Source organism: Mesorhizobium carmichaelinearum (assembly GCF_900199455.1).
In the GTDB taxonomy this organism is placed as follows: domain Bacteria; phylum Pseudomonadota; class Alphaproteobacteria; order Rhizobiales; family Rhizobiaceae; genus Mesorhizobium; species Mesorhizobium carmichaelinearum.
The window spans coordinates 1-40,907 of sequence record NZ_FZQR01000038.1 but is presented as its reverse complement, the minus strand read 5'-3'; the positions used below and the strand labels follow the sequence as shown (position 1 = coordinate 40,907).

Annotated in this window: 29 protein-coding genes and 9 pseudogenes; 24 read left to right on the top strand and 14 right to left on the bottom strand. The window is 60.3% G+C overall.

Translation table 11 applies throughout. The features are described from left to right. Positions 1-118: 118 nt before the first annotated feature. Positions 119-259 (top strand): annotated as a pseudogene (locus CKW40_RS44955) (IS630 family transposase); the annotation flags it as partial. 14 nt (positions 260-273) lie between these two features. On the opposite strand, the gene CKW40_RS37540 reads toward CKW40_RS44955, so the two are convergent. From CKW40_RS37540 to CKW40_RS37515, 6 genes are all read right to left on the bottom strand, one after another. Continuing rightward, positions 274-1,776, bottom strand: a complete 1,503-nt coding sequence (locus CKW40_RS37540; RefSeq protein WP_095204710.1) for an NAD-dependent succinate-semialdehyde dehydrogenase — start codon at positions 1,774-1,776, stop codon at positions 274-276. Between the two features lie 316 nt (positions 1,777-2,092). Then, positions 2,093-3,820, bottom strand: coding sequence for an acetolactate synthase catalytic subunit (locus tag CKW40_RS37535; RefSeq protein WP_095204708.1), 1,728 nt, complete (start codon positions 3,818-3,820; stop codon positions 2,093-2,095). After that, on the bottom strand, positions 3,820-5,190 hold the full coding sequence (locus tag CKW40_RS37530; RefSeq protein ID WP_244571453.1) for an aspartate aminotransferase family protein: 1,371 nt from the start codon (positions 5,188-5,190) through the stop codon (positions 3,820-3,822). The genes CKW40_RS37535 and CKW40_RS37530 overlap by 1 nt, the downstream gene beginning before the upstream one ends. 72 nt (positions 5,191-5,262) lie before the next feature. Then, positions 5,263-6,630, bottom strand: a complete 1,368-nt coding sequence (locus CKW40_RS37525) for an aspartate aminotransferase family protein (protein WP_244571452.1) — start codon at positions 6,628-6,630, stop codon at positions 5,263-5,265. A gap of 185 nt (positions 6,631-6,815) precedes the next feature. Beyond that, the gene (locus CKW40_RS37520) at positions 6,816-8,567 is read right to left on the bottom strand and encodes a hydantoinase B/oxoprolinase family protein (protein WP_244571451.1); all 1,752 of its coding nucleotides are present in this window, start codon (positions 8,565-8,567) and stop codon (positions 6,816-6,818) included. A 5-nt stretch (positions 8,568-8,572) separates the two neighbouring features. Continuing rightward, positions 8,573-10,636 (bottom strand): hydantoinase/oxoprolinase family protein, encoded by a 2,064-nt coding sequence (locus CKW40_RS37515; RefSeq protein ID WP_244571454.1) that lies wholly within the window; start codon positions 10,634-10,636, stop codon positions 8,573-8,575. Between the two features lie 447 nt (positions 10,637-11,083). On the opposite strand from CKW40_RS37515, the gene CKW40_RS37510 reads away from it, so the two are divergent. After that, a complete protein-coding gene (locus tag CKW40_RS37510) occupies positions 11,084-11,977 on the top strand; it encodes a MurR/RpiR family transcriptional regulator (protein ID WP_179298254.1) in 894 nt (297 codons plus the stop codon). A gap of 233 nt (positions 11,978-12,210) precedes the next feature. Here the strand turns inward: CKW40_RS37510 and CKW40_RS37505 are convergent. Continuing rightward, positions 12,211-12,926 (bottom strand): annotated as a pseudogene (locus CKW40_RS37505) (IS6 family transposase). A gap of 115 nt (positions 12,927-13,041) precedes the next feature. Between CKW40_RS37505 and CKW40_RS37500 the strand changes: the two are divergent. From CKW40_RS37500 to CKW40_RS37480, 5 genes and pseudogenes are all read left to right on the top strand, one after another. Next, positions 13,042-13,518 (top strand): MerR family transcriptional regulator, encoded by a 477-nt coding sequence (locus tag CKW40_RS37500; protein ID WP_095204702.1) that lies wholly within the window; start codon positions 13,042-13,044, stop codon positions 13,516-13,518. Further along, the gene (locus CKW40_RS37495) at positions 13,515-16,001 is read left to right on the top strand and encodes a DNA methyltransferase (protein WP_095204701.1); all 2,487 of its coding nucleotides are present in this window, start codon (positions 13,515-13,517) and stop codon (positions 15,999-16,001) included. Before CKW40_RS37500 ends, CKW40_RS37495 begins: the two co-directional genes overlap by 4 nt. Positions 16,002-16,004: 3 nt before the next feature. Continuing rightward, the gene (locus CKW40_RS37490) at positions 16,005-16,517 is read left to right on the top strand and encodes a type II toxin-antitoxin system VapC family toxin (protein ID WP_095204700.1); all 513 of its coding nucleotides are present in this window, start codon (positions 16,005-16,007) and stop codon (positions 16,515-16,517) included. 265 nt (positions 16,518-16,782) lie between these two features. After that, positions 16,783-16,968, top strand: a complete 186-nt coding sequence (locus CKW40_RS37485; RefSeq protein WP_095204699.1) for a hypothetical protein — start codon at positions 16,783-16,785, stop codon at positions 16,966-16,968. Between the two features lie 243 nt (positions 16,969-17,211). Then, positions 17,212-17,852, top strand: a pseudogene (locus CKW40_RS37480) (ArdC family protein); the annotation flags it as partial. Between the two features lie 70 nt (positions 17,853-17,922). Here the strand turns inward: CKW40_RS37480 and CKW40_RS37475 are convergent. From CKW40_RS37475 to CKW40_RS37465, 3 genes are read right to left on the bottom strand one after another with little or no spacing between them, the layout of a single operon-like run. Then, positions 17,923-18,915 carry a tyrosine-type recombinase/integrase gene (locus CKW40_RS37475; protein WP_095204698.1) on the bottom strand — a complete coding sequence of 331 codons (993 nt, stop codon included), beginning with the start codon at positions 18,913-18,915 and terminating at the stop codon, positions 17,923-17,925. Then, positions 18,912-19,856: a tyrosine-type recombinase/integrase gene (locus CKW40_RS37470; RefSeq protein ID WP_095204697.1), complete on the bottom strand. Its 945-nt coding sequence runs from the start codon at positions 19,854-19,856 to the stop codon at positions 18,912-18,914. The genes CKW40_RS37475 and CKW40_RS37470 overlap by 4 nt, the downstream gene beginning before the upstream one ends. Then, the gene (locus CKW40_RS37465) at positions 19,853-21,055 is read right to left on the bottom strand and encodes a site-specific integrase (protein ID WP_143748454.1); all 1,203 of its coding nucleotides are present in this window, start codon (positions 21,053-21,055) and stop codon (positions 19,853-19,855) included. Before CKW40_RS37465 ends, CKW40_RS37470 begins: the two co-directional genes overlap by 4 nt. A gap of 373 nt (positions 21,056-21,428) precedes the next feature. On the opposite strand from CKW40_RS37465, the gene CKW40_RS37460 reads away from it, so the two are divergent. From CKW40_RS37460 to CKW40_RS37435, 7 genes and pseudogenes are all read left to right on the top strand, one after another. Beyond that, positions 21,429-21,734, top strand: coding sequence for a hypothetical protein (locus CKW40_RS37460; protein ID WP_095204696.1), 306 nt, complete (start codon positions 21,429-21,431; stop codon positions 21,732-21,734). A 914-nt stretch (positions 21,735-22,648) separates the two neighbouring features. Beyond that, positions 22,649-22,774 (top strand): annotated as a pseudogene (locus CKW40_RS46095) (hypothetical protein); the annotation flags it as partial. 129 nt (positions 22,775-22,903) lie between these two features. Continuing rightward, positions 22,904-23,851, top strand: a complete 948-nt coding sequence (locus CKW40_RS37455; RefSeq protein ID WP_439331033.1) for a tyrosine-type recombinase/integrase — start codon at positions 22,904-22,906, stop codon at positions 23,849-23,851. Continuing rightward, on the top strand, positions 23,848-25,635 hold the full coding sequence (locus CKW40_RS37450) for a hypothetical protein (protein ID WP_095204695.1): 1,788 nt from the start codon (positions 23,848-23,850) through the stop codon (positions 25,633-25,635). The genes CKW40_RS37455 and CKW40_RS37450 overlap by 4 nt, the downstream gene beginning before the upstream one ends. Beyond that, positions 25,632-27,803: an integrase gene (locus tag CKW40_RS37445; protein ID WP_095204694.1), complete on the top strand. Its 2,172-nt coding sequence runs from the start codon at positions 25,632-25,634 to the stop codon at positions 27,801-27,803. The genes CKW40_RS37450 and CKW40_RS37445 overlap by 4 nt, the downstream gene beginning before the upstream one ends. Positions 27,804-28,123: 320 nt before the next feature. Next, entirely contained in the window at positions 28,124-29,026 is a 903-nt protein-coding gene (locus CKW40_RS37440; RefSeq protein ID WP_095204693.1) for an ArdC family protein, read from the top strand. 56 nt (positions 29,027-29,082) lie between these two features. Beyond that, positions 29,083-29,298: pseudogene (locus tag CKW40_RS37435) on the top strand (zincin-like metallopeptidase domain-containing protein); the annotation flags it as partial. 4 nt (positions 29,299-29,302) lie between these two features. Here the strand turns inward: CKW40_RS37435 and CKW40_RS37430 are convergent. Beyond that, on the bottom strand, positions 29,303-29,617 hold the full coding sequence (locus tag CKW40_RS37430; protein WP_143748453.1) for a hypothetical protein: 315 nt from the start codon (positions 29,615-29,617) through the stop codon (positions 29,303-29,305). Between the two features lie 336 nt (positions 29,618-29,953). On the opposite strand from CKW40_RS37430, the gene CKW40_RS37425 reads away from it, so the two are divergent. After that, entirely contained in the window at positions 29,954-30,262 is a 309-nt protein-coding gene (locus tag CKW40_RS37425) for a type II toxin-antitoxin system RelB/DinJ family antitoxin (RefSeq protein WP_095204709.1), read from the top strand. Beyond that, positions 30,259-30,543: pseudogene (locus CKW40_RS37420) on the top strand (type II toxin-antitoxin system RelE/ParE family toxin); the annotation flags it as partial. The gene CKW40_RS37425 and the pseudogene CKW40_RS37420, both read left to right, overlap by 4 nt. Positions 30,544-31,424: 881 nt before the next feature. Here CKW40_RS37420 and CKW40_RS37415 read toward each other — a convergent pair. Together CKW40_RS37415 and CKW40_RS37410 are read right to left on the bottom strand one after the other, a co-directional pair. Further along, complete coding sequence (locus CKW40_RS37415) at positions 31,425-32,129, bottom strand: DsbA family protein (protein ID WP_095204690.1); 705 nt, start codon at positions 32,127-32,129, stop codon at positions 31,425-31,427. Between the two features lie 413 nt (positions 32,130-32,542). Continuing rightward, positions 32,543-32,800, bottom strand: a complete 258-nt coding sequence (locus CKW40_RS37410) for a hypothetical protein (protein ID WP_143748452.1) — start codon at positions 32,798-32,800, stop codon at positions 32,543-32,545. A 619-nt stretch (positions 32,801-33,419) separates the two neighbouring features. Here CKW40_RS37410 and CKW40_RS37405 point away from each other — a divergent pair. From CKW40_RS37405 to CKW40_RS37380, 6 genes and pseudogenes are all read left to right on the top strand, one after another. After that, a pseudogene (locus CKW40_RS37405) lies at positions 33,420-33,782 on the top strand (TlpA disulfide reductase family protein); the annotation flags it as partial. A 188-nt stretch (positions 33,783-33,970) separates the two neighbouring features. Continuing rightward, positions 33,971-35,146 carry a TerD family protein gene (locus tag CKW40_RS37400; RefSeq protein WP_095204688.1) on the top strand — a complete coding sequence of 392 codons (1,176 nt, stop codon included), beginning with the start codon at positions 33,971-33,973 and terminating at the stop codon, positions 35,144-35,146. A gap of 42 nt (positions 35,147-35,188) precedes the next feature. Then, on the top strand, positions 35,189-35,641 hold the full coding sequence (locus tag CKW40_RS37395) for a tellurite resistance TerB family protein (RefSeq protein WP_095204687.1): 453 nt from the start codon (positions 35,189-35,191) through the stop codon (positions 35,639-35,641). 37 nt (positions 35,642-35,678) lie between these two features. Beyond that, complete coding sequence (locus CKW40_RS37390) at positions 35,679-36,257, top strand: TerD family protein (protein ID WP_095204686.1); 579 nt, start codon at positions 35,679-35,681, stop codon at positions 36,255-36,257. A 95-nt stretch (positions 36,258-36,352) separates the two neighbouring features. Then, positions 36,353-36,931: a TerD family protein gene (locus tag CKW40_RS37385; RefSeq protein WP_095204685.1), complete on the top strand. Its 579-nt coding sequence runs from the start codon at positions 36,353-36,355 to the stop codon at positions 36,929-36,931. Positions 36,932-36,981: 50 nt separating this feature from the next. Then, positions 36,982-38,109 (top strand): DUF475 domain-containing protein, encoded by a 1,128-nt coding sequence (locus CKW40_RS37380; protein WP_095204684.1) that lies wholly within the window; start codon positions 36,982-36,984, stop codon positions 38,107-38,109. 183 nt (positions 38,110-38,292) lie between these two features. On the opposite strand, the pseudogene CKW40_RS37375 reads toward CKW40_RS37380, so the two are convergent. Continuing rightward, positions 38,293-38,679: pseudogene (locus CKW40_RS37375) on the bottom strand (IS66 family transposase); the annotation flags it as partial. Between the two features lie 25 nt (positions 38,680-38,704). On the opposite strand from CKW40_RS37375, the pseudogene CKW40_RS37370 reads away from it, so the two are divergent. Next, positions 38,705-39,521 (top strand): annotated as a pseudogene (locus CKW40_RS37370) (IS6 family transposase). Further along, entirely contained in the window at positions 39,518-40,663 is a 1,146-nt protein-coding gene (gene ltrA, locus CKW40_RS37365; RefSeq protein WP_244571449.1) for a group II intron reverse transcriptase/maturase, read from the top strand. Before CKW40_RS37370 ends, ltrA begins: the two are co-directional and overlap by 4 nt. Positions 40,664-40,907: the final 244 nt, after the last annotated feature.

The window sequence follows — 40,907 nt, the reverse complement described above, 5'->3', positions numbered from 1 at the left end:
CCGCCGACGTTCGGGGCCTGTGAGCAACGTGATCTGACCCATCAACTGCTCCTAAGTGCGCTCATAAGAGCACGCTTAAGACCACTCGTTCATCACCCGAACAAGGCGCGACACGCCGGATGGATACTCAAAACTCAAGCTCCGCCAAAGCCGAAGGACCATCAAGGCTCTTTGGGACGCGGTCGGCGCCGTCATCGAACAGTTCAACCCGGCCGAATGCGAAGACTACGACAAGGCCGCAGGGTATGACCCGGATTAAACTGGAGAGGTGTTCTAGATGCCGGCAATGAGCATGAACTTTAGCTCCGTGTACTCTTCGATGCCGTGGCGGGATCCTTCGCGACCAATGCCAGACTGCTTGATGCCTCCAAAAGGCGCGAGCTCGGTCGAGAGACGCCCACTGTTGATTGCGACCATTCCGTACTCAAGTGCCTCGGCGACGCGCCAGATGCGGCCGATATCTCGCGAATAGAAATAGGCGGCGAGGCCGAATTCGGTGTCGTTCGCCATGGCGATCACGTCCTCGTCGCCGCTGAATCGGAACAATGGTGCAAGCGGCCCGAACGTCTCTTCTCGGGCGACTTTCATCGACTGGGTGACGTTGGAAAGCACAGTGGGCTTGTAGAAGGTACCGCCCAATTCGTGCCGCGTACCTCCTATGACAATGCGCGCTCCCTTCGCGACTGCATCGGCAACATGGTCCTCCACTTTCGAAACGGCAGCTTCGCTTATCAGTGGTCCCTGGGCTATACCATCCGCCAAGCCATCGCCGACTCTGAGCAATGCCACTTCGGTCGCAAGCTTTTTGGTGAACGCATCGTATATGGCATCCTGGACATAGATTCGGTTTGCGCAAACACAGGTCTGGCCCATATTGCGAAATTTGGACGCAATCGCCCCGGCGACGGCCGCGTCGAGATCGGCGTCATCGAAGACGATGAAGGGAGCGTTGCCTCCGAGCTCCAGTGCGAGCTTCTTCACTGTTGACGCGCATTGCGCCATCAAGAGCTTCCCCACTTTCGTGGACCCAGTGAAGCTGAGCACGCGGACGTCCGGACTGTCGCAAAGTGCCTTGCCTATCGCAAAAGCGTCCCCCGTGACGATATTGAGCACGCCGGCGGGCAACCCCGCCCGCTGACCCAACGCTCCGAGGGCGAGTGCCGTAAGCGGCGTTTCCGGTGCAGGTTTGACTATGGCAGTGCACCCAGCCGCAAGGGCTGGGCCAACTTTGCGGGTTATCATCGCCGCGGGAAAATTCCAGGGCGTGATCGCTGCAACAACGCCCGCTGGCTGACGGATTACCACCATGCGGCCGTCCTTGGTGTGGCTTGGAATGACCTCGCCGTAGATCCGCTTTGCTTCTTCGGCGTAGAACTCCAAAAAGGATGCCGCGTAAATGATCTCGCCCTTGGCTTCAGATAATGGCTTGCCTTGTTCACTCGTCAGTATCCGAGCCAACTCGTCGGCATTTTCGAGCACAAGATCATGCCATCGTCGAAGAACGGTCGATCGTTCCTTGGCGAGGAGCCCAGCCCAAGCCGGAAAGGCGCGCTTGGCTGCGGCAATGCCCTTTGCAGTTTCTGCCCCGCCGAAGTTGGGAACCTTCGCAATTTCTTCGTTGGTGGAGGGATTGAGCACCGGCAATTCAGGCTCTCCCACCCAGTCGCCGTCCAAGAGGCATTGCGCCGGCCAGCGCTGTCGCGTCTCGCGCCTCTTGGGTGTGTTAGCGCGGTCAGCGATTTCGCCAGCGCGGTTCGCCAATTCAATGTCAGGCATAGTCATGTGATTCCAACCTAGGGCGGGGTGGGGTGATGGTGACTGGTGCTCATGCGGGATCGAACTGCCCCCCGCACACTTCGATGATCGCTCCGAACCCTCATAAAGAAGTCACGAACGGACGCGTGTTTCTAGGGTCGGCGGGGAAGACTAACAGACCGCGCCGGGCGGTGTTCCCTTGCGAACTGCGTGCCAGCGGCTCGCGTTAAGCTCGCGTCTGGCGCCCCAACGGTGACGTGCAGTTGGCGAACGCAGGCCAAACCGATTCCCCACTATCCTTCCTGAGACAGCAGCAAGATTCTTGAAGGCGCCGCTGTCATACCAGCTCCGATAGTTCAAGGGTCCGGGGGCCAAGGGTGCCAGTGAACAGCGAGATTGGCGGGTGTGCATCAGGATCGCTGATGACTTCGATGAGTACTGGCACCTTTGAGTACAGAGCCCGGTCGAGGGAGAGCCCAATGTCGCCCGGATTTTTGACTGTAACCGCTTCACAGCCGCAGGCCTTGGCGAGAGCAGCATGGTCGACAGGAGCGAAGTGACAGGCTGTCGTATAGCCGCCGAATTTAACGGTCTCGGCATCTTTTTGGTAGCCGAGCACGCCATTATTGAGGACGATGATCGTGAGGTTGATATCTGATCGCACGAGCGTTTCAAGTTCCGCCCAGCTGTGGGCGAACCCACCATCGCCGACGAGTACGACAACAGGGCTGTCGGGCCTCGCAAGCTTGGCGCCCATTCCGAGCGGCAAGCCCCATCCCAAACCTGCCAAGCCGCGCGGAGTGATGAACCTCTGGCCCGGGCGAAGTGCGCGGAGCTGGCCGACGATCCACATTGAAGAATAACTGGCGTCGGCCACGACGATTGTTTCCGGCGTCATACGCGATTGCAGTTCGCGCATGATGCGTTCCGGCCTCAACGGCGTCTGGTTGCTTCCGCTGAAGATGCTGCGATCCTGCTCGAATTGTTCCCAGGCTTCGGCGATGCGACGTTCAAGCGATGCTTTCTTGGACGCGCGATAGGAGAGGTCCTCCGATCGTAGCGCGGCAGTCAGGGCTTGAATTGTAGTGGCAACGTCTCCGACAAGGCGCACAGAATCGTAATTTCTGCCGATCTCGCAAGGATCGATGTCGAGGTGTACGACCATCGCACTTGAAGGAATCGAACGCCAGCTATCGGTCCCGTTTTGGTTGGTCCTGGTGCCGACGAGAAAGACGAGGTCTGCTTCGTCCATGATGGCGCGCGTGCGGTAACCGAGAGACCTGGGGCCATTCAGAGCCCCAAGGACACCGCAAGTAAGTGGTGCACGCTCATCGACAGCGCCTTTGCCCATATTTGTTGTGAAGACGGGTAGATGGGCCATGGTTTGCAGCTCGGCGAGCGCGTTGCTCGCCGCCGGCGAAACTGCACCGCCACCGGCCAGCACAACGGGTGACTCGGCGCGAGCGAGCAACTTGGCCACCGCCGCGAGCGCCTCGTCGCTCGGGCGGGTGGGATCAAGGGGCCACGTGCCGTACTTCCCAGTCCGACTGCGTACGCCAGCCGGAACATTCTCGCGGAGCAGATCGGCCGGAAGGATGAGCACAGCTGGGCCAGGTCGTCCACTGGTTGCCGATATAAACGCGGAGTCGACATGGTCCTCGATCCGATCAGCCGTTATTACCCGTCGCGTCCATTTAGAGCAGGCCGAGAAAAGTGCGATGTGGTCCAGATCCTGGAAGGCGTTCCGGTCGAGTTGGTGGCGCTCGACCTCCTGCACCAAAGCCACCATCGGAATGCTTGCCTTGAACGCTTCGGAGAGTGGAGGCACAAGCAAAGCTGCCGCAGGTCCATTTTGGGCGCACACGACGCCGACTCTGCCAGAGATGCGCGAGTAGCCATCGGCCATGGCTCCCCCCATGTTTTCCTGACGGTAGGCGACCTGTCGGATTCCGATCTTTTCGCATGCTAGAACCACCGCGGAGGGTAGGCTCTGGGCAAAAATCATCTCTACACTGTTGCGTTGCAGAGCTGCTGCAATCCGTTCTGCTACTGTTTCCACAGGCATTACTCCGGTTTCTCCATACTGTTGATGTCTGCTGAGTGTTCTTGGAGGAAAAGACGAAACAAGTCGGATATCGTGTCGACCTCAATCTCTCCCATTGGTGTTGACAGGCACGAGGCAGCCCCATTCGGCAAAATGACACCGTGCCGGGAAAAGAAGCGGGAGAGCGTCCTCAGGACGGCGTTTTGGGCGGGATTGGTCGCAGTGTCCCTGAACTCACGCGGCTTACTGCGGGTGGGATGAATTCGAAATAGGGAACCGGCGCCGGTCACTGCGAAAGGAGCATCGTGTTGTGCAATGATGTCGGCGAGATTGGCGCGCAGGCGGTTGCCCAGCCCTTCGAGCAGAGCGAACGCTGCTTTGTCCAAGGCACGCATCGCGGCGATGCCGGCTACGATTGACAGTGGATTGGCCGAGAATGTCCCACCCTGCGATACGAGTGGGCGACCGGACTTGGCGCTGAAGACCTGCATAACCTCCTCGCGTCCGCCGATCGCGCCAATGGGCAGTCCACCGCCGATTATCTTCCCCATAGTGATCAGGTCTGGTTTCAGCCCGTATCGTGCCGATGCGCCGTGGTACCCTTGGCGTAGGTTCAGCACTTCGTCGGCGATGATGAGCACACCGTGATGGCGGCAGAGCTGATGCAACGCCTCGAGGAAGCTAGGGTTCGGCGCTATCAGGCCAGCACGGCTCGGCATAGGATCGATCACGACCGCCGCGATGCGATGCGCATGGGCTTGAAGCTGTTTTTCAAGCAGCTCGGTATGATTGAAGCGCAACACTAGCGTCTCATCGAGAACGCTTTCCGGCATACCCTTGTACAACGGCACCGAAACTGGATCGTCGCCAGGTCCCCAGTTCTCTGGGGTTGCCGACTGACTGACTTCAACCCAGTCATACGCGCCGTGGTAAGCTCCCTCGAACTTGGCGATCCCTGCCTTGCCGGTGAAAGCTCGTGCCGCCTTGATGGCAAACATTACGGCTTCGGTCCCAGTGTTTACAAATCGAACGCGATCAACGTTGGGAATCCGCTCACAAAGGATACTTGCCAGCTCGATTTCCATCAGCGTCGGATTGGCAAAGCAACTGCCGCTTGCCAGCTGCCGATAGACTGCCTCGACGACAGGTTTGAACGCATGGCCGTGAATGAGGGTCGTGAAATTCCCGTTCAAGTCAAGATAGCGGTTTCCGTCAACATCGAAGAGATAAGCGCCCTCGCCCCGCTCCATGTATTTCGGAATGGGATCGCGCTCGATCGTCACCCGGCTCGTACCATCAGGAAATACCGATAACGCGTGTGCAAATGCTGCCTCCGACTGAGTGAAGGCCTGCATGTCGTGCTGATCTTCTGTATTTGGTTGCCTGGTCATTCATATACCTCTCGGGTCGCCTGCCATATCTGTAAGGCCGCGGGATGCGAGCGCTGCCGATTGCGCTTTCGATCACTCCCACGGAGACTGCTTCCAAGTCTCATGAATGGCATCCACAAGGGCGGCGGCCAAATCGTGGACATCGGTCTCGCTCATAGGTGCCGAGAGCGAGCCGGAGCAATTCGGCGTCATCAAAAAACCCCGTTCGAGCATTGCGAAGTGCACCTGTGCCAGCGCTGCCCTCTGCGATGGGCTCGGGAAAGAAGTCCGGTAGTTTCGAATAACTTCATTCTTCAGGTGGAGCCGAAAGATGGAGCTTATGCCGGTAACTTGCCCAGGGAGTTTGCGTCTTTTCAACTGCTCCGTGATTTCGGCACGAAGCGCGTCGCCCATTCGATTAAGCCGGGCTACCGCATCCTTCGTGTATGCCTGCAGTGCAGCGAGCCCAGCTGTCATGCTGAGCGGATTAGCGCTGAAGGTGCCACCGTGGGAGACGGCTGGCTTGCCCTTGGTGTGGTCAAAGATCGCCATATGCGAAGCTTGCCCGGCGACTGCTCCAACGGGCAAACCTCCGCCGATGATCTTGCCCAGAGCGACCAGATCCGGCTCAAAGCCGAACGCGGCATGGGCGCCGTGGTAACCGACGCGGTAAGAAACGACCTCGTCAACCACAAGCAGGATCCCGTACCGATCGCAGCAGTCCTGAATGACCTCCCGCACATCCGCTTCGATCGGGACCATGCCGACGCGGGAGGCGAGCGGATCGACGAGGATCGCGGCGAGACGTTCATGGTGTGCACGAATAAGCTCTCTGCACGATTCGGGCTCGTTGTAAGGGAGGACTAGGACCTCCGCCGCGGTCGAGACTGGAGTTCCTCTGGCGTAGAGTACACTTTTGGGCGATGAATCGCCCCAATTCATTGGCGTAGAATCAAGGCTGACTTCTACATCGTCGTAAGCACCGTGATATGCGCCCTCAAATTTCGCGATCATTGGGCGCCCTGTAATAGCGCGCGCGGCCTTGATCGCGTACATCACAGCCTCGGTGCCGGAGCTCGTGAAGCGAACTTGCTCAAGCTTCGGCGAGCGTGCAGCGATTGCTTCCGCAAGGCTGCTCTCGCTCGTGGTCGGAAGTCCAAACGCGGTGCCGTCGTCCAAGACCCTGTGCAGCGCCTCAATCACGGGTGGAAAGGCGTGGCCGTGAACGAGCGAGAAGAAGTTATTTGCGCAGTCGAAGAACTTCCTACCGTCGACGTCGGTGATCCAGCACCCCGCTCCTGACACAGCATAGGGCGGATGGGGAGCGAAGAAAGGGGCAGCACGCATGCTTCCCCCTGGCGTGATCCTTAGAGCTCGTTGAAACTCGTCGCGAGATTTCGGCCCAACGACTTCGGCCCGGTTGGGACCGGTCATTGAAATTGGCTGCGTGTCCAAACTCATTGATATTACCTATATCGAGATTTTGAGTGGATCATATGAACCAATATATGTCAACAAGGATCAAATGCTTCAATCCGGCTCACGTATATTTCGCCAATGCATTTTCCCGATGTTAGACTCGGACTGATCCTGGGAACCTCATCACCGAGAAGCGCGACTTGTTCGCGCTGCTCGACCGGGCTAGGTTAAGGCGTGACGCAGCGCGCCCGTAAAAGCTCTTCCCTTCGCGCTTCGGTGGCCGAAAGATCGACGGTATTCGAATTGCAGCTAAGGACGACGCCGTAGACGTCCCGGGCCACCTCCGGGCTTACGATCTCGTCTACCACGTCGCGCTGGACTGCGACGGGATCACGCCTGAGGGGATCTCCAAAGCCGCCACCACCTGGGGAGCTGACGTCCACCCTTGCTGGCCCTAGTCGCATGATTCCATATTGTGGAGCGACAATTTCTTCGCCGCCTTCCAACAACGTCATTGCGATTGTGCCTTTCAGCCCGGGTTCGCCCCCTGCGATGCCATAGCCGGTCGGTTTGCGGCTCCCTTCACTGCGAAAAGAGTACTCTGCGGACTGATATGTCGAGGCGGAATATTCCAGGCCGGTTCCGCCGCGAAACTCGCCTGCCCCCCCGCTATCCTTTCGCATCTCGGAGCGATGTATCTTTACTGGATAGACTTGCTCGTAGGTCTCGACATTGGGAAGGTTCATCCCGCCGAGGGTGCAGAGCTGTCCGGCCGCCGGGAAACCATCGCGCCCCCGAACGGCCCCAGCACCGGACGACCCGTTCCAGTGATACATTACGTACGTTCTACCGTCGTCTCTCCTTCCTGAGGAAATGCAGTAGCAAGTCTTTCCCCAGCCGGCATAGCCCTCCAAAGGCATGGCGGTTGCGAGGGCGCGCCAGACGGCGTGGACTATCTCACTCGTCGGGTGCACGGTGTTCATCGTCATTGGTGCCGGTGGAAGGGCGTTAACAACAGTGCCAGGCGGTGCCACGATCGTCATCTGACGCATGGCGCCCTGGTTCTGCGGTACGCGGCCGTTGAAGAAAGACATCACCGCGAGGAAGACCGCCGAACTCGTATTAGCAAGCGAGCTGTTCTTGAAGCCAAGAATTTGCGGCGCGCTGCCAGAGAAGTCGAAGTGCAGATGCTCGTTCTTTACCGTAAGAGCAACGCGAACGGGCACATCCACAGACCGAAAGCAATCGGTGTCGGATACATCTTCGCCATAGTAAACTCCCGCTGGAATTGTACGGATCATCTCCTTCATCAGTGTCTGGGCATGATCAAGGATCGCGCTGAAAACTCCCTCAGTTTCAGAGAGACCATACTCGCGAGCGAGCGCAGCAACCTTATCGCGCCCGGTGCGCGTCGAGCCAACCATCGCTGCAAGATCACCGTCAAGAAGATCCGAGGTGCGGCTGTTGAGCAGAAGGAGTCGCCACAGGTCTTCGCGCACACGGCCGCGTTCAAAGAGGCGGAGAACGGGGAGCCGGATGCCTTCATGAAAAATCTCGGTTGCCGCAGCATTATAGGTTCCCGCCGCACCCCCACCGATGTCGGATTGGTGCGCCCTGTTGCTCGCAAACCCAAGAAACCTGTCATCGACGATGATAGGACGGATTACCGTCCAATCCGGAAGATGGTTTCCTCCCGCTACATATGGGTCGCTTAGGAGGAAGACATCGCCATCGTGAAGATCATCGCCATAGTCGCGAAGTACCGCGCGAACGGCAAAATCGCCTCCCCCCGTGTGGATCGGAAGGCCGTCGGCGACGGATAGCGCATCACCTCGGACGTTGCTCAGAAAGCAAGAGAAGTCGTGGCTCTCGCTGAAGATCGGGCTCTGCGCGGTCCGCGTCATCGCCCAGCCCATGTAACGAGAGATATGATCCAAACGCTTCTGCACCAGCGTCATCGTGATCGGGTCGACGGCCATAGTCATCACTCCGAAATAGTAAGTTGAATAGAATAGTCTCCACCCTCATCGACCAGCAGCACGTCTGCCGCTCCGAGGAGAATGGTCGTGGTCAGCTCCTCAATGACGGCGGGTCCTGTTATCCTTGACCCAGGATGGAGCTTTGTGGGGGAGAACGCAGGTGCATCTACGAAGCCAACGCGAGAGTCGATCCAAACGCTGCGTGTGCTGCTTGCCTGCAGGCTTTCGGCGCACGCTTCGGCGGCTTCCAGCGCCATCTCGGGAAACCGGCCCTTGCCGACAAGATGAAAGGCGACGATCTGTAACTCATTGCGTTCCTGCACGTAGCCATAGATGCTTGAGAACTCTTGCTCGAAGCGACGCCGCAGCGTCTCCTTGCTGTCCGTACCGACGAAGAACGGCACGCGCACTGTCCATTGCTGGCCGCGATATCGCAGCTCCAAGAAGCAATCACTGATGATTGCCTCGCTGGAGAAGCTTTCAAGAAGCCGGCCGCGTTGTTCGTCCTCACGCTTAGCAACCTGTTCGGAAATCCGCGCAAGCGTATCATCCGACAGCTCGACCATGCAGGATTGAATGAGGTCGTATCGAATATTGGAGTTGCACATCCCAAACGCGCAGAAGACGCCGGCAAGCCGGGGTACGAACACCGACCGGCATCCCAGAAGCCGGGCGACTGCCACAGCGTGCAGCGCTCCGGCGCCTCCGCAAGCAACGAGCGTCAGGGTTTGGGGGTTGACGCCGCGCTCGCTAGACATCCGCTCCATTGCGTGCAGCATGTTCTGTTCGGCGAGGCGGATGATGCCGATCGCTGCCGCTTCTACCGTCAGGCCCAGCGGTTGTGCCACGTGCTTGGCTACCACTTCCTGCGCGAGTTCCGAGCGGATGTTGACGGATCCGTCCGCGTAGGCGCCGGGCCGCAGACGCCCCAACACCACGTGGGCATCGGTGACCGTAGCCATCGTTCCGCCAAGCCCGTAGCAGGCCGGGCCTGGGCGTGAGCCGGCTCCCTGCGGTCCGACCTGGAGCATGCCGCCAGCATCGACATAGGCGATCGTGCCGCCCCCGGTGCCGACCGTATTGATTTCAACGCTCGCCGTGATCGCGGGGTACCCAGCGATGTCAAGCCGGGTGGTCTCACCAACCTTTCCCCGGTCATAAAGCATCACATCGCAACTGGTCCCGCCAATCTCCATAGTAAGAAGGCCGCCAAGACCTTCTTTCCCAGAGAAATAGTCAAGCGCGCCGACACCAGCGGCCGGTCCCGAGAGGAGCAGGGAAACGGGGCGCTGTTCTATATCGTCAATAAATGCCGCGCCTCCGTTGCTTTGAACTAGAAGAAGCCTATTCGGCATCCCAAGTTCACTAAGGCGTTCGTCAAGCTGTCGGAGATAGGGAACGACCCTTGGACCGATATAGGCGTTGACGACAGCCGTCGAGGAACGTTCGTACTCGCCCATGACCGCCGCGAGCTTCGCAGATCCGCAAACAAAGCAATCCGGCATTGCCTCGCGGAGGTAACGAACGCAAAGCTCTTCATTGGCATCATTAAGGTAGCTGTTGATAAAGCAGACGGCGACCGCCTGAACGCCCGCCGCGTTGAAACGTGCGATGGCGTCATCAAGATCCGCCTCATCGACTTCAGCTTCGATGCATCCGTCCTTCAGCACGCGTTCGGTTACCGGCCTGCGAAGCCAGCGTGGCACTAGCACATCGGGCCAGGGCGTCCGATAGTCCCATACGTTCTCGCGGAAGCCGCGTCGGATCTCGATTGTATCGCGGAAGCCTCGAGTAACGAGCATGCCCGTCCTAGCACCCTTTCCTTCGAGAAGCGTGTTGGTGGCGACGGTGGTGCCATGGACGAAGTGGGTGCATGCCGAGAGGAATTCCCTCATCGTAAGACCCTGGCTCCTCGCCAGCGCGGAAACTCCCGCTAGTACACCCACGGAGGGATCTTCTGGCGTAGATGCGGTCTTATGTATCCGAATGCCGGATCGGGAACCGACGGCAACAACGTCGGTGAAGGTGCCGCCAACATCAATTCCAACCCGCCAAGTTTCTTTCGCCACTTCCTTTTCTCCTACGCTTTGTTCATCCAGCGGGGTGACATGCAAGTTCAGCTAGTCTCCGCATAAATCCGAAGTGTTCTGCCGACATTCTGCATTGTAAGGTCCATCACGTAGGATCCATCAACAAAGACCGTCCGCAAGGGAGTGAGACTACTTCGCTCCCCCCGAATACGCCGTTGAAAGGCTCCGCCGCCCGGCGGTCATGATAAGGGCCGGCAGCAGCGCAATGTCAGCCCAATATTCTTCGCTTCACGATATTTTCCTCCCTCGATGTCCTTCCGCCAAAGTCATTACTTGTAGCCTTTCCAACTTCGGCGGGCCTGAGGTGCTCCATCTTGCCGTGACAATACCATTGGATCATATAGTTCATCAGTCGTCAATGTGGATCAATTGCTTCTGCGTGAGAATCGTGGCAGCGTGTGGTCGTCAATGCGGAATCTTAGATTCATGAGTCCCAAACCGCCCGATATAGACGCGAAGTTGCGGCAGCTCATGCCGGAAGCTCGTGGGCCTGCGGCTACTGCGATCCAGTTCCTGATTGCCCACCGCGACGAGATACCCTTCCGCTCCATGCGCGAGCTTGCTAAACGCGCCGGGGTGCCTTCGGTAACGCTGGTGCGGTTGGCGCAGAACCTTGGTTTTAAGGGTTTCGACGAATTCCGCGAGGTCCATATTGCTGAATTGATAAACGGTCAGGGCAGCAACAAGGGCCGCGCTGCGGAGCTTGTAGCTCTTGGCCAGAAGGAAGGTGCACTTGGGTTTGCTGCCCAATTCGCCGAGAGGGAAATTGAGGCGCAAAGAGTCGCGGTTACCGCGCTGAGCGAGAAGCAGCTTGAAGCGGCGGTAAATGCCTTGGTCGAAGCTTCACGAATTTATGTGATCGGCCGCCGCCCCTTCTTTGCCCCTGCCTATTCGCTTTCCTATTCGTTGCGGAAGGCAAAACCAAACACTTACCTGCTCGACACCGGTGGGGGATCAGGATTGGAACTCGATGACCTCACGCAAGATGACGTGGTCATCGGTTTTACTTCCTACCCCTATAGCCGAGTCACGTTTGACGTGGCGAAAAATGCAAAAGCCCAAGGAGCGACGATTATTGCAGTCACCGACAGCGAGAACGCTCCCATCGCCCGGCATTCGGACCATTTTTTCCTCATGACGGCACGAAGTTACGCCTTCCCAGACTCCGTTGCCGGCGCTTATGTCATCGCGAACATTCTTGTCGCGCTTACGGTCTCAAGACTGGGCTCAGACGCATTGGCGCGCATCCAACGCAATGAGCTGGAAATCCGCGAAACGGGAGAGTATCTAGCGGAACCTCCACGGAATAGAGACCGGTAATTTCTCTGCGGTTATGCGGCTCGAAGTAGAGGCGGTTTGGGGTTGAAAAGTCAAGGCACCTGCGGCTCTGACTGGCGAAATCTCGCGCGAAGTCGATCGCGAAGCTCACCATTCTTTTCGGCGGTTCGCACCTGCATCTGCATGTGGGCTCCATGCTGAGACCAACGCATTTGTTGCTTTGGCACTGTAAACTTAACGACGCGTGGTCAAAGTTCTCTCGGGCTCTCTCTATTTCAGGCGGCCTCAAGGCATGCGATCTCGTTCCACATGCGCATGGCAGCGGCTCGCAATTCGCGATGATGGTCTGATGGTATGTCGTGGCGCGGAATGTGGAACAGGTTGGCAATCGGGTCGTGGATGGAGACGAAGCGCTGAAGTTGGCGTGCCGACTTGAAGCGCTTCATGGTTCTCTCCCGTCGTCGGATCGGCTGATGAGAATTCTCTGCCCGGTTATTCAAGCCCTTGTGGGAGCGATGTTCGACACCCGGCATGATCTGGCGCCTGGCTGCGCCGTAGGATCGAAGCTTGTCAGTGATCATCACACGCGGTGATCGGCCTTGACCCTTCACAAGCTTTCGCATGAGACGCCTGGCAGCCTTGGCGTTGCGGCGGCTTTGCACCAGAACGTCGAGAACGAAGCCGTCCTGATCCACGGCACGCCACAGCCATTGCTTCTGTCCGCGAATGGTGACGACGACCTCATCAAGGTGCCATTTGTCCCCCAGCTTTCCGGCCGAACACCTGCGGATGTCATTGGCAAAGTGCCTGCCGAATTTCTCCGCCAGAGCCTCACTGTCTGGTGGGAAACGACAATGCCACGGACTGCCAACAGATCTTCGACCATTCGCAGACTGAGCGGAAACCTGAAATACAGCCAGACCGCATGGGCGATCACCTCAACCGGAAATCTGTGGCGGCGATAAAGTCGATCACGAGCAATGTTCCTCATGCCCATTCATCGCAGGCGGAAATCGACTGGCGGTTAACGTTACAGTACCAATGAAACCACTGGATCGGCGCGCAAAGGCCAGCTATCTTGTTGTGAACAACAAATCGATCGGGTAATGCGCTACACGCCGAGCCAAGTCCGACATGTGGTCGGTATCACACAGGAAACGCTCCGCCACTGGCGGCAGGCGCTGCCTTCACTCCGAGGTCTCAAGGGACATGCGCCCGTGTTCCGGCCTGGGCAATTACTCGGCCTGACGGTAGTGCGGGTGCTCGTCGAAGACCTTGGTCTTACCGTTGGAGCGCTACGCGCCGCCGAGCGCGACATCTTCGACATTTGCAACTCGCCCCAGTGGATTAGGCTTGCCCGGGGCCACCTTCTGGTGCGCCCAATCGAGGGGCGGGCCACCTTCGTTGACACCGTGTCGGATAATGATCTCGAGCGTCCAGCGATCCCGCTTCCGCTTGAGCCGATCGTCACCGCGCTTCGTCTCGCGCTCCTTGAAGTCGCGCCCGAGGAGGCTCAGCAAAGTCTAGCATTTCCGCCAGTCGACGTCAGCGAACGCCGCGCGGCAGGAAGTGGAAGGCCATGACTCCCGCGATCGCCGCCATTGTCAGGGAATTGGGCGGCCTCGGCTACCCAGCCGAAGCGCTCCTCTCGGACTATAGTTTTGCCGACGTCCTTTCGCCGGCCGGTGAAACCCGCCAGGTGGCATTTGCCGCATTCACCCAAACGCCGCCATCCTATCGGACGGCGGCCTTCGGCGTGGTCGAGACCGGGTCGGATGGATCCGACCTGACCGGACTGCGGGCACTCGGGGCACCGATGATCTTCGCCGTGGCTGGCGAGCTCGTCGAATTGTGGCAAGTCCACGCGAGCAAGCCGGCGAGCCGCATGGCCGTCGTCACGATCGATGCTCTGGGCGACCTCTTCGCACGCCACGCCGAGCATTGGAGCCCGCGCGCTATCCATCGTGCCAAGGCGATCGATGCTGAGCCACTGGCTGGCCGGCAATTCGACTTCATCGACATGGGCCTGATGATCGCGATCGAAGGCGAGGTGCATGTCAAGCTCGATGCCTTGCTGCGCGAAACACTCGCTGGCGTAATCGACGTCCGGGGGCGCCCGGCCATGGATGCGCGCTTGTTGTTCCAAGCGACCTTCCGGTTCCTCGCCGCCAAGATCCTGACCGATCGCGGACACGAGTCGGCAGCGAATTGGGCGGGTGGCAGTGTTGATGATGTGTTGCGCGGGATCGACCTTTATTATGGTCTGGGCACCCTCGCGCCCTCGCTGCGCGATCGCGCGCGCCTAGAAACCGTATGGGAAGGCATCCGCGCCGGCATCAATTTCCGTAACATTTCGGCCGATGACCTCGCATTCGTCTATGAGAATACCTTCGTTACGTCGGAAGCGCGTGCGGCGTTCGGCACGCACAGTACGCCGCGGCAGATGGCCGAGCATATCGTCCGGCGCCTCGAACTTTGGCGCAATCCCGATTGTGTCCGCGTCTACGAACCATTTACCGGTGCCGGCGTGCTGCTCGTGGCAGCGCTCAGGCAGCTGCGCGCCGCGTTGCCGCTTGAGTGGAACGATGAGGAGCGGCATCGCTTCCTGATCGCACGTCTCGCGGGCGACGAAGTCGACGAATTCGCCTGTGAAGTCGCCAAGCTGTCGCTGATCCTTGCCGACTATCCCAATCACAATGGCTGGGACATCCAGCAGGCCGACCTGTTCGTCGGCGATCGGCTGCGGAAGCGGATTACGGCCGACACTTTTGTCATCTGCAATCCGCCTTTCGAGGATTTCGATGCCGATGAACGCAGCAGCGCGATCGCGCAAAACGATGTTTCCAAGCCGATCGCGGTGCTGGAAGAGGTCCTTGCCGCGCAACCGGCCGGCATCGGCTTCGTCCTTCCCTCAAGCTTCATTGTCGAAAAGCGCTATCGCAAGGTGCGAGCCTTGATCGAGAGCCGCTATACTTCGGTTGAAATCGTAGAGATTCCCGACGATGTGTTTTCCGCATCGCGTACCGCGGCCTCCCTATTGATCGCCCGAGACCCACGGACGGTTGCGGACGAAGCCCGGATCACAATCCGCTCCAGTCAAGTCACCTTGCGCGACCGTCTGCCGTTCCTTAAGGCGGGCGTAATCACCCGCAGCCGGTCGCTGACCCGGTGGGTGCCGGACACGCCAAATGGCGATCTATGGGTGCCAGCTCTCCACGAGATCTGGGCCTATCTTTCCGATCGACCCAGGCTTGGGGATCGTCTCGAACTGCATCGCGGCATCGAATGGTCGGGTCCGCAGGCGAGCGCCTGGAGCCGCGAGCCTCAGCGCGGCTTTGAACCCGGTCTGCATAGTGTCAACGGACATACGCAGTTCAAGCCTCAACATCCCGTATGGCTGGATTGCCGGCCGGAATCGGCGCGCGGTGGCGCTTACAAGCTACCGTGGGACCAGACCAAGCTCATTATCAACGGTGTGCGTCTCAGCCGTTATTCCTGGCGGCTGGCGGCTAGCTTCGATGCAGATGGACTGGTCTGCTCCCAGCAATTCATTGGTGCATGGCCGAAGGAGGGCGTGAGCGACAAACATCTGCTCGCGTTGATGGCCGTGGTCAATGGTCCCGTTGCGAATGCCTTCGCGACGGTATTCACCTCGGACCAACGGTACCGGTTGACGACGCTACGCGACATTCCGCTCCCCAATCATCTGCCGCCCGAGATCAGTGAGATGGCCGCGACGTATATCGAGCGGCTGTCGCAAGATCCACTTACCTTTGACGGTGATGCTGCGCTTCAGCGCCTCCTCGCAGAGATCGATGGTGCGGTCCTTGCGAACTACGCGCTCCCGGTCCGGCTCGAGCGCGAATTGCTGCGCTTCTTTGAGGGCGCGCGGCGGCCGGTCGCGCACCCATGGGAAGGTTGGCCTGGGCTGGAGGCAGCGCCCGGCCTCTCGCTCGCCGAGACCCTCGATGGCAACCGAGAACGATTCAGCGGCAATTGGGTGAAAAGCGTCTTCGAGCCCTTGCCCCAGAGCGAAGCCGACGCGCTGCGCGCCTACATCGGCTGATCAATGACCGGGTATCTGCTTGACACCTCGGTTTTGATCGCCCTTGTGGACCCCGCGCATGTGCTGCACGCGACCGTCGCTGCAGCGATCGACGCCATGAGTGACGATGACCTCCAATATCTCTCGGCCGTAAGCATCGGCGAAATCCGCACGGGCGTCGTAAGCGTCCAGAAAATCCATGGCCGCACGCCACCACATGCCAGTCAGGTGCTTGCAGCAGCACAGTCCCGCGCGCTGCTTTCGATCAATACCCAGGTTGCAGTCACATATGGCGATCTCAAGGCCGCCATGGTGAGCACGTTCATGCCGAAGGCGAGCAGAAATAAGCCGCCCGCTTATCTCGAAGATTGGATCGACCACTCTACCGGCAAGCGGCTGGGCATCAATGAGAACGATCTTTGGATTTGCGCTCAAGGGTTCGAGCGCGACCTGCACGTGCTCACCTGTGATGGTGACTTTACGCGAGTGCAGGCCGCCGAGCCACGGCTCGCGCTCAGCGTGTTGCGGGTTATCTGAACACCCGACCAAAAGCGAGTATCAGCGTGCTCTGTTGATATCCGCGATCCGATCGAACGACAGCCAGCTGCATGCACGCCGCCCAATCCCGCTCTGTCGTGATGGCTTTCATGGTGCGGCTGCGGATCTTCCACGATCAACCCGCGAGGGGTCCGCTAGCAAGCTGCGGCCGCTCGGCTGCGCCTTTCGCGGTGATCGCGCCCGCCGCCGCACACTGACGGAGCCACCGAGCGGGAATTGGCCCGCTCCAAGATGGAGCCCTCAGATGTCCCACGATCTCACTCTCGCTCAGAAGGCCGCTTGGCATCTCGCCCGCACGCTCATGGCGCCCGTCGTCCTCTTCAAATCCGACGAAGAATTCGGCGTCCTGCCCGCCGACGAGATCGACGACGCCGACGTCGAAATCCTCTTCGAATACGATCCCTACAGCGGCGGCCGGTCGGTTCACTGAACCGACCTTTTCCCGACTGCATTCTGGCGGCGCTGGGCGCCGCCTTCTTCTTTCCGCAGTGACCGCTCGCTGCCCCGTCCTGCCCCGGGTCCTGGCGGAGCCAGGCAATCAGCGCAATGGCTGCGCCATCCTTCGCTCCGCTCCGGCCCTCCTGGGTGCGCTGCCCGCCTTCCTGCTCCGCCGCGGCGGACCCCATGACGGGGCCGCGGTCGGCGCGGCCTCCAGAACTGGAGGTTTATGAAAATGAGCAGGAAAGAAAAAGGACCGCGCATCGACATCTATGCGCGCATCACAGACCGGATTGTTGCGGAACTCGAGAAGGGCGTACGCCCCTGGATGCAGCCTTGGCATTTGACGAATGCCCTTGACCGGGTAACCCGGCCACGACGTCATAACGGTCTGCCCTATAGCGGCATGAACGTGCTGCTGCTGTGGTCGGAGGCGATCGCGCATGGCTACACCACGCCGATCTGGATGACGTTCAAGCAGGCGCTTGAGCTCGGCGGCGCCGTGCGCAAGGGCGAGACCGGCTCGATGGTGGTATTCGCCAGCCGTTTCACCAAGACCGAGATGGATGCCTCAGGCGATGAATTCGACCGCGAGATCCCGTTCCTCAAGGGGTACTCGGTTTTTAACGTCGCGCAGATCGACGGCCTGCCGGACCACTATTGCGGCCGGGTGGAACCTGTTCACGACCCGGTCGCCCGGATCGAGCACGCCGACCTCTTTTTCGCCAATACCGGGGCGGTCATCCGGCATGGCGGGATCGGGCCTACTTTTCTCCGACGACAGATCACATCCAGATGCCACCGTTCCAGACATTCCGAGATGCGGCGGCCTATGTGGCGACCTTGAGCCACGAAGCGACGCATTATGCCGTAAGTCGGATTATGCCGCATGGCCGAGTTCGGCGGCTGCTACGCCTCCTTTTGACCATGCGGCAGTTCGGCATAATCAGAGCGCTTCGAGGAAGGCGAGCAGTTCGTCGCTGGGACGATACCGCCCCGGATACGTTTCCGGACTGGCAACCTGAGCGAGAGCCTTTTCCTTCAACCGCATATCTGCGTGGATATAGATCTGGGTCGTTTCCACGGATTCATGCCCGAGCCATAGTGCGATCACGGATTGGTCGACGCCGTGGTGGAGCAGTTCCATCGCCGTACTGTGGCGCAACGTGTGCGGCGTGACGCGCTTGCCTGAGAGGCTCAGGCAAACTCGCGACGCTGTCAGGCAATGCTTGCGCACCAGGTGTTCCAACGCATCACGACTGAGTCGCTCGCCCCGGATCGACGGGAACAATGGCCCGTCGCTTTCAAGGCGTTCGCCTATCCAGGCCTGGATCAGTTTCGCCGTATCGCGACGAAGAGGCGTGCTGCGTTCTTTCCGACCTTTGCCGATGCAGCGGATGTGAGCGCCGGTGCCAAGCACCACATCCTTGCAGCGTAAGTTGACCAGTTCGGAAGCGCGTAACCCGGTTTGAAGTGCAAGCACCAGCAGGACATGATCACGCCGCCCCACCCACGACATTCGATCTGGTGCGGCAAGCAAAGCCGCTATCTCACCCGCATCTAGGAACGTGACGCTGCGCTTCACATACCGCTTGTTCGGCATCGAGAGAATACGCTGACAATGAAGAAGCCAGCTCGGATCGGTCAATGCGACATAGCGGAAGAATGAGCGGATGGCGGCAAGCCGGGTATTGCGGGTACGCGCCGTGTTGCCACGCACCGTTTCGACATGGATCAGGAAGTCGGCGACGAGATCGGCATCAAGGTCTTCAATCGTCAGTTTCGTCGGCGGCTTTCCACACCGCGCGGTCGCGTAGCGGATCAGAAGCCGGAAGGTGTCGCGATACCCGGCGATGGTATGACGGCTTGCCTCCATCTGCGTGCAGAGCCGATCGGTGAAGAAGCGCTGTATCAGCGCGGGGAAGTTGGTGGTCTTCATCGGGCTTCTGCCTCCATCGCCACGTCTGTTATTCGAGCAGAGGCCAGTTCCAGCAATTCCGGGACTGCTTCCAGGTACCAGTATGTGTGGGCGGGATTCGCATGACCGAGCCATGTTGTGAGCTTGATCATCTCGCGGCCGACGTCTTTGCCCGATCGATACCAGCTCAGCATGGTCCGCACCGCAAAGGTATGGCGAAGATCGTGGATGCGCGGACCACGGCCGTGGCGAAGATAAAGCTGCGGTTCTCGCAATCCGATCTGCTGGCACACATGCGCGAAGTTGTAGCGCGCACCGCAATCACCAAGCCGGTGTCCCTCGCAGGTCACGAAGAAGGCTTCCGGCCTGCGATCGAGCAACCGGTCCCGCTCGCCACCGTAATTTTCCAGCCGTTGCACGACACTTGGGTCCAGCGGCAGCAATCGCTCCTTGCCCAGCTTGCCCTGTCGGACGTGAAGCACGCCGGATCCGGCATCGAGATCGGCAGGATCAAGACCAAGGGCTTCACTGATCCGAAGCCCGGTTACGGCGATCAGGCCAAACAGCGTCGAGCAGGTCAGGCCGCGCAAGCCGTAGACCGAAGGCAGCATTCGCGCATGTTCGATGATCGCAACTATTTCGGCGTCACCGTAGATATAGGGGGGAGCGCGTTGAACGCGACCAGGCACCAATCCCCGGGGCGGTGCCTCGTGCTTGGGGTCCATACCATGCAACCATTCGGCAAATTGGCGGGCTACCCTGAAGCGTGTTGCCCGAGTTCCGGGACTGGCGGAGGGCAGGCTTTCGAGCCAACGCATGATGAGACTTGTGCTGACGTGTTGCGCCCCTTCGCGATCGGCAAACGTGATGAAGCGGCGCAGTATCCGCTCATCGGTGCTCAGATCGGCGCCGAGTTGCCTTCTGATGGTGAGGTAGCGGTCCATTTCGGCGAGGAAGCTCATCGTGCCACCTCCGAGGTCGGCCAGGGCTGGGCGATGGAACGCAGCCCGTCCGTGTCGAGCTTCGCGTAGATCATCGTCGTTGCCCTCGATCGATGCCGCAGCAGATCGCCGATCTCTTCCAGCGAGGCGCCGGCGCGAACCATGTTCGTTGCCAGGCTGTGGCGCAGAACATGCGATCCCACATAGGGTGTCGGTGGTTTCACGCCCGTCGCAGCGAACGCCTCCTTCAAAATCGTGTTGATGACCTGGCTGTCTTTGAATGGACGGTTGGGTGCCCGATGCGTCACGAACAGGGTGCGCGTGGTTGCGGAGGTGCGGTCCTCGCGTAAATATGCACTGATCGCCTCGCCGACGTCCGGCGGGATAGGCAACCGATCATGTTGCTGGCCTTTTCCGCGAACCATCAGTTCGCCAGCGCGCCAGTCTATGTCATCCAATTGGATCGCGATGATCTCCGGCGCACGCAGGCCGAGACGGGTCATCAGCAACAGCATGGCGTAGTCCCGGGCACCGCGCCGCGGATTGCTGCGCACCGAGGCCACAGGCGACAGATAACGAGGAAGTCTTGCGCCCCAGGGTTTACGCACCCGAGGAACGCAGAGCGACAGGTTGGTCGTCGTGAGTCCCTGAGCGAACAGATATTGGAAGAAGCTGCGCAAGTGCGTGGTCGGCGTCTTATCGCGGAACGGGCGCTTGCGCGCCACAAGATATTCCATGAATGCCACGACATCCCGGGCGTTCAGTGCCGACAGGTCGAGCATATTGTGGCCGAAGCGATGATCGAGAAAGCGATCCGCGAACCGGAGCACATGATAGATCGTGCGCGGGCTGAGGCCGCGCTGCCGGATGAGATAGGTTTCGAAGTTGCCCAGCAGTTCAGCGCGTTCGGCTTGCGCAGGTGTCAGCGGCGGTCGTGTCGCTACGCCTATTTCAATCAGATGCGCGACGAACAGCCTGGCAAGATTGGGGACCTTGATCTGGCTTTTCGGCTCGACCGGCAATCGCCGTCCCAGTTCGACGGCAAAATCCGGGGTCAACGCCGATGGCGCAATTCCCTCGTCTTCGAGCAAGCGACCGAAGCGTCGAAGCAGGTAGCGATAATTCTCCAGCGTAGATGGTTTGTAGTTCTTCGAGGAAAGGCTATCTTCGAACGAGGCGAAGAAGGGATCCAAGCAGTTAGTCTGATCGAACGTTTCCATTTTTTGTGCTCCATGTTGTTGGAGCGACAATCTTCACGCCAAGACGACATCTTTTGACAAGATTTTCGGCAGCTCCGACCTTATCCAAATCGTTCACAGTCTTGATCGCGACATCAGAAACCGGACATAGAACGACAGCAAAAACGTGTCGCAGGTTTCGGGAATTTGCGAATCCTTCAGCCGCCCGCACGCCGACGCTGACAACTCGGATTTCGACCGCGATCTTTACGGTTTCGCGAGGTGGTTCCTGTACCGGTGTGCGCTGTGTCGATCCCGACGACCTCGCCGCCGTCTTCGGCCCGGGCTATGCCATGAAGCCGAAGCCCGGCCTTGGCAATTACTTTCGGGGCCATACCATAGAGAGGGCAGTCGGATGACCAAGAAAGCGAAGATCATCTCCTACGCCGTGGTTCTGGTGGTTCTCGCCTTCTCCAGCTGGCGGTTCATATTGCTTGTCACGACCGGCCAATGGAAAGGCAGGTTCACTAGCTGGAGCACATGCGAGACCTTTTGGTGCTATTCGACTGGCATTTTGCTCTGGGCGGGCTCGGTCGCGTTCTGTCTCTTTGTGCTCTACCTGCTGCGCTACCATGAGAAATACGTTGCGAAGCTCTATCACCAATACCGTGAATTCAAAGCAAACTTCGACAAGCATTCAGAGCGCGGACGCCGCCGCTAAGGAAACCGGGAAAGCGTTGAGGTGCTGCCATTGGAGACGGAATACTCGACGGCAGGCGCATTAGCACAGTGTCAGCGGAAAATCGTCTCACAAACGATCTCTCACGCCTCGGTTTCGAGAGAAGATAGTCGCGAAAATCCTAAATTTCGCGCCAAAATCGCCAGCGCTGAATTTTCAGGGAAAATTCCGTAGCAAATGTCAGTCGCGAAACTTTGACTCTCGTAACGGATTTTCACGACCTGATGACCGCTTCTGCCTCCTGGCGGCCCGAAAGCTGCCAATGCGGTTTGCCCCCCAACTCGCCGTTCCTGATGCCCCTTGATTATGCCGAGCAGCCGCATGGTCGAACGCAGGCGAAACCGCCACCAAGCTCGGCTATTGTGGCATAATCCGGCTTACGGCATAATGCCCATTATGCCGATATCGGCATAACGTGCATTGGACGTCGGCGCTCCATCGCGTCAACCGCGACCTCAGCCGCTACACGAAGGACCGCAGCGAGCGAGCGCGGGAAGAGCTCATCGCCTTATCTTGACAGTCTGCACCGATTGCCAGTGTCCTGCTTGACGTCGATGCAACAGGACTGACGGAGGCGTTATCCAGGCCGGCCGCAGCGCTCCCACATAGCTGGCGGAGGCCGGCCTGGATAGCGCCGGGCAAGTTGAACTCCTTCGTTGATGCTGGGCTCCCCGGATGGGGGTCCGGGGGAAGGTTGAACAACTTGTGGACAGTGTAATCGCAGCTTCGAGCATTACGATTCAGGAGCGCAGATCAGCGGACGGCCTTGATGCCCATGTCCCAATGATCCTCCGGGACGGAGCGCTTTACGATCCTGATCTGGATCGCTTTTTACGCGACTTCCTCTCAATGGCGTTCGCTCACGCCATTCCCTTCGTGCCTATGGCTACGACGTTCTCGTCTGGGCTCGTTTTCTTTCGGAAGCCTGCGCCAAGACGATATGGCAAGCCGACCGGCATGATGTCCTTGCCTATCATCGCGTCCGCCGCCGCGCCGAGGTCGGACAACGCATTTCCGCCGCTTCGTGGAATCGCGCCGTTGCCTGTCTCGATCGGCTATATCGCTGGGGTGTGCAGGAAGGACTGATTGCAGAAGCACCCTTCACGCATCGCTCGGTCTGGAGGCAGGGGTACGGTGGGCGCCGGTCGCAGATGGCCGCGCGGAACGATGCCTATGAACCTGCCGCGCGTCGAGCGGACGTCAGTTTCGTCACGCTCGAGGACTATCGGCGCTTTCGGGATGTCGGCCTCAAGGCGCTTTTGCCTGACGGCCGCACACGCCCCGGCGCCCGTGATCGCAACGGTATCCGCAATGCATTGTTCGCCGATCTCCTCGTGACCACAGGGCTTCGGCTGGAAGAAGCATCATCTCTCTTCACCTCCGATCTTGTTTTCGCCGATCAGCGTCCGGGCCGTCAGGTCTGGCTGGATCTGCCGGACGCCCAGACCAAGGGCGATCGCGGTCGCCAGATCCTCGCTCCCGCTCGACTGCTCGCACAGGTGCGCGCGTATGTCGATGTCGAGCGAGCTCATGCCATCACGAAGTTTCAGCAGCGGTCAGGATGGCAGTCGATCGACCGTCCGATCTTCGTTCATCAGGAACGGCACCCGGCCCGGCTGCGACTGCTGGACGGTGGCGACATCGCTCTCGATCTGCTCGACCCCGAGGAACGTTGCCGGATTATTGTCTGCAACAGCAACGGCACGCCGAGCGAACCGGCGGCATTGTGGCTTTCGGAGGTCGGCATGCCGGTGCAGCCGAACTCGTGGGAAGTCATTTTCGCCCGCGCCTCCAGCCGGTGCCGGTCCCTCGGGTTCGATATCAACATCAGCCCGCACCAGCTACGCCACACCTTTGCCGTTCACATGCTGGCGATGCTCATTCAGCACCGTATCCGTGACGCTGCGCTTCCTGCCGGCTCGATGGAAGGATACCGGCAGATGCTCGGTGATCCTCTCCAGCAGGTGCAACGGCTTCTCGGCCATGCCAGCCTGACGACGACCTACATCTACCTCGACCACATCGCGACGCGTGCCGATACCGTCGATGCGGCCGTCGAGGAACTCCTGGCGCTGCTTCCCTCGGAGGCTTCGCTATGACGGGCCGGCCGCGCAAGGGAGCCTCGGTCCGCTTTGCACCGGCCGATGGCATCGCTCCGATGCACGCCAGAGATCCGGTCATCGGGCTGCGCTTCAATATCGAGGCGCGTTACGGTGGAACGCTTGAGGTTGACCTCGCTGGCGTGCATCCGCGACCCTTCGCCATCGCCTTTGCAGGAGCTCTGCGTCGGCAGTCCGAGCTTGGTGGTTCGCTCGGCGCATGCAGCACCATCAAGCAGCATTTGCAGGCCTACTTGAAGTTTTTCGCATATCTGCGCGAGCATTCCACGGCAAAGAAGCCCGCCGATCTGCGTGCTGACGACATCGATGGATACGAGGATTTCCTCGAAGCCGGCGGGATGACTCCGATCCACCGACACACTGTCCTCGCCAAAGCTATCCTTGCCCTTCGCTCGATCGACGCCGACCAGCCTGGTCTTCTGAATGAAGGGGTTCGCCATCGGCTGCGCTACACCAGTGCACGATCTGTCGGACGATCCCGACCACGAGACGCCTACAGCCCTTTCGTTTCAAGGCAGCTTCGAGACGCTGCGCGTGGCGACATCGCCAGGATATTCCGGCGGATCGGGAAGCCGCTCGATGAAGCCGACAACTATGCCAACCTTCGCAGAGTGACCGACGAGGCCAATGCCCGGATCGTCGCCTTCGGCAGGCTCAGCAGTGGGGACCGCGCCTTCAAGAGCCTATACTTCATGAGGCTGCGGCGCGGTCTTCCGGTCTCGAACCTGTCCGAAGATTTGCACGCACGCTTCCATCTGCGCGCGATGGATATTCCACCACTACTGACCTTCCTGTCCCTGGAGACCGGCTTAGAGCTCGAATGCTGCAAGGCGTTGACGATCAACTGCCTTCAGAACCCTGGACCCGGCACGATCGAGATTGCCTATGTGAAGCGGCGTGCCCGCGGCGCCGAGCACAAGCACATCCGTGTCCGTGATGGCGGGATCGGGACACCGGGTGGTCTGATACGCAAGCTGATCGAGGCAACGGCATTCACACGGCGGTTCGTCCCAAGCGAGAACCTTTGGCTCTATTATTACACCGGGCGGAAGCAGCTTCGCGCAGGTCTGGAGCATCAGCAGGAACTCGTAGCCAGATGGATAAAGGGGCATGATCTCGTTGATGACGATGGTGAGCCGCTCCGCCTCGTTCTTTCTCGGCTGCGTAAGACCCACAAGGCGCTCTGGTATCTGAAGACCGAGGGCCATATGGCCCGTTTCGCCGTTGGACATACTCCCGAGATCGCCGCACGCCACTACGCGGATATCCCTTCGCTACGCCCGCTGCACGAAGCCACCGTTGCCGAGGCCTTTTCCGAAGTCGCGGCGGCGGCCGGTCCGATCGTCCTGGCACCCGCCGAGGAAGATTTCTGGCGGCAATGCGACCCCCCGCCCGAAGGGCCCGAGGACCGCGACAGTATCCTGCGTGGTGACCAGGACGTTTGGCTCGCCGCATGCTCTGGTTTTGATCGCAGCCCCTTCGGAGGACCGGGCGAACCTTGCCCGCAACCATTCTGGGGCTGTCTCGAATGCCGCAATGCGGTCATCACCGCGCGCAAGCTGCCCGCGATCATCGCATTCCTACAGTTTATCGAAGAACAGCGGGCGGGTCTCTCCGCCTCAGAGTGGGCAATGAAGTTTGGCCGCGCCCATGCGCGCATCGCCGGGCAGGTTCTGCCGGCATTTCCCGAGAGCATGATCGCCGCAGCCCGCCGTGAGGCGGAAGAGCACACCCTTTATCTCCCGCCGGAGGCCCGCCAATGAGGGGATTGTCGCCAGCAGCTTCCTCACGGCAATACGATCTGCGCCCAGTTCTCGCGACCGCTCCGCTAAAGCCTGGTTTTGATCGGGACGCTCTGTCGCGCTACAGCGATCCGAGCTGGGATCTCGGTCCGGCCGTGTTTCGCGAGAGCGCTCGCCGCTGTCACGTCACCGTGCATTTCGGGTCGATCGAGGATGTGAGCGTCCGCGAGGCGTTGCGCGAACTTCTCTATGCCCGGCTCAACGTCGACCTGCCAGGTCACCGCAAGATCCTTTCTCCCGGTAGTGTCCGACAGGTCTTCAACCGCGCCCGACGCTTCTTCGAGTTCGTACGTGATGAACTCGGTGAGGTCGATCTCCGCCGCGTCGACCAGCCACTTCTTGACCTCTATGCCCGGCACCTCAAAGCCGACCGTGCTCGTCGGCCGGTCATCGTCACCCAGCTACTGGAGGTCCCGTTCGATCTCTATACCTATCGCGATGATCTTCCTTCCGGAGGACTGTCATTCCAGCCGTGGGCCGGAAGACCTCCTGCGCGTGTCGCGGGCTATCGTCAGGTTCGCGAGAACCGGACACCACGGATTCCCGAGGCAATCATATCGCCGCTGCTGGCCTGGTCGATCCGGTATGTCACCGAGTTTTCCGCCGATATCTTCGCAGCCCGTGAGGAGATGGACCGTCTCGAAGCGCATTGCGCCGCGCTCATCGAGCAGGACAGCGTTCTCGACCGTCAAGACCGACGGCGCCAGCAGCGTAACCGGCTTGAGGACTATTTCGGGCGGCTTCGCAGGGAAGGTCGCGGGGTGCCGATCTGGGGCACCGCCCATAACGGCATATTCCTCCGGCATCCCGCGACAGGAGACCTGTCGCCACCCGTCAACTCCCACCTGCTTCATCTGCACATCGGTATCGACGCCCGCGCCGAGAAGCGAATGCATGTTCAACTCGCAAGTGGTGCGCCCGATCTCATCGATGCCGCTCTACGCGAACTCGGCGTGGAAGCTGGAGGGATGGATACGCCGATCGCCATTCTGCCTGAGACCGGTAAGCCGTGGCGACCCCGCTTCGACGCCAAGACCCTCGCTGCGGAAGAGCGCATGCTGCAGTCGGCGGCCTACATCCTGTGCGCCTATCTGACCGGCATGCGGGACTGCGAAGTCCAGGCGATGCAGCGTGGATGCCTTTCCCTGACGCGCAGCGAAGACGGCATGATCATGCGCCATCGTGTTCGGTCCGTCGCCTATAAAGGCAAGTCCACCCAGGGCGAACCTGCCGACTGGGTCACCATCGAGCCCGTTGCCAGAGCTGTCGAGGTTCTGGAACGCCTGTCGTTCCGCGTTGCATCAGCCCGCGGCCTCGAGACGCTCTGGCCCGTTCTGATCGCACGGCCTGTTTGCAAGGATCACCTCTCGGCCGAGATCGTCCGCCAGCTCAACCGATTCCGGGATCATCTCAACGACCTGTTCGGCACACCTGGCATGCCGGCGATCCCGAATGGGCCAGGTGATCAGCCTTGGCGGATCACGACGCGGCAGTTCAGACGAACGATCGCATGGCACATCGCCAATCGTCCCTTCGGCACCATCGCCGGCATGATCCAGTATAAGCACGCCTCCGTCGCCGCTTTCGAGGGATATGCCGGCTCCAGCCGATCCGGCTTCCGAGCGGAAGTCGAGAACCAGCGTAGTCTCGGCCAGCTCGATGACCTGTTGATCTATTTCGACGAACGACAGGCCGGAGCCACGCTGTCCGGGCCTGCGGCGGCACGGATCGCGAAGACGCTCGACAGCATATCGGATGATCTAGGCCCGCTTCCGGCCATGATCGCCGATCGAGCCCGGCTGCGCACCATGCTCGCGAGCCTCGCGCGAACATTGCATGTCGGTGTGCTGGCCGATTGCTTCTTCGATCCCGGTACGGCCGCCTGTTTGAAGCGGGCCACCGGAGCCAAAGGCCCGCTGACCGCGCTTTGCCAGCCGACTCTTTGTCCAAATGCCTGCATCACCGCGAGGCACCGGCCAGTATGGGCACGTTCCGCCCAGGAAGCCGCAACCCTGTTGAAGGAGAAGCGGGTGTCCCAGCTTCAACGAAGCATTCTTCAGCAGGACCTTGAGCGGGCGAGGAAGGTCCTCGATAGCATAGACGAAGGCCAATCCGCGCCCGGCTCCTAAGTGGAGCCGGGTGTGCTCCTGCGCCGGTGGCCGCCCGGCGTGGTCGGAGCGCGCGATGCCCGGCGCATCCGCGCAACGGCTGATCGCCGTCCTCCGCTTGCGCTCCGGCTCTGCGAGTGCGCGGCCGCACCTGAGGCATCGCAATCCGCTGCTCCGACGCCGGGACATCCCCCGGCGGAGAAGGAGCAATGATCATGACAAGACAAAAAATCAGGAACAGCCGCCCGAGCGGGCGGCAGGAGAGGAAGAGGACGGCCGGAGTCGGGCGGTCGGTTGAGGGGGCGAGAAAGGCTCGCGCCGCCGCCCGCGGAGATTCCCCAATGTCCAGCACATCAGCATCCGTCCAGCGCGCCGACGTCTATTCTCGCGTTACAGCCGAGATCATTGCCGCGATCGAACAAGGCGCTGGCGAATGGCGTGCGCCCTGGTTCCACAATGGCACCAGCATCGCGCGCCCGACCAACCTCTCGTCTGGAAAGCGATATCGCGGCATCAATACGCTGGCCCTTTGGGCCGCAGGCTTCGCAGCCGGATATGGCGACGGCCTCTGGGGCACCTATAAGCAATGGCAGAATGCTGGCGCGCAGGTTCGTGAAGGAGAACGCTCCACCACTGTGGTGTTGTGGAGGGAGATCCAGTCTTCCCGGCAGGCCGACGACGAGGACGCTGATGACGGGCATCGGCGCATGTTCGCCCGTGCATTCTCGGTTTTCAACGTCGCTCAGGTCGACGGCTACGAGCGCCCGGCGACTCCTGTGCTGCCCGAGGCGGAACGTCTGGCCCACGCTGAAGCATTCATCGCGAACCTAGGCGTCAAGACCGAGTTCGGGGGATCGGAAGCCTATTATCGGCCGTCTGCCGATACGGTGTTCATGCCGCCATTCACCTCGTTTCGCGACGCCGCGTCATTTTATGGGGTGTGGCTCCATGAATGTGGGCACGCCAGCGGCTTCAAGCACAGGCTCGACCGTGATCTTTCCGGGCGCTTCGGATCAGCGGCCTATGCAGCCGAAGAATGCTGCGTGGAAATTCTCAGCGGGCTTGTCCTGGCTGATCTGGGAATCGCCCACCATCCGCGCCCCGACCACGCAGCCTATGTTGCCTCCTGGCTCAAGGTCCTCAAGGACGATCCCAAGGCCATCTTCACCGCAGCGAGCAAGGCGCAGCAGGCAGCCGACTGGATGCACGCTCAGCAGCCCCAGGCAGAGGAGATGGCGGCATGATCAGCACGGTCTTCATTGCGGAAAAATTTCAGAGTGGGGCTGGACTGTCAGGATATGTGGCAGAAATTGGCGCCAGTTTCATTTGCGCCGATCTGGGCATTGTGCCGGAGATGGAGCCGCGGCCGGACCACGCCAGTTACCTACAGTCCTGGTTGCGCGTCCTTCAGGAAGACCGCAGGGCGATCTTTTCGGCCGCCGCCCATGCGCAGCGGGCGGTCGCCTATCTGCATGGCCTACAGCTGCGGACGGAAACGGAGCGGAAGGCAGCCTGATGCTTCACGCTCCGCTGGTTGCCGGGCGGACCCCGTTTTCTCCGAACCGCCCTGCGAGCGCGCTTGCTCGGCACCGGCGTGAAATCGGGTCGCCGAACCACGCGGCAGTCGAATCCTGGATCGTGATCTCCACCGCCAAAATGTTTCGGGCAAAACCCACCATGCCCGCAACCTGTTCCTCCTCGCTCCACACCGCAACCAACCGCAAGGTTGGCTCTGGGCCGCTTCGCAGATCCGCTCCCGCGTCAGCCGTATCGTTCTTCTGGCGCTTGCCGACAGGCTTCGCCCAGCCCAGAGCGATCAATGACGCCATGTCCAAGCTTGGTGAACTCCCGAGCCCAGGAGTGGGTGCTGCCGGCATACACTAAATGCACTTATCCCCACGGCGCGCATCATTAGCATTGGATAATGTGAGAACCTCCAGCGGACGTTTCCGGAACGGGTGAGAGGTCCAGCGGTTCTCGTTCAAATCAAGCTCGGCCCCGATTCGCGGCGCGGTGCTCCTTCTGCGTGCAGCAAGGGTCGACCTGTCGACGGTCGCCGATCGCGGGCAGCTGGATTTCTGGCCGAGTGAAGGTGAGGACATGCACGGCGTATAGAGGACTGGCAATCGTCATTCAATTGCATTACATTTTCTGCAGAAATGGAGGCGCTGATGGCCGCGAACGCCCTTGTCCAGACCCGTATCGATGCCGACGTCCGGGATCGGGCGTCCGCCGTGCTCGAAAGCATGGGGCTGACGGTCTCCGATGCCGTTCGGATCCTGCTCACCCGTACCGCCAATGAGGGCGCGCTGCCGCTCGAACTTGTGACCAGCAGCGAGGCGCATGATGCCTGGTTCAGGGGCAAAGTGCTGGAGGCGCTCACCGATACCAGGCCCGACATGCCGGACGATGAGGTCGAGGCGCATTTCGCGAACCGGCGTGCGGCGGCACGGCGGAGGCGCGGCGACTTGGCATCGTGAAGCTCGTATGGTCTGCCTTGGCGCTTTCCGATCGCGACGGCATATTTACCCACATCGAGGCTGATAATCCGGCGGCCGCCATAACGGTCGATGAACGGATCGAGGCTGCGGCCCGCCGTCTTCGGGATTTCCCGGAAAGCGGCCGTCCGGGCCGGATTGCCGGGACGCGCGAACTGGTCGTCACCGGCACGCTCTATGTAGCGGCCTATCTAGTGACGGAGACCACGGTCGGCATTCTGCGTGTCCTGCACGGCGCGCAGCAATGGCCGGACGCTCCGCCGAAGGCTGATGTTTCATCAGCCCCGCTTTCCAACCTGGTGATCGGCACCCGGCTGTACCCGCAAAAAAGCCCCGCCCCGGCGGCCGGTTCCATGTGGGGAGACAGTGACACGCCGCAGGCCTGTTCGGCGGAGGTGGTCGTCTCTGTCTCGCCCGCCTGCAGGAGACGATGCCGGGAAAAGTCGGATCGCCCAGCTTGACCGAGAGCCTTGCCACTTGCGGGAGCGATCACTCAATCGGCTTCGACCTGCGCGCCATCATCAAGGCGAGGCGGACGTGGCGCCGGCAGAGGCGTCGACGCGGTGGCGAGCATCGATGTCGCGGGCGAGCGGTGCTGATGACGCGGTATCCCTGTTTTCTGTGGGTAATGGCGCCGACGACGCATGATCCAGGTTCCTTCCCGTCTCACACTTGGGCGCACCCACGCAGACCTCGATGGATCTGGTGTGACCGCAGGACGCCTCTCGTCTCGGTCGCCATCCCGCAACGGCCGGCCGCGGCTATTTTCCGCCGGCGGGGCGCAGCCCGCCTTTGCATCGCGAGGCAAAATAGCCGCTTGCGCCCGCCCTCCACTGCGTTGCGGCCTTGTCAGGTGCGGGGTCGACCGCCTCCGGTCCTTACACCGCCATCGAGGTCGCGATAGGCGCGGCCCGAGCAAACCCGAAAGGAACAGATCATGGCAGTCATCGGCAACACCAATCCCGCCGAACGGAACCAAGCTGTTCGATCCCGTTCGACGAGGTTGAAGAAGGCACCGCTGAATGCGCGACTGCACGCTGCCGATGGAACAGCGTGGTGCGCCCACTGCGGCGTTGCCGAGCCATATAAGATTTGGCGGAGCGCGAGACGCGCACTCATCGCCAGGGCAGGATGCCACCGGCGGTCATCCTGCAGAAATACCGAAGTTGGTGATCCCGGCATGGCTTGGCTTTTCCCGCGCTTTGGCGATTAAGCGTGCCAGCTCGGGAATCTCGGGCACCCCCACGATCACTTCGTCGCCGAGAACCAAGCCCGGCGTGCCGGTGATGGACAGCTCCTCGGCGAGCGCGCGATTGCGCTTGAGCGCGTCTTCGATGGCGGGATCTTGCATGTCCTGCTTGAGCTTCTCAACGTCGAGGCCCACCTTTCGTGCGATAGTCAAGACAGAGGATTCGCTGAGCTGACCGTGAGTAGCCAAAAGGGCGTGATGAAACGGCTCAAATAGTCCCTGTTTGCGCGAGGCGAGCGCCGCCGTTGCGGCGAATTTGGACCCCGGCGCCTCGCCCGGGTGCTCTTTGTAGACAACCTTCAGCTTGGGATCGTTCTTGAGGACTTGCTGGAGGACAACGTCGCCCGCCCGGCAGTGCACACAGTTGTAGTCTAGAAACTCCACCAGAGAGACGTCGCCATTCGGGTTGCCAGCAATTGGGGCATCGGGATCGTTGAAAAGTGCGTCGCGCCGCTGTGGAATGAGCTTCCGCCATTCTGCCTGGATGTGGCTACGGTCTTCGCGATGGTGCAGGTAGTCTGCGACAACCGGATGTTGCGCTACAACCACGGCAAGAAGCAGGGCCACAAAAGCGAGAAGGCGGGTTTTTTGTTCCGGCATGGGTTAGGCTCCTATCAACAGTGAGCGGCCGGGCAGCAACGGCTGGCCTTTTTTGACGCCAAAGAGGGCTTGCGGGCCGCGGTGCTCGCGCGGCGGTTTGCAGGTCACAAGAGTCAACTTACTGTCTCCTGACCGGATCATGGTGGGTTCCCCCTGCCGGACATCTGCCGTGCTACGCTCCGGTCGAACGCGCAAAGAGTTCGCCGCAAGCTCCATGCCAATTTTACCGCGCCGGATTTATCTGGGCCTTTCGCGCCGCGCTTTTGCAGATTGCTGCATTTGCTGCTAGCGAATGCCCGCACAGTCAACTCTGCAGCGGGTGGCGGCGCCGGCGGCGGAATCCCGGCCGCCCTGCTCTGTCCGTCCATTCAATGGTTGGCGGCGCAAACAGCGGCGCGGCCTGGGCCCACTGGTCAGCGGTCCGGAAAGCCGTCGCGATCGGCATAGGCGCGAGCTGGAACCGACACCCAGCGGGCTAGCTTCGAGCGCCCCGATGTGCCTTCGGACAAGACGCGCTCGAGCTGCTTTTGCCTCTTCACTTTCTCCGAGACATTGGCGTCGGTGACCTGCCTTCCAGAGATGTGCGCCAGCATCGCGTTGGCTACTTGCTTGTCGCGTATGCAGATCGAAGAGGGTCTCGTGTGGCTGCCACAATGCGCTCGTGTCGACATTCAGATGATTTCCGCCCCCTTGGACCACGACGCATCCGGCCCCCCAGCCTCTCGCCATGACGATGGTGAGAGCGCACTACATTCTCTGGGAGAGCTCCCAAACGCGGACGAAGATTGGCGCCGTGCTGTAGTCGCCGCCATTGCCGCCGGTTTCGCGCCGTCCTCATCCCGCGCCCCCCAAACAAAGCCAAAACCTGAGGCCGCTTTCGGCTCGAGCTCCGGGTCAAGCTTGAACGTCTCGTTCACGATGATCTGGCGTGCGGCGACTTCAAACCGTGACGTCTGGCATCGATGCGTCAGACGACGTGGGGCGCTGCCACGCCTTTTCCGGCGGCGCGAAGCGCGTGATCCCGTGTCCAAAAGCTGACAGAGGCAAACAAAATGTCAGGTTCGGAACAGACATTGGCAAAAGTGTTACGACCGGCCATCCGGGCACTGCAGAGGTTTTCCAAACAATCAGGCGCTTACTGGCGCTGAGCGCGCTGGCACGGCTTTTGCACGCTTGACGCTGACTGCAGGCAACGGGGGCAAGACGAGCGACGCTCTGTCCCCCTGAACCCGTGCGCTGTCTCTGAGCGGGAACTAGCTCGCGCAGAAAACAAGCTTTGGAGAGCAATATTTGCCCGCATTACAGATCGAATCCCCGGCTCCTTCGATTAAGGTCGAGAACTGGCTGCGAGGCGAGCCCCTCACGAGCTTCAAGCCCGGCAAAGTGTATATCGTCGAATTTTGGGCAACGTGGTGCGGACCATGTGTGGACGGAATGCCGCATCTTATCCAGCTGCAGGAGAAGTACAGGGACAGCGGAGTCGAGATCGTCGGAGTCGCGGCGTGTGAACAGGCTCCAACTGCCGATGAGGCCCGAAGCCGGTTGGATGCGTGGTTGACCGAAAAGTTCCCGAATCTGAATTATCGGATCGCGTTCGACTCGACAGGCGAAATGGATAAGCTTTGGATGGAGCCCAGCTTTTCTTTCTCGCTCGCAGAGAAAGGCTCGCATCAAGGGGTGCTCATGGCAGTCATGAAGAAGACGGGTGCCACATGGTCCTTTCGCGCCGTCGGTGCTCCCGGCATCGGACGCACGTTCGACGCGCTCTTGCCCGTGGCGGCCGCGCAAAACTTCGGGGCTAAGGTCCGTTCGAGCACTGATCACGCGACGCTAGGGACCTCATGACGCTTCTCCTTCCCGGCCAGAATGCACCCGTTACTGAGAGCTCAACCGAAGTGAAAGCTTCCTTCGGTGGTTCGGTCGTCGTCGACGTTTCCGCGTACCTCCTCCGCTCCGACGGAAAGGTCCGCGGCGACGGTGATATGGTCTTTTACGGCCAAACCACGGACGCCTCGCGGTCCGTTTCCATTGCGCAGTCGGGCGGACGCGGGTCGGTCGTGAGCTTGGACCTGTCGCGCATACCCATGGAGGTCGAGCGCGTCTCGGTGTGCGCAGCCGTCGACGTTTCGGCCTCGCCAGGGAAGACGCTCGCGCAGGCTACGCCGATCGAAGTGTTCGCGGCGGGCTACCGCTTCGTCCCCGTTCCGGAGCGTCCTGACATCTCCGCGCTGACGCTCGTAGAATTCTACCGCCGCGCCGGCGTTTGGAAGGTGCGCGCCGTCGGGCAAGGATTTGTTGGTGGGCTTGGTCCGCTGTCGAAGCTCTACGGCGTCGAGGTCTCCGAGGAGGCGCCCACGCCCCCCCGTCAATCGCCGCAGCCAGCCGCAGCGCCTTCAACGACATCGGCTCCGATCAGCCTTTCGAAAGTCTCGCTCACCAAGGCGAAGCCTACGATCGACCTTAGGAAGGGGGCCGGCGCTTTCGGGACGCTGGCTGTTAACCTCAATTGGAACCGTGGCACAGCAGTAAAGCGGGGGTTCTTCGGATCCGCAAAGTCCGGCGCGATCGACCTTGACCTCGCCTGCCTCTATGAGCTCGCCGACGGCGAGAAGGGAGCAATCCAAGCGCTGGGGCGCAGGTTCGGTGCGCTTGATCGTGCGCCATTCATTAAGCTGGCGGGCGACGACCGTTCGGGCGAGTCGACGGACGGCGAGTGGATGCATGTCTCGGGCAACCAATGGCCCCGGATCAAGCGGATCCTTGTCTACGCCTTCATCTACGAGGGCGTACCGAACTGGGCTTCAACGGACGGCGTGGTTTCCATAACTGTACAGGGTCAGCCGCCGATCGAGGTAAGACTCGACGAGGGAAGCGGGCTGGGGACATGCGCTATTGCCCTCCTCGAGAACGTCGGCGGCGACATTCGGATCAACCGGGAAGTGAGGTATTTTCCTGAGGCACAGATGATGGACAAGGCGTTCCGCTGGGGCATGCGCTGGACGTCGGGATCGAAATAAGTGGGACATATCAGCGGCGGCTCAATAGGAAGGACTTTATAAATGGCGCTTGGATGGCTGAAGGAACGCGGTACTGAGCTCCGCAAACAGGCCGGGGACGCGCTAAAGCGGTTCCAGAACGAGAAGATGCTCGACGCGCTGACCGGAGGCTGCGCATGGCTCGCTTCCGCGGATGGCTCGATCTCGGATGATGAGAAGCGCAAGATGCTGAACTTTATGCAGGTGTCCCCAGAGATGAAAGTCTTCGACACCAAAAAGGTCCTGGCGTCCTACAAACCCATCGCCGACACTTTCGAGGCCGAGTTCGAGTTTGGCCGCCTTGAGGCCGTGCGCCGCATCTCAAAAATCAAGGGTGACGCGGCAGCGGCGAATGTACTCGTGCGCCTCGTTATCATCTTAGGTTCTTCAGACGGCAACTTCGACGCGGACGAGAAGAAGGTCGTTCGCGAGATCTGCGGCATTCTTGATATCGACGCAACTCAGTTCGATCTTTGAAATCTGGCCACAACTCCAACCGAACACAGGAGCAAGCATGTCCATCAGCCTCAGCAAGGGCGGCAACATCTCGCTGTCGAAAGAGGTACCCTCCCTCTCAAAAATCTCTGTCGGCCTTGGCTGGGACCCCAAAGTCACCGACGGGCGCGACTTCGACCTCGATGCTTCGGCCTTTATACTAAACACATCGGGTCGCACCCTGTCCGACAAGCACTTCGTTTTCTACAACAATCTGAAATCACCGGACGGAGCGGTTGTCCACACTGGCGACAACACGACCGGACAGGGTGACGGCGACGACGAGGTGCTTACGGTCGATCTGAAGGCACTGTCACCTGAGGCAGCTCGCATCGCCTTCACCGTCACCATCCACGACGCGCAGTCCCGCGGCCAGAACTTCGGCCAAGTTGGCGGCTCGTTCATCCGCGTCCTAGACGGCACGTCCGGCAGGGAGATCGCCCGCTATGACCTCAACGAGGATTACTCGACACAGACTGCGATGATCTTTGGCGAGGTCTACCTTAATAATGGCGAATGGAAGTTCCGCGCCGTCGGCGAGGGCTACGCGGGCGGTCTCGGCGCGATGGCGAAACAGTACGGCTTGAATGCAAGCTGATGGCGGACGCGCGGATCAGGCTTTCGGCCTCGCTCAACACAACTTCTAGCGCAGCTGCCCCATGGGGGGCGTTCACACCTTGAAAGGAACATATCATGGCGGTTTCCCTCTCGAAGGGCGGCAACATTTCTCTTTCCAAAGAGGCCCCAGGCCTCAAATCTATTGTCGTCGGCCTCGGTTGGCAGCCGAAGGTCACAGATGGCGCTGGCTTCGACCTAGACGCATCAGCTTTCATCGTCGGCGAGAACGGCAAGGTCCTCTCCGATAAGTCGTTCATCTTTTTTAACAACAAGGTTTCTGACGACGGTTCGGTCGAGCACACCGGCGACAACCGCACCGGTGAGGGCGACGGCGACGACGAGCAGATCAAAATAGATCTCGCCAAGCTGCCTGCGGCGGCGACGAAGGTCGCGTTTATTGTTACCATTCACGAGGCGACCGAGCGCAGTCAGAACTTCGGCCAGGTAGGTGGCGCGTTCATCCGAGTAGTCAACGGCGATGGCCAAGCCGAGCTCACACGCTACGATCTCGGCGAAGACTACTCGACCGAGACCGCGATGATTTTCGGTGAGCTCTACAAAAGCGGAGCTGACTGGAAGTTTAAGGCCGTTGGCCAAGGTTACGCAGGCGGTCTCGCCAAGGCCGCTGCCGAGTATGGCGTCAACCTGGGCTGACGTTCGCGGTCGCCGGCGCGCCGCCTTCTCCGTCCAAAACACGAGGACCCATGTCCCTATTTCTTCGATATTTTTGGCTGGCCCTCCTCGTCACGGCGATCGGCCTACTGGGCTCCTTCTGGCCGGGCTACTCGCATGAACAGTCGATCCAGACCGGCTTTCGCATTTTTTTCATCACGTCGATCCTGTCGGTCCTCGAGATCTCCCTCTCGTTCGATAACGCCATCGTCAATGCCAAAATACTCAAGGACATGTCCCCAGCGTGGCAGCGGCGCTTTTTGACCTGGGGCATTCTGATAGCCGTGTTCGGCATGCGCATCGTGTTCCCGGTAGCCATCGTAGCCATTGCGGCATCCATCGGCCCGGTCGAGGCCATCCGTCTCGCAGCCGGCGAACCCGAACGCTACGCACAAATCATGCAGGACGCCCATATCGGCGTGGCCGCCTTCGGTGGCACGTTCCTTCTAATGGTCGCGCTTTCTTACTTCTTTGATGCGGAAAAGGATGTGCACTGGCTGGGCCCGATCGAGCAAATGGTCGCCGAGAAGGGGACAATCGTGCAGGGTATTGAAATCGGGCTAGTCCTTGCGTTGCTTGTTGCGTTCCACTACTGCCTTCCCCAGGAGGATGCCTTGACCTTCCTGCTCGCTGGCGTGTTCGGTCTCCTAAGTTTCCTAGCTGTCCATACCTTCGCGGAGATCATGGAAAGTCGTCAGCAGGTGATGTCCGCGGCAGCGCAGGGCGGCTTTGCTACCTTTATGTACCTCGAGGTCCTTGACGCTTCCTTTTCCTTCGACGGCGTGATCGGCGCCTTTGCGCTCTCGAACAACCTGTTTGTCATCGCTATCGGCCTGGGCATCGGTGCTATGTACGTCCGCTCCATGACCATCATGCTCGTCGAACTAGGCACGCTGGCATCCTACCGCTACCTCGAAAACGGCGCCTTTTGGGCTGTGCTCTTCCTCGCGGTCGTCATGTACTTTCAAACAATCTTCCACATTCCGGAGGTCGTTACAGGCGGCTTCGGCGTCGTGCTTATCGGCCTCTCGCTTTGGTCGTCGGTGCGGTGGAACCGCGTGAACCGGGACATCTTCCACGATGGTCCACAAGTCATCGAAGAGGCAGATGGCAAGCGTATAACCGTGTCTGACCGGACCGTACTATTACCGCACGACTAAGTGCACTGCCGACGTAGAGCCCGATCTAAAAGATGTTTAGCGATACCAGTGAGTTATGATTCCTAGGGCGTGTCATCAGTTAAGCAGCATGACGGTTGCGACGAACTGAACGGCGGCCAGAAAGGTGCTCGCCAGTTTGTCGTATCGTGTTGCGACGGGTAACCGGGGCAGATTGCCGGGCAGTCAGGCTTGAGCGGCTTGCCTAACGAGATCGGCGAGCGGCGGAATCGGCGGTTGTGCGTGTATGCCGAGGCGGTCGTCGAGATAGCGGAAGAATGAGATGTCGAGCTTGATGCAGGTCTTCATCAGGCCGAGCAGGACGTCGCGGGCGTTCTTGCCTGCCTCACTGACGGTTCCGCCGGAGATCTTGCGCTTGGTGACGAAGGCGCGGATGTCGTTTTCGGACCCGTTGGTGTGGAGTGGGATCTCGGGACGCTCGAGAACGCGCAGGAGTTCATGCTTGCGGCGATGCAGCCGGGCCAGCAGACGGTCGAGCATGACGTAGCCTGTTCGGCGTTTGAACAGGCGCTCGAAGCGGGCCCGCAGTGCGGCTGCCCTTCGGGGGCATGGATCAGCTGGTTCTGTCGCAAACGGAATGGCAACCTATGTCCCGCATGAAGCGCTCAGATTTTCGCAGGAGCATTCCATGTTCAAAGGCCGTCATTTTGATCGATCCGTGATCCTGCTGTGCGTACGCTGGTATCTGGCCTACAATCTGAGCTTGCGCGATTTGGAAGAGATGATGGCCGAACGCGGCCTGAACGTCGATCACTCCACCGTGCATCGCTGGGTCGTCCACTTCTCGCCTCGGCTGCTGGAGTGTTTCAACGGACGCAAGCGTGCCATCACCGGCAAGTGGCATATGGACGAGACGTATATCAAGGTTCGCGGCCAGTGGACGTACCTCTATCGCCATCGACAGCGTCGGCGACACGGTCGAATTCTTCTTCAGCGAAAACCGTGACCTGGCGGCCGCAAAACGCTTCCTCCGGAAGGCGTTGGGTCGCCACGGTCTACCGGATCGCATTGTTATCGACGGCAGCCAGACAAATCACGAGGCGATCATTTCCTGCGATGCTGAACACCGTTTGCGGGATCGATCGCGGCGCTCACTGCAACCAATCCGAATCCGCAAGAGCAAGTATCTCAATAATCGGATCGAGCAGGACCATCGACGCGTCAAGCGCCGCATCCGCTCCATGCTCGGCTTCAAATCGACGGCAAGCGCCGAAGTCATTCTCTCCGGCATCGAAATGGTTCACATGATGCGCAAGCGACAGGCGAGATTTGCCTATAATCCACGCCCCTCAATCGCTGAGCAGTTCGAAATCCTCGCAGCCGGACAATCGGGGCGAAAGCGCCCTCTCGTGGCGGAAATTACAATTTGCGACAGAACCGCGTGGACGGCGTGACATTCGCGAAGATCGAGGCGGAAGGCGCGGAGAGGTGGCTGGCGGGCCTGCGCGAGGAACTTGTCTCGAAGACCTACCGGCCGCAGCCGGTGCGACGGGTGATGATCCCGAAGCCGGGGGGCGGCGAACGTCCGCTCGGCATCCCGACCATTCGGGACCGGGTGGTTCAGACCGCCGCCAAGCTGGTGCTGGAACCGATATTCGAGGCGGACTTCGAGGATGGTGCCTATGGCTATCGGCCCAGACGCAGTGGGACCGACGCAATCAAGGAAGTGCACCGGCTTGTCTGCCGGGGCTACACGGACGTGGTAGACGCCGATTTGTCGAAATACTTCGACACGATTCCGCATTCGGACCTCCTCACATCGGTGGCCCGGCGCATTGTCGACCGGCACGTGCTGCGGCTGATCAAGCTGTGGCTGAAAGCGCCGATCGAAGAGCGGGACGGTGACGGGAAACGGCACGTGAGCGGTGGTAAGAGCAGCACGCGCGGCACGCCGCAAGGTGGGGTCGCAAGTCCGCTGCTCTCGGTCATCTACATGAACCGGTTCCTGAAACATTGGCGGCTCACCGGACGCGGCGAGGCGTTCCGTGCGCATGTCATCTCCTATGCCGATGACTTCGTCATCCTCAGCCGCGGGCACGCGGACGAGGCGCTGGCGTGGACACGTTCGGTGATGACAAAACTCGGGCTGACGCTGAACGAGGCGAAGACCTCGCTGAAGGATGCCCGCACGGAGCCTTTCGACTTCCTTGGCTATACGTTCGGACCTCACCGCTACCGGAAAGACGGCCATTGGTACCTGGGTGCGAGCCCATCCAAGAAGAGCGTGCAACGGATCAAAACGAAGATTGGCGATCACTTGGTAAACGGCAACAAAGAGCCGTGGCCCGTGGTCTGCACCCAGCTGAACAGGCTTCTGCGCGGCTGGTCAGGCTACTTTGGCTATGGAACACGCTTGGCGGCCTATCGAGCGGTCGACAACCACGTCTATGACCGTGTTCGCGCCTTCCTGCGCAAACGGCACAGGGTGCAAGGACGCGGCACACAGCGTTTCTCCGACGACATTGTCTTCGGAAAACTTGGTGTCCTGCGTCTTCGACGCGTGCACATTGGACCGCCGCCGCGTGCCTCACGATGAAACCAGTCGGAAAGCCGGATGCGGGAAATCCGCACGTCCGGTTTGATGAGCGGGGAAGGGAGACGGAGCGAGGCCAACACGGCCCAAGCCACCGCGCCCCTCCTCGACTCTACTGGAGGTTGGCGGATGTGGTGCAAGCCGTTGAAATGACGTAGGATTTGGTTGCTTACGCCGATCCGAACCATTTCCCGGAGACCACACCCGCCATGAATGATCCTACGCTGCCGCTGAGCGGTTTGTCATC

What these genes read in the sequence shown, in the direction of transcription:
- CKW40_RS37540 (WP_095204710.1), bottom strand. Translation starts at nt 1,776, where the DNA reads ATGCCTGACATTGAATTGGCGAACCGCGCTGGCGAAATCGCTGACCGC.
- CKW40_RS37535 (WP_095204708.1), bottom strand. Translation starts at nt 3,820, where the DNA reads ATGCCTGTGGAAACAGTAGCAGAACGGATTGCAGCAGCTCTGCAACGC.
- CKW40_RS37530 (WP_244571453.1), bottom strand. Translation starts at nt 5,190, where the DNA reads ATGACCAGGCAACCAAATACAGAAGATCAGCACGACATGCAGGCCTTC.
- CKW40_RS37525 (WP_244571452.1), bottom strand. Translation starts at nt 6,630, where the DNA reads ATGAGTTTGGACACGCAGCCAATTTCAATGACCGGTCCCAACCGGGCC.
- CKW40_RS37520 (WP_244571451.1), bottom strand. Translation starts at nt 8,567, where the DNA reads ATGGCCGTCGACCCGATCACGATGACGCTGGTGCAGAAGCGTTTGGAT.
- CKW40_RS37510 (WP_179298254.1), top strand. Translation starts at nt 11,084, where the DNA reads ATGAGTCCCAAACCGCCCGATATAGACGCGAAGTTGCGGCAGCTCATG.
- CKW40_RS37500 (WP_095204702.1), top strand. Translation starts at nt 13,042, where the DNA reads ATGCGCTACACGCCGAGCCAAGTCCGACATGTGGTCGGTATCACACAG.
- CKW40_RS37495 (WP_095204701.1), top strand. Translation starts at nt 13,515, where the DNA reads ATGACTCCCGCGATCGCCGCCATTGTCAGGGAATTGGGCGGCCTCGGC.
- CKW40_RS37490 (WP_095204700.1), top strand. Translation starts at nt 16,005, where the DNA reads ATGACCGGGTATCTGCTTGACACCTCGGTTTTGATCGCCCTTGTGGAC.
- CKW40_RS37485 (WP_095204699.1), top strand. Translation starts at nt 16,783, where the DNA reads ATGTCCCACGATCTCACTCTCGCTCAGAAGGCCGCTTGGCATCTCGCC.
- CKW40_RS37475 (WP_095204698.1), bottom strand. Translation starts at nt 18,915, where the DNA reads ATGAAGACCACCAACTTCCCCGCGCTGATACAGCGCTTCTTCACCGAT.
- CKW40_RS37470 (WP_095204697.1), bottom strand. Translation starts at nt 19,856, where the DNA reads ATGAGCTTCCTCGCCGAAATGGACCGCTACCTCACCATCAGAAGGCAA.
- CKW40_RS37465 (WP_143748454.1), bottom strand. Translation starts at nt 21,055, where the DNA reads ATGGAAACGTTCGATCAGACTAACTGCTTGGATCCCTTCTTCGCCTCG.
- CKW40_RS37460 (WP_095204696.1), top strand. Translation starts at nt 21,429, where the DNA reads ATGACCAAGAAAGCGAAGATCATCTCCTACGCCGTGGTTCTGGTGGTT.
- CKW40_RS37455 (WP_439331033.1), top strand. Translation starts at nt 22,904, where the DNA reads ATGGCCGCGCGGAACGATGCCTATGAACCTGCCGCGCGTCGAGCGGAC.
- CKW40_RS37450 (WP_095204695.1), top strand. Translation starts at nt 23,848, where the DNA reads ATGACGGGCCGGCCGCGCAAGGGAGCCTCGGTCCGCTTTGCACCGGCC.
- CKW40_RS37445 (WP_095204694.1), top strand. Translation starts at nt 25,632, where the DNA reads ATGAGGGGATTGTCGCCAGCAGCTTCCTCACGGCAATACGATCTGCGC.
- CKW40_RS37440 (WP_095204693.1), top strand. Translation starts at nt 28,124, where the DNA reads ATGTCCAGCACATCAGCATCCGTCCAGCGCGCCGACGTCTATTCTCGC.
- CKW40_RS37425 (WP_095204709.1), top strand. Translation starts at nt 29,954, where the DNA reads ATGGCCGCGAACGCCCTTGTCCAGACCCGTATCGATGCCGACGTCCGG.
- CKW40_RS37415 (WP_095204690.1), bottom strand. Translation starts at nt 32,129, where the DNA reads ATGCCGGAACAAAAAACCCGCCTTCTCGCTTTTGTGGCCCTGCTTCTT.
- CKW40_RS37410 (WP_143748452.1), bottom strand. Translation starts at nt 32,800, where the DNA reads ATGTCGACACGAGCGCATTGTGGCAGCCACACGAGACCCTCTTCGATC.
- CKW40_RS37400 (WP_095204688.1), top strand. Translation starts at nt 33,971, where the DNA reads ATGACGCTTCTCCTTCCCGGCCAGAATGCACCCGTTACTGAGAGCTCA.
- CKW40_RS37395 (WP_095204687.1), top strand. Translation starts at nt 35,189, where the DNA reads ATGGCGCTTGGATGGCTGAAGGAACGCGGTACTGAGCTCCGCAAACAG.
- CKW40_RS37390 (WP_095204686.1), top strand. Translation starts at nt 35,679, where the DNA reads ATGTCCATCAGCCTCAGCAAGGGCGGCAACATCTCGCTGTCGAAAGAG.
- CKW40_RS37385 (WP_095204685.1), top strand. Translation starts at nt 36,353, where the DNA reads ATGGCGGTTTCCCTCTCGAAGGGCGGCAACATTTCTCTTTCCAAAGAG.
- CKW40_RS37380 (WP_095204684.1), top strand. Translation starts at nt 36,982, where the DNA reads ATGTCCCTATTTCTTCGATATTTTTGGCTGGCCCTCCTCGTCACGGCG.